Consider the following 57,671-nt stretch of genomic DNA (forward strand, 5'->3'; position numbering starts at 1 on the left):
CTCCCTCTAATAAAAGTATTAGGATCAAACTTTACTTCTGGAAAAAATACATCGACAATCTTGTTATAAATTTTAAAATTAAAGGTTAATCTTTGCCCTTTAGAAACCTTAAAAGGTTTATAATTAGTATAAATACTGCCTAAGGAATTTTGCACTACCCTCCCCAACTCTTTTACCTTAAAATTCCCTTTTAAATACCCCGTAATTATATCTGGAGAGTTTATATCAATAATACGGATGCTATCATTCTCAAAACTGGAAGATATTTTAAAATCTTCAAAATAATAGGTGTCATTTTTATTTTTAAAATTAGTTTTAGAAAACTTTATATCCCCAACTAAATTATCTAAAGTATTTCCCGTAATATCCATATTTACATTTCCTTTAAAAATAGAAATGCTATCGTTAATAAAGTTTAGCTTTTTTAAGTTTGCATAGCCCACAGATGCAATAAAGTTAAAATTGTTACGCCCTTCTTCAAAATCTGCTAGTCCCTTAAAGTTAAACTTCAAGTTTTCGTCATTACTAACCAAAGAACCATCAAAAAGTTGCTCTTTTAAAAGCCCAGACACCTTTATATCTTTATAGGTATACTTATTAAATTCTATAGAGTAAAGATCCCCTATTACTTCTGTATTTAAATGTTCTTTTACAAACCCTTTTCCCTCTATATTAAAATCTAAATTAGCTTTTCCTACAGTTTCATTTTCTATAAAACCACCTAAATCAAAATCTATTAAAGACACAAAACCTTTGTAGGTTGCATTATCAATATTATTAATATCTGTTAACACTACATCTGCATAAGAGCTACCTATATTAGTATTTAAATTTATTTTGGCTTCTATTGCAGATTTTTCTACGGTGGTATTTCCTCTAATAGTAAACTGACCCAATTTTTGAAACGAAGTTGGTAATGTTTTCCCTAGTACATTGGGCATTAAAGCTCTCATTTCATAGTAGCTAGAGGTAATATTTTTAATCTTAGCAACCATTTTAAAAGGGTCTTTTCTTGAAAAAAGATTCTTAAAATTAAAATCGCCCCTAATTCCTGTATTATTTGTAACTAAAAAAAGTTCTTCCGTATTTAAATCGTTTAAAACACCATTAAGCGTAGTAGAAAACGTAGCCACTTTACCAGATCCAAATTCATTATAAAGTTTATTTATTTCATCTAAAGAAACCTTAGAATCTGTAAAGGTTGCCTCTACTTTTACTTTGTTTAAAAAGTCTGCAAAATCTTCTCTTTCATAATTAAAAACTAATTCTCCTATTAAATTAGAAGCTTCCGTTTTTAAGTTTAAAGAATCAAAACGCATTTGTTGTTTTGTGTAGTTAAAATCGGTTTCGAGCTTATACACATCTATGCCCCTACCACTATGAAAAGAAAGGTCGTGAATTGCCGTACCTACATTGGGTCCTTCAATACTAAAATCTGATGAAGCAATATTTATTTTTTTAAAATCTAAAAGCTCTTCTTTTTCAAAATTTTCATTAATTAGCTTAAAGTCGCTATTTAAAATTTCTACTTCCGATGCTGACAAATAAAATGGTGGAGTGTTCGGGTCTTTTTCTTTAGTATCTAGTTTTTTTACAAATATATCTAGATTAGTATCTGTTTGATCTTTGTAGGTTTTTAGTTTAAAATTAAGGCTATCAATTTTTACTGTACCAAACTCAAACTTTCCGTTCACAAGGTTTTGTACACTTAAGATGGATGTATTTAAATTTGTAACATAAAAAAGAGTGTCTTTTTCATAATCTTCTACATACACCCCTTTTAAAGAAGCTTTCCAAGATATTAGAGAAATTCCTAAACGATCAATATTTATATTAGTTCCATATTTTTTATTGATAGTTTTTGTTGCGTATTCTGCAAAGCGAGTTTGTACAGACGGTAAAGCCAAAATAATGGTACCTAAAACACATGTAACTAAAAGTACAATTAGTATTCGTAATAGTATTTTTCTTAGTTTTTTGATAATTCTTTATGTTTTACCTTTGTCTTTTCAATTTTTATTCCAAAACCTGTGCAAACTAAAACTATTTATATTCTTGCTATAGAATCTTCCTGTGATGATACTTCTGCTGCTGTTTTATGCAACGATAAAGTATTAAGTAATGTAGTGGCAACCCAAAAAATTCATAAAGAATACGGGGGTGTTGTTCCAGAACTTGCATCTCGTGCACACCAACAAAATATTGTTCCAGTAGTACACCAAGCTTTAGCTAAAGCAAATATCGATAAAAAACAGTTATCCGCCATAGCTTTTACTCGCGGACCAGGATTAATGGGCTCTTTATTGGTTGGCACCTCTTTTGCTAAGTCATTAGCTCTAGGGTTACATATTCCTTTAATAGAGGTAAATCATATGCAAGCGCACTTACTGGCTCATTTTATTGCAGACAAAGACAACACAAAACCAACGTTCCCTTTTATTGGATTAACTATTAGTGGCGGGCACACTCAAATTGTTTTAGTCAAAAACTACTTTAAAATGGAAGTATTAGGCCAAACACTTGATGATGCTGTTGGTGAAGCCTTTGATAAAAGCGCAAAAATTTTGGGATTACCTTACCCTGGAGGTCCTTTAATTGACAAATATGCTTCGGAAGGAAATCCAAAAAAATATGAGTTTTCTATTCCAAAAGTAGGCGAGTTAGATTTTAGTTTTAGCGGCTTAAAAACTAATATTTTATATTTTATTCAAAAAGAAGTTAAAAAAGACCCCAAGTTTATAGCCAATAATTTAGAGGATATTTGTGCTTCTATCCAATATACCATCGTAAAAATATTACTACTAAAACTTAAAAACGCCATAAAACATACCGGTATAAAACAAATTGCAATTGGTGGTGGTGTTTCTGCAAATTCTGGTATACGCAAAGCCCTTAAAGACAAAGAAAAAACCAATCAATGGCAAACATACATTCCCAAATTTGAGTATTGTACAGATAATGCAGCAATGATTGGTATTGTAGGATATCTTAAATACCAAGAAGAACAATTTTCTAAACAAGATATTACAGCAAAAGCTAGGTATACTTTTTAAAAAAAGAACTTATGTCTTTCCAAAAAGAACTAGAAAATAGAATAGATACTTCTTTAAGCATATTTCCAGAAAACATTGCTTCTAATTTTTCTAAAAAAAGAATGTTTGGAGGTATTGCATATTTATTTCATGGAAAAATGACCGTTGGCATTATTAAAGGAAGCCTAATGGTTAGGATTATTTCCGAGAAAATAGATGCTTTTTTACAATTAGACCATGTTAAACCTATGGATTTTACTAAAAAGCCTATGAAAGAATTTGTTTATGTATTACCCGAAGGGTTTAAAACAGAAGAAGAATTACAAAATTGGATAGAATTAGGTTTGGAACATGCCCAAAGCAAACTTAAAAGTTTATAATTTAGTTTAAAATATAGCAATGCAATTATTCTACAATCCTAATTTAGATAACACTACAATAGACTTTACCTTTAGTGAAGAGGAAAGCAAGCATATTATAAGAGTTCTTAGAAAAAAAGAAGACGATATACTTACTATAACTAATGGAAAAGGGCTTTTACTAACTTCAAAAATTACCATAGCAAATCCAAAAAAATGCACCGCTGTAATACTAAACTCCAAAGAAAAAGAACCTAGCAGATCATGGATACACTTAGCAGTAGCACCAACTAAAAATAATGACCGTTTTGAATGGTTTTTAGAAAAAGCTACCGAAATTGGTATAAATGAGATTACTCCTATTGTATGCGAAAATTCTGAAAGAAAAGTAATTAAACAAGAGCGTATGGAAAAAGTAATACAATCTGCTATGAAGCAGTCTTTACAAACTTTTCTCCCAAAATTTAACCCAATAATTAGTTACAAAGAGTTTATCAAAAAAGAACATAACGGTCAATTGTTTATTGCACACTGTGAAGAAACAGAAAAAATTGATTTATCAAAAAAAGCAGAAAAGCAAAAAAACACTACAATACTTATTGGTCCTGAAGGAGATTTTTCTACTACAGAAATTAAAACTGCTTTTGAAAATAATTTTTCTCCGGTTTCATTAGGAGAAAATAGACTTAGAACAGAAACTGCTGCAGTGGTAGCTTGTACTACGCTTTCTATAATTAACCAAGTATAAAAATTGGAGTAGAAAAAGTAAACGCAATTAGAATAATCTCTTCTCAATATTTTTTAACCTTCATAATTGTTACATTTGAGATATCAAATTGTAAGGTTTTTATGAAAAAAATCACCATAACACTACTGTTTATAACGCTTATTACACCTATTTTTTCTTCTGCCCAAGAAATAGCTACTTTAAAATATAATGGCGGTGGAGATTGGTATAGCAACCCAACAGCTCTTCCAAATTTAATTAGTTATTGCAATACCAATTTAAACACTACAATAAAAGAAAAACCGCAGGTTGTAGAAGTAGGTAGCTCTTCTATATTCCAATATCCTTTTATACACATGACAGGGCACGGAAACGTATTTTTCTCTAAAAGTGATGCTCAAAACTTACAAGATTATCTAATATCAGGAGGCTTTTTACATATTGATGACAATTATGGCATGGAACCTTATTTACGAAAAGAATTAGTAAAAATTTTTCCAGATAAAGAGTTAAAAGAAATTGGAAAAAATCATGAAATATTTAAAGATAAATTTATTTTTAAAGAAGGATTACCCAAAATACACGAACACAACAGTAAAAGACCACAAGCATTTGGTTTTTTTCATGAAGGAAGGCTTGTATTACTATTTACCTATGAATCGGACTTAGGAGATGGTTGGGAAGACCCATCTGTACATAATGACCCTAAAGAAATACGCAAAAAGGCATTAAAAATGGGAGCAAACATTATAAATTATGCATTTAAACACTAGTAAAATGACATCTAAAACAATAGCTAACGGTATTTTAAGAGCAATAGGGATTATAGTTGCAATAGCCCTTCTTATGCTCTTTCTATACAAAATACAATCTGTTATAGCCTATTTAGCATTTGCTGCTGTAATTGCACTTATAGGAAGGCCTATAGTACTATTTTTAAGACGTAAACTTAAATTCCCTAACACATTAGCCGTAATAATTTCTATGCTTTTAATGGTAGGTATTATTGCTGGCATTATAGCATTATTTGTTCCCTTAATATCTGAACAAGGAAAAAACTTATCTTTATTAGATATAGATAAGTTACAAGAGAATGTAAACACTCTTTATAAAGAAATAACAAACTATTTAGGTTTTTCTACTTCAGATGTTAACGAAGCTTTAGAAGATGCTGAAATAGAAAAAAATATTTTAGACGGATTAAATATTAGCTTTATTCCAGATTTTTTGAACTCCTTCCTAAATATCTTAAGCTCTTTAAGTATTGGATTATTTTCCGTTTTATTTATTTCTTTTTTCTTTTTAAAAGATAGCAAACTTTTTCAAAATGGCTTATTAATGTTTGTACCAAAAAACAATGAAAAAAGAACCGTAAATTCTATAGAAAAAATAAACAATTTATTATCCAGATACTTTCTTGGCTTATTATTACAAATATTTATTTTGTTTGTTATCTATACCATTGTACTATTAATTGTTGGAATAGAAAATGCGATAGTAATAGCTTTTCTTTGCTCACTTTTTAACATCATACCATACGTAGGTCCATTAATTGGTGGAGTGCTAATGATAGGACTAACAATGACTAGTAATTTAGGTGCAGATTTTAGCGAGGTAATACTTCCAAAATCTGGTTATGTTTTAATTGGTTTATTAATAGGACAACTAGTAGATAATTTCTTTTCCCAACCTTTTATTTTCTCTAATAGTGTTAAATCGCATCCTCTAGAAATATTCTTGGTAATTATAATTGCCGGCTTACTTTTTGGAGTAGTAGGAATGATCGTTGCTGTACCTGGATATACTGCAATAAAGGTTATTTTAAAAGAATTTTTATCCGAAAACAAGCTAGTAAAATCTTTGACTCATAATTTATAGTAAAACTTTGAATAAAGAAATATTAAGTACTGGTGTTCAGATTTTTATAAATAATAATATTAACACTGACACCATGTCAGTGTTATTAAAAAAGTCTCCTTTTACAGGGGTTACTTCAAAAGAACTCGTAGAACAGATTGAAGCCAAAAAAAAATGTCAAAAAAAGCTTCCTAAATGGTTTAATACCCCTAATATTTATTTCCCAAACAAGTTAAATATTGAACAAACCTCATCTGAAAAGACTGCAGAATATAAGGCTAGTATTTTAACCAAAAAAACCGTCATAGACATAACAGGTGGCTTTGGAATAGATTGCTACTATTTTAGTAAAAAAATGAAAGAAGTTTTTCATTGCGAAATCAATGAAAAACTAGCAACAATTGCTGCTCATAACTTTAAAGAATTAGGTACAAAAAACATTCAAAGCTTTCCTATTGATGGCATAAAATATTTAAAAGAAAGTAACCATTTTTATGATTGGATATATATAGACCCTTCTCGTAGAAATGATGCAAAAGGAAAAGTTTTTTTATTAGCAGACTGCCTTCCTAATGTCCCAGAAAATTTAAAATTACTATTCAATAAATCTAATAATATTGCAATAAAAACCTCACCTCTTTTAGATATATCTATTGGTATTTCGGAACTAAAACAGGTTAAGGAAATACATGTAGTTTCATTAGAAAATGAAGTAAAAGAGCTTATTTGGATATTAGAAAAAGACTATAAGGACAACATAGAAATAAAAACCATAAATATTGGAAAACAAAAAACAGATACCTTTAGTTTTAATTTTTATGAAGAAAAAGAAGCCAAAACAACATACAATTTACCGAAACAATTTCTTTACGAACCTAATGCAGCTATATTAAAATCTGGAGCATTTAAAATTTTAGGAGAAAAACTTAATTTAAGTAAACTACAAGTAAACTCTCATTTATATACAAGCGAGCAAGAAGTTCTTAACTTCCCTGGGCGAATATTTAAAATTGAAAAAAGCATCCCCTATAATAAAAAATTCCTACGAGAATTAAAGATTTCTAAAGCTAATATTACCACTCGTAATTTTCCAGAAAGTGTTGCCAATCTTAGAAAAAAACTTAAAATTAAAGATGGCGGAGATGTCTATCTTTTTTTTACAACGACAATGAATAATGACTTAACTGTATTCATTTGTAGTAAACACAATTAAGGAGCATTTTACTCGATAATCGAGATTTAAATGCTCCGACGCTTGCGTCCAAATCAATGCTAATTTTCCTTCTAATGCCTCGTGGGCTTGCCCCGAGGTAGTTTACTTATCTATACAAAGTAAAATGCCCAACAAATTGTATTTTGCTTTTATCGTTAGCATTAACTACATACCAATAATCCCCTGTAGGTACTGGTGAGCCTTCATAGTTACCATCCCATTGCGTAACGTTGTTTAGTATTGCTACTACACGACCGTATCTATCATAAATTTTAACTTCTATGTTTGGGAAAAATTCTCTATTATTAGGCGACCATAAATCATTTAAGCCATCACCATCTGGCGTAAAGGCATTTGGTATATCTAACATTCCAGTAAATTCAAAAGGCACTGTAACCATTGCAGCACAACCGTTACTATCTACCACTCTAACTTCTACTACAGTACTTTCATTTGTAGTATAAATTGTTTCACTACCATAAGATTCTCCTTGAAAGAAAAATTCATAACCACCATAACCGCCTTCTGCACTAGCAGTTAACTCATTAGGGCCTGTCTTTATAGCTGTAAGTGTTAAAGGGTCATAAGCATCTATCGTAAAATCTACCATATTTGTACAACCATTTTCATGGTATATATATACTGTATGATTACCAGGTGCTAAATTACCAAAAACATAGTCTGTACCCGCCATAGCAGTCACAGGGTCTGTAGGATCTACAGGGTCTAGTGCAAATAATAAATCTGGAAGTAAACTTGTTTCCTGCATAGCTATTGTTGTTGTGCTATTAGGGAATATACCTTCACACCCGTACTCTATAATTGGTTCTGCGGTTAAATCTACCCCAATGGTAATAGATATCACTTCTGTTGTTTCACAACCATTTGCGTCTCTTATATATAAAGCATAAGATGCGCCACCTTCTAAATTTTCAATTATTTGTCCGTCATATGGAGCAAAAACACCTGTTCCTGTTTCATCTACTGGACTAATTTTTTCAAACTTAAACTCATAGTAAGGAGTTGGGTGTATTAACACATTATTAAATTGAGTACCACCAACGATATCAAAAGACAAAGTACCATCATTTGCTCCAATACATAATTCTGGGGTTGTAACTATATCTACTACCTGTAATACCTCTGGTTCAGTTACCGTTACACTAAATGTTTGCGGACAACCCTCTGCATCTTGTGCTAACACAGTATATGTCCCTGCACTCAAGTCCGTAAATGTATAAGTAGTTGGATTATCTGGATCTGTAACTAACTCACTTAAATTAGGTTCTATTGCAAATTTTACTAAACCTGAAGTTGCACTTGTTACCTCCATTGTTATTGTACCGTCAGCCTCCCCATTACATGTTACAGGAGTACTACTATCTGCTATAATCACAGGTTCTGCGGGTGCAATAGAAAAAGGTCCTTGCACTACACCACAATCTAAACGACTAATAACTGAAATCCAATAATCTCCCGCACCTAAATCCTCAAATGTCCCAGTACTTTGTACGGCTCTATTTTCATAAGTAGGCAAGAATTCTGCAGCAAAAGCATCTGTTCCTGGATCTGTATTATATATTCTAAATTCATAAATCCCTGTACCCCCATCTACATGCGCTTCTATCCTACCATCTACTTCATAAGAACAAGTAACATCAAAGGTTGGAGAATTAATATCAAGACTAAGAGGGTCTGCTCCTGTAATGGTAATACCATTGGTAGCTTTAGGTTCACAAGAACTTAAATCCCCTACTTTTCTTACCTCATATCTATACGCTAAACCAATTGTTCCTGGAATATTTTCTTCCGCCGTACCATTTTGATATGTCATAGGCAACCAAGGATCTGCTGATAAATAATTACGATATTCATAAGTAGCACCAACTTCTGCAGAACTACCTAGTTCTATCTTCATTGTAGCAATATTACCACAAGCAGGTACTGCTGTTTGTATAAGTCTAGGGTTAATTGGTAAAGGAGGTATAACCTGTATTGGGTCTGTTACAGTAGAGCAATTTAAAGTAGAAACAACTTCTATAGCATACCAACCTGCCTCAATTACCCCTGTTCCTGCACTACCAACAAATCTTGGGTCACTTTGCAAACCAGTTGAAGAAGCTACGTCTGTTCTATCATTACTATTTAAAGTTAACAAACGATACTGATATCCTGCTCCTGAGACTCCACCAATTGCTCCTTGAGTTGTTGTACCTGGCTCTACGGATTGTATCACCGCATCATTACCTTCTGGACACTCTAACTCTCTAAATATCATTGCTTCAGCCTCAATAATAGGTGTAGCACTTAATCTTTCTATAGAAGTAGTAGAACAGTCTTCTGAATCTGTTACAGTAATTCTATACAATCCTGCAGAAAGACCTGTAAAGGTATTAGAATTTCCTAATGGTGTGTGAGGCACAAAGGTTCCACTACCTACTGGGTTTTCTATTTCTAACATATATTGATAAGGTGTAGTTTCCCACCCCCCAGATGCAGTAACAACAATTTCTCCTAAATTATCACTACATCCAACAGCTTCTTGTGAAACATTTGTAATTGTCAATGGTCCGTTTGGCGAACCAATTACTGCAACATCACTAAACACACTACAACCTGCCACTGTTTTTCCTTGTTCACGGATTACAACTCTTAATGTTCCCGCTGGTAAACCTGCTATAACAAATGGGTTACCATCTACTGCAGTATCTATTGAACCTGTTGAATTCCCGCCTACAACAGACCCAAAAGCGCCTCCTGAAAAACCTGGGTCACTAGCTTCATACACCCAATAATCATAAATCCCTGTAAAATTAGTTACTTCTATATTTAAAGCTCCATCAATAGCACCAAAACAACTTATGGGTTCTGACTCACTTATTGTAACAGAAGGTAATACTGGTTGTGCAACTACATAAGGCTCTAATGGATAAATACAACCGCTAGGGTCATTTATCTGTAACCTATATTCACCTGCCATAAAAGGCAAGTCAAAGGTTACTGTGTTTCCACTTGTTTGAACAACATTAGCCACAGGTGATACTGATGAACCTTGATCTTCTATTATAAAGTTTGTAATCTCTGGTACAGTAATGGTTATACGCTCTGCATTCTCACAATCCATAGGTGTAACTTGCGCAATTGTTCCTGTAACACCAGAAGGAGGGTCAATTACTCTTGTAAAATCGTGCTCACAACCATTAGCATCTATAGCATACACTGTGATTGTTTGAGATGATCCATTATCTACAATTTCAAAATCACCACTACTTTGGTAACTATCTGTAGGATTTAATCTATAACGATATGGGGCACCATTACCAACTTCTACTATTTGAGTAGATATAGTAGCTGTACTGTACCTGTTTGCTCCTGTTTCACAAGCAAAAGTTACTGGATCCCAAGTTATTTCAAAAGCGGGTGGATTCACAATTGTAAATTCCTCTACATCTGTACACCCTTTATCTGTAACAACCTCTACTACGTATGTATTAGCTCCCAAGCCTGTAAATTCACCTGATGGCTGTGTTACTATTGGTGTTGCAGTAGGAGCAAGGGGTAAAGAACCAACATACAAATTGTATTCTTGAATACCATCACTATCCGTTCCTGTCTGTAAGGCTACACTAATACTACCATCTACAACATCATGACAACTCATATCACTTTTCCCAATATCTTGAATAACTGGAGTTACTGGAGGATCACTTACTATTCCATCAACCAGAACAGTACATTGAATACTACCATCATTAGCCAAATCATCCGTAAGAAGAACTTGATATTCCCCTGGTGGTACTCCATTAAAAATACCTGTAGAATTATTAATAATTCTTGTGCCTAAATTGTCTTGTAATTCAAAATCAAAATTACCACTACCTCCGTTAGCAGTAATTGTAATTGTGCCATCTGCATTTGCACAAGTTGGGGTATTAGCTCCAAAACCTCCAGAAGCAGAAAGTATCTCATATACCTCAGCTATAGCATCCACGTCACAACCATTAGCATCTATAACATTAACTGGGTATGTTCCTATACTACCAACCGTAAAAGTTGCTTGCGTAGGTGTTCCTGCAACATAAGCTGGTGTTTGTGTACTACCATTTAAAGTAAACGTAGGCGTATCTATATCTCCAGGTATTTCTACTGTAATTGTAAATCCACCAGGAGGAGTTACTGCGTTACATTGATTATTAACATTAATTGTCGGAGCAGGTAAAGCGGGATCAAGCTGAATAACTGCTGCATTAATCATAAAATTACAACCTCTAGAATCTTGCACCCAGATATCATAATCTGTACCAGGAGAAGAAGAACCAGGAAGTGAAACTGTTGTTGCATCTGTAAAGTTTGAAGCAACAGGAGGTACACCAGAAGGCATATATGCATAAAAATAAGGACTACCCGTACCGTAAGGAGTACCTCCACTACCTCTTACCGTTAATTGTCCTGGTGCATTACAATTTGCATTTATATTTTCTATTATGTCTACTCTTGGTAAATTTAAAGCTGCAACAGCTTCAGCACCTCCACTACAATTCCCAGCATCCACTACGGAAATTCCATAGCGACCAGAGGGAACAGCTAATGGTGTTGCAAAAGTTGCATCAGATGTAGTTTGGTTATACTCCTCAACACCTGTATCTAAATTGGTAATAACAATATCAAAAGGAGCAGTTCCTGTTGTTACAGTATAGTTTAATCCAACATTTCCATTTCTACAAGTTAAATTATCTATACTCAAAGTTACATCTACACCTGGACCATCTGGCAAGGTTATTACTTCATCATACGTACAATTTGTATTATCATCACGAACCTCTACTGTATATGAAACTCCATACAACAAGCCTGTAAAACAATGATTGGTTGGTCCATTATTAGGTCCCTCCCATGACAAAACTGGGTTTTCTACCAATCTAATACTATAATCTATAGGAAGTGTTCCTCCTGAGATTTCTACACAAACCGTAGCCCCTCCTGGCAAACATGTTGCAGGTGGTGGTGGGTATGCAGGTGTAATGTCTAAAGTTGCTGTTCCTATTGTTAATGGTTCTATATCTAAACAACCACGGGAATCTATAACTGCTACTTGGTAATTTCCTGGCACAAGACTAGAATCATTAATTGGCAATGGCAAATCTCCTGGCGCTACATTTAAACGTTCCACTAAAAGATTTCCAAATTCATCTTCAATTCTTATCGTATAATTAGGTGATCCATCTGCTACATCAATTATAACTCCACCAGAAATTTCTCCAGCTGCAGCACATGTAGCATCAACAGGTGTTACGGTTGCAGAAGGAGGCACTGTTCCATCAGGTGCTATGGTTATAGCTATAATTCCTGTAATACAATTTCTATCATCTTTTACTATATAATGGTAATCCCCTGCTGCTAAACCTGAATAAATAGTTTGCGAACTAAAATCATAAATATTAGTAACTGCTGGATCAGGATCATTAGGGTTAGCAATTAACCCATAAGAAGCTGGAGCCAAAACTGTCTGAAAAGGTGGTACTCCAGAGGATACTGTAGGGTAAATCTCTACAAAACCACTATTTAGATCTCCACAGCTTGGTCCTACTATACGTTCTGTAGCAGAAATAGTTGTTGGCTCTGTATATGTTCTTGGTACGGATATATTTGTACAAGAGTTATTATCTGTAACTTCTACCGTATAATCTCCATGCTCTCCATAAGGAACTGTATACGGAAAAGAAGCAGAAGGCAATGTATTTCCTGTATGCCCTGCTACAGGAATACCATCTTTAAAAATTGTATATGATGTTGCTGCTAAATTAGAAATATCTCCGCCATTAATATTTATTTGCATTAAACCATCTCCATCACAAGAAATTTCAGAAATTATATCTAGAGTAACTTGAATTTGTGGAGGTATTGTAACTGTTAATTCATCGGTACAATTATTACCATCTACCACTTGGACTGTATATGTTCCTGGTGATAAATTAGGAAATACTGGACTTACTTGTGTTGCCCCTGAAGTTCCTAAACGATATCTATGCGTTCCTAAAGCTGCTGTACCAGCCGTAGAAGAAACCGTAATTTCACCATCATTAGTTGGTGAAAAACAACGATCTGCATTTACTAATGAAATTACGGGAGCATCTACCTCAGAAAGTGTAAATGTATCCGTTGCTGTACAACCTTCAGAATCAATAATTGTTAGCGTATATGTACCTGTTTCCGTTAAGTTACCAAATGTTCTACCTGTTTTAGGTCCTTGAGATGTTCCTGATGGCCATTCTAATTCATATCTATATCCTCCAAAACCACTACCTGCACCAGCATTTGCCTGAACTCTACCTATATTATTGTTTTGACAACTCATAGCAGTTACATTCCCAGTAACAGAAAGCGGGGTTGTTGGTTCCTCTATCACTAAATTTGCAGTGTTTATACAATTAGTTTCATTGTCTGTTACAGATATTGTGTAAGTTCCTACCCCTAAACCACTAATTGGAATTTCTGAATTAGAGCTTGTTCCACTTAATGCAGTACTTGGCCCTGTAATAGTATAATCATAATCTATCCCAAAACCATCTATTAAAAATGCTCCAAAACCATCTGTAGCACCAGGGCAAACCCTAGTATCTCCTCCTGATTTTACACGTGCTCTAATAGTGCTAAACCCTCCTGTTGTAAAACTAGCAGAATGCACACAGCCATTTGCATCTGTTATCTCGAATTGATATGAGGTATCCAATAACAACCCAGGAAAGATATTACTTGCTTGGCTTGTAGAAGTAGGTGAGGTTATAGCGTACTGTGTAATTGCAACACCACTAGTTACATTTATGGTAACTCTACTTGTACCCGCTGCACAATTTAAATTATCTTGAACAAAATCTATTGCCGAAGGCTCTTCTGGATCTGATATTACTAAAGGTGCTAATCCTTGAGAACAACCGGCATTATCTCTTATATATGGGACATAAGTACCAGGAGCTAAACCTGTAAAACTTGTTCCTGCTTGGTAAGTAACATTATCTAAACTATACTGGTAACCAGTACCTGAACCACCTGAAGTTAACCCTGCATCAAATTCAATTATACCCCCTCCATTAGCACAAGTATAATCTTGTGTTATACTGGAAGAACCGGTTAAACCTGATTCTGACGTTACAGTCTCTGAAGGTAGCGGCAAAATACACTCAAATGCACCTTGAAAATAACGCACCTCGATAGTATTATAAGTTCCATCTGCAACTGGCAATGACATTGCGGTACTCCAAGCATCAGTATTAGCAGCTCTAAATTCTAAATTAAAACCTCTTGCATCTACAACGTTAAAATCAATTCTCCCTCCTCCGTTAGTACATGTTCCATTAAAGTTTGTCGCCGTAACAATTGGCGGATCTAGACTAGCAATATATTCAGATTTAGTTGCAGTACAACCTGCACTATCCGTTATAGTAAAAGTATAAGTACCTTCGGTTGTTACTGTATAGGTATCTGTAGAAGAAAAAGACCCTCCAGAATTACCTCCATCATCTACTGTATATGTATAAGGCCCTGAACCTCCAGTAACAGTAACATCTATGTCTACACTCGTAATTGTAGCACAACCAAAACTCCCACCGTTTGTATCCGTAATAACATTTATAGGATTTAACCCATTACCTATTGTAATTGGATCTCCATTAATATCTCTATCTTGAGTTGGAGCTGCTATTCCATTTGGAATATCTTCCTTACATTCATTGGTTTCTACTTGAACAGAATAAGTTCCTGCGCTAACTGTTGTAAAGGTATGCGTATTACTTGCTATAGTAGAGGTAAACTCAATTTCTGCTCCATTTTCATCTAACAAAGTAAACACATAAGGACCTACATTATTAGGTAATGCTTCCACGGAAATACTACCCGAATCTCCACTACAAAGTGCATCTGTAAAAGTTACATTAATGGCTATGTCTTCTTGGAAAATTTCAATTACGGGATAACGATATATACAAACATCTCCACCTATATTTAACCTAGTTTCTATTTCATATCTACCTGGATTTAAATTAGAAAAAACAGATGAAGATTGAAAAGTAGGACCAAAACTAGGGTCACTTTCTAATTTTATTCTAAATTCATAATTATTAGGCAATCCAGTTAATTCTATACGACCAGGGCTATTACAGATATAATCGTCCTTTAAATAAGATAAATCAATAGTACTTTTTGTAACTTCAATATAATATGGAGTACCATCTACTACTACTCTATACTCCGCACCTTCTGTGGCAGAAATAGTACTAGCATCAATACCTAAAGTCTGTGCCGTAGAAACCACATTATTGGTATAGCAACTTAAATTTGATGTATCTGGGCAGTCCGTATTTGTATCTGGACTACACGGCCCTCCCAACCGTTGCCATGAAACATTTGCGTATGGTCCTCCTGATAAAGAAATAGTCCTGTCATCTGCATCCCCACATAAAAAAAACTGGGCTACTGTAGATCCTGTATCATTACAAGTAACCTCAGCATCTGCTCCCTGAACTAAAGTCATAAACATAGGAGTCATACTAACTTTAGTATCCCTTTTATTTATACTCTTATAAGATGTTGTAGTATTTTTAGTGTTAACAGACTCCGTTTTGGTCACAGCCTCTTTTTTTGAAAAACTTACTTCTTTAAGTAATTCAAAAACTGTTGTATTTGCTACTGCAGTTGAATATATTGCAGAAACAAAAACCAATAGAACAGCATACAAGGTATACTTGGTTTTTTTTGGTAGCATAGGTTAAGTCGTATTTAAAAAAAACAGTTTATGATTTGGGGAACCTAAATGTTTTTTTAGTGTAATTCTTTAAACTTATAATTTCTCTTTAATTTTAAACAAAAAATTTATTGACCATTTTAATATTATTCTAACGTAAGTCCATGAAGAAAAGTATCTACTATTTTTAATTATTCGTTGTAATGCACAATTTATCGATTTTCTCAACTCAAAAAAAGTACTGTTTTTAACCAATAAAAATAGTTTTCAATCATTCTAATAGTTAAAAAACTAGAGCCACTATAGGATTTTTTTTACCAGACGGCAGTATGTAAATTACAGAGAAAAAGAAGTATTTATTTTATCTAAAAAAATAGAATATTCGTAAAATTTACATAAGAAAACACGGCAAATTATTAGACACAAAATTACCTCCAAATTTTATATAAAATGGCTGGTTTCATATGCTTTAATCCCCTTCTGATAGAAAAGAAAAAGACAGTTATACTACTTACCAAGAGCTAAGCTATAGGATACCTTTACACAATTAAGTATTAAACCTAAAAAATAGTAATCTACTACAAAAGAGATAGTACCTCATATTTTTTTTTAATAACACTAAAATCAAAATAGTTACCCAAAAAAGAGAGGTCTTTAATTATAGTGTAATCTTATTTTTGAGACGCTATTGCTAATTTAACAGATCCGTGTTCTTTTAATAATTCTTTGGCCTTTTCATAGCTAATATCTAACCCTTCCATAATATAACGCGTACCTCTATCTACTAATTTATCATTGGTTAGCTGCATGTTAACCATTTTGTTTCCTTTTACACGCCCTATACGTATCATTAAGGCAGTAGAAATCATATTTAAAGTTAATTTTTGGGAGGTTCCACTTTTCATTCTTGTACTACCAGTTACAAACTCTGGACCTACATTAATTTCAATAGGAATCTCTGAAAGTTGTGCTAATGGAGAACCTGGATTATTTGTTATTCCTGCAGTTAATAGCCCTTTTTCTTTTGCCGATTGTATACCTCCTAAAACATAAGGCGTGGTGCCAGATGCTGCAATACCTACAACAACATCAATCTTAGTAATATTATGTGCTTCTAAGTCTTTCCAGGCTTGGGTGGTAGCATCTTCTGCATTTTCTACCGCTTTACGTATGGCTTTATCTCCTCCTGCTATTAAACCAACAACTCTTTCATGTGGCATTCCAAAAGTTGGTGGTATTTCAGATGCATCTAAAATTCCTAATCTTCCACTTGTGCCAGCACCAATATAAAATAACCTTCCTCCTTTATGAAACCTTTCTTCTAATCCGTCTACTAACTTTGTTATTTGAGGTATTACCTCTGCTACTGCATCTGCAATTTTCCTATCCTCTTCATTCATTGCCTTAAGAATAGTAGTAGTGTCCATCAATTCTAAATTGTTGTGATTAGACGGAGATTCTGTAATTTTTTTGTAACTCATAATTATTAATAAGTAACGAATATCGTTATTTCTAAAAGGATACGGAAAGTTTTTTTAGATACATTCTATTAAAATAAATTTTAATCCTAAAAAGAGGTATTTTAGTAAAAAAAAGTCCTTTCTTAATATTCCTTATGTCAAAATATTTTTTAGTTTTTCTCCTTACTACTACTCTTATTTCCTGTAGCTCTTTACAGTCGTATAACAAACATCCAAAAACCGAATTTAGAGGCGTTTGGATTGCTACCGTAGTAAATATAGATTGGCCAAAAAACGGATTAGATAATATAGAAAAACAAAAAAAAGATTATCTAGAAATATTAAACTTTTATCAAGACTTAAATTTTAATGCTGTTATAGTGCAAGTTAGAGCTGCAGGAGATTCTTTCTACGCATCGGACTATGCGCCATGGTCTCGTTATTTAACTGGTGAAGAAGGAAAAGTACCGATACAAAATTTTAAAATGTTAGAATGGATGATTTCCCATACGCATTCTCGCGGGATGGAATTTCATGCATGGTTAAACCCTTATAGAGCAACATTTGATTCAAAAACAGAAGTTCTAAGTCCTACACATGATTTTAACTTACACCCAGAGTGGATGCTCAAATATGGTAAAAAATATTATTACAATCCTGGATTACCAGAAGTAAGAGAAAAATTAACTTCTATTATGAAAGAGGTGGTTTGTAAGTATGATATTGACGCTATTCATTTTGATGATTATTTTTATCCTTATAAAATTAAAAATGCAGTTTTTGATGACCAATCTTGTTTTGAATTTTACAAACAGCCCAACCAAACATTAGAAGATTGGCGTAGAAGTAATATAGATTCTTTAATAAAAAACGCGCATCAAACTATAAAAAAAGAAAAACCATGGGTACAGTTTGGCGTAAGTCCTTTTGGGGTGTGGAAAAATAATTCTACCGACCCAAAAGGTTCGGATACCAAAGCAGGAGTTACCACTTATGAAGATTTATATGCAGATCCATTATTATGGATGCAAAAAGGATGGGTAGATTATGTTATTCCACAAGTATATTGGAGCATGGATTTACCAGTTGCTTCGCATAGTAAAATAGTAAGCTGGTGGGCAAAAAATAAGAGTAATAGCAATATTTACATTGGTAATGGCGCGTATAAAGTTAGAAACAATAGTGATGCGGCCTGGGACGAGAAAAAAGAACTACCAAACCAATTAAAACTATCTAGAAACACTAAAGAAATAGGGGGAAATACATTTTTTAGTGCCAAATCTTTAATGCAAAAGAATACTGATGTTGCAAAATACATTCAAAAAAAATATTATAAAAAACCAGCCCTATCCCCTATTTCTCCTTTAAAAAAAGAATCTATAAAGGAGATTAATATTAAAGATTTAAAAATAACATTAGACACCATTTATTTTTCTATAAATACAAATCATAATATTAGATATGCGTTATGCTATAGTAGTGGTAAAAAACTAAAAGAAAGCTACCCTATAACTAAATTACGCACCAAAACCCACATTAATACAAATCATCAATTTATAATTCCTTTAAAAGAATTAAAAAGCAAAAGGCAAGTAGCGATTAGTTTTATTGACTATTACGGACAAGAAAGTAAACCAATAGTATTAAATTTAAGACCATGATAAAAAAAGATAAAGGTGCTTGGGCATGGGTTCCTGTTTTATATTTTACCCAAGGTCTCCCTTATGTAATGGTAGTTACCGTATCTGTAATTATGTATAAAAAATTAGGGATTAGTAATGCCGATATTGGACTCTATACCAGCTGGTTGTACTTACCTTGGGTTCTTAAACCACTTTGGAGTCCTTTTGTAGATTTAAAAAGCACTAAAAGAAAATGGTTTTTAGCAATGCAATTTTTTATTGCCTTAGCACTTTTAGGCGTAGGACTAACACTACCAACTAGTATCTTTTTTACAACTACACTTGCTTGTTTTTGGATGGCTGCTTTTGCATCTGCTACAAATGATATAGCCTCAGATGGGTATTATATGTTAGGATTATCCGAAAAAAAACAATCTTTCTTTGTTGGTATGCGCAGTACCTTTTACAGACTAGCAATGGTTACAGGAGAAGGTTTAATAGTTATACTTGCTGGTTATTTAGAAACCAAATACGGCGATAGCACTAAAGCATGGAGCATTACCATGATTGCTGCTGCTTCATTAATGTTGACTTTAACAATAGCCAACTTTTTTACAGCTCCTAAATATGAAAATGAAGAAAAAAATAGCATAGACAAACCTCAAAGTTTTGGGGCTATTTTAGGCTCTTTTTTTAAGAAACCTAATATTGGTATTGCACTTGCTTTTATTCTTACATACCGTTTAGGAGAATCGCAATTAGTAAAAATGGCAGCCCCTTTTATGTTAGATGAAGTGGCTGAAGGAGGTTTAGCTTTTTCTACTGAAAAACTAGGAACTCTATTTGGTACAGTCGGCGTAATAATGCTATCTATTGGTGGAATTCTTGGTGGCATATTAATCTCTAGAGACGGACTAAAAAAATGGATGTTACCCATGTTGCTGTCTTTAAATATTCCAAATATTCTATATGCAATTTTAGCTGTTACAAAAACCACTAGTATTATTGCTGTTACTGCAACAGTAGCTTTTGAAAAATTTGGTTATGGCTTTGGTTTTGCTGCCTTTCTAATGTATCTAATTTATATAGCAGAAGGAAAATCTAAAACATCGCATTACGCAATTGCCACAGGTTTTATGGCTCTAGGAATGATGCTTCCAGGCATGATAAGTGGTTATATGCAAGAATGGTTAGGTTACGGCGGATTCTTTATTTGGGTAGTTATTGCTGCTCTCCCAGCTTTAATCCTTTTAAAATATATTGAATACCCTGCAGAATACGGTAAAAAATCAAACTCAGACAATGCGTAATATCATCCCTTATAGTAAAGCATCAAAATCTCTTAGTAAAAGAGAAAAAGTTGGCCAATTTTTTATGCCTGCTGCTTTTATTAATGATACCGAAGAAGAAATCTCTGCATTAGAAAATCTAATAAAAGAACAAGGAATTGGCGGATTATGCTTTTTTCACAGTAGAGCCAGTGCAGCAACAAATTTTGAAGGAAAGAAAAAAATAATTTATAATACGGATAGTCTAAACACTTTAAAAAAGTTAATAAAAAGATACCAAAAAGCAGCAAAACACGCCCTTTTAATTAGTATTGATGCCGAATGGGGATTAGCAATGCGCATTGAGAATACGCCACAATACCCATATGCCATTTGTTTAGGAGCAATAACCAGTAATTTAGATTTAGTTGAAGCTGTTGGGAAAAATATTGCTTTAGATTGTAAAGACGCTGGTATACATTGGAATTTAGCACCTGTCGTAGATATTAATAACAATCCCAACAATCCTGTAATTGGTTATCGTTCTTTTGGGGAGGATAAAAAAAATGTTACCCAAAAAGCACTTGCATTTATAAAAGGAACCCAAGAAGCAGGAATACTAACTAGTATTAAACATTTTCCCGGACATGGCGATACTGCTACAGACTCGCACTTAGATTTACCTTTAATAGACAAAACCAAAGAAGCTTTATGGGAAAACGAGCTATATCCTTTTAGAAAAGCTATTGCCTCTGGAGTAGATTCTGTAATGGTTGGGCATTTATCGGTGCCCGCCTTAGCAAACGGAAGCACGATATCTTCCAGTATATCTAAAGACATTATTAAAGGTGTTTTACGTAAAGAAATGGGGTTTAACGGTGTTGTAATTTCCGATGCCCTAAACATGCATGCCGTTTCTAAAAACTACCCTATAAAAGGAGAATTAGAAGGTCTAGCTTTTGATGCCGGGAATGACATTTTATGTTTTGCAGAAAACACCAAAGAAGGAATAGAAACTATTCTAAAAAATGCAGATGCAAAAGCTATAGAAAAGAGTTTTAAAAGAATATGGTTGTTAAAAGAAAAAGCTATAAATCAACCTAATGATAAAGAAGGAAAAAGGATAAGCTTAAGCTCTTTAAACAGTCTTATTGCAGAAAAAAGCATCACACAACTACAAAATAACACGAAAGATTTTGATAAAAATTCTTTCGCAGGAATTAGTATAAATTTTAGCAAAGACACTACTTTTTTTAATACCATTCAAAAAGAAAAAGAATTCGATTTTTATAGTTTAACTAATTACTCTATTTCAGAAATCAAAGAAAAAATAAAAGGTGTAAAAAACATTCTTATTAGCATAGAAACCCCTAAAGTAAAGCCTCAGAATAAGTTTGATATCCCTGAAGATTACTGGACTTTTATAATTGAATTATTACAATCCAAAAACGTGATTCTGTACCTATTTGGAAATCCGTATATTCTAAATCATTTAAATTATAAAAAAGCACAATCTGTAATAATTTCTTATCAAAATTTTGAAGAATTTAAAATTGTTGCTGCACATCATTTTTTAGGAAAAGTAGAAGCCAAAGGAAAATTACCCGTTTCCATAAAATAAAACAGTATGAAAAAAACGTTTAATGTTATAGGATTAATGTCTGGCACTTCTTTAGATGGGTTAGATTTGGCTTACTGTCAAATTTCAGAAATAGACGGAGTCTATGAATACACCATTGCAGAAACAAAAAGTATAGACTACACACCAGAAATGAAAAGCAATCTTAAAAATGCTATTCATTTACCTGCTCTAGGATTGTTAGAATTAAACAATACATACGGAACTTGGCTAGGAGAACAAACTAAACTTTTTATTGAAGAAGAAAATTTAGAAGTTGATTTTATTGCTAGTCATGGGCATACCACCCACCACCAACCAAAAAAAGGAGTTACCTATCAAGTCGGGAGCGGTCAACATATAGCAAATGCATGTAACAAGATTATAATTAACGATTTTAGAACTAATGATGTTGCGCTAGGTGGTCAAGGAGCTCCGTTAGTTCCTATTGGAGATATGCTATTTTTTAAAGAATATGATTTTTGCTTAAACCTTGGCGGTATTAGTAATATTTCTTTCCAAAAAGGAAAAGATAGAATTGCTTATGATATTGGATTAGCAAATATGCTACTAAATTACATCACTCAAAAAATAGATTTAGCTTACGATAAAGATGGAAATCTTGCACGTTCAGGAAAACTAAACCAAAATTTATTAGACCGTTTAAATGCTTTAGAATTTTACAAACTACACTACCCAAAATCTATTGGATATGAATGGTTTTTACAAGAAGTTATTCCAATAGTAAACAAAACGGAGGATACTATTCCTAATCTGTTACACACCGCAGTGGTGCATATATGCAATCAAATTACACTACAAATAGAGCAAAACATTTCAAAAGAAAACAATAAGCTTTTAGTAACTGGAGGGGGTGCCCTAAACTCCTTTTTAATAGACACTTTAAAAAAGGAATTACAAAACTCAACAACAGTTGTTATACCCTCTAAAACGGTTATAGAATTTAAAGAAGCTTTAATTTTTGCTTTAATGGGTGTTTTAAAACATCAAAACAAAACAAATGTACTTAGTACTGTTACAGGAGCTATAAAAGACTCTAGCTCTGGTGTCATTTTTTATCCGCAATAACACTCTACAGTCAAATTATAGTACTTTACTGTTATTTATAGATAATATTTGCTATATAATCAAATCAATTCTTAAATTGTTACAGATTATACAATAGTACTTTTTTAATAGTATACATTTATGAATAGTAAAAAAGAGAAAGCATCTGCTTATTGGAAAGAAAATATAAAATATTTAACAATTCTACTTACCATCTGGTTTTTGGTTTCTTTCGGAGCTGGAATACTATTTAGAGAACCCCTTAATGAATTTCGCCTAGGAGGTTTTAAACTAGGTTTTTGGTTTGCACAACAGGGCTCTATATATGTTTTTGTTGTTCTAATCTTCATATATGTTAAACTAATGAATAAGCTTGACAAGAAGTACGGCTACGACGAATAAAAATCTCATCTAAAAATAAAATAATATGAGCGTTCAAGTATGGACATGGATTTTAGTTGGGGTAACTTTTTCCCTTTATTTTGGAATAGCAATTTGGGCACGAGCAGGGTCTACTAAAGAGTTTTATGTTGCAGGTGGTGGCGTTTCTCCCCTTGCAAACGGTATGGCTACAGCAGCAGATTGGATGAGCGCCGCGTCCTTTATTTCTATGGCAGGAATTATCTCTTTTGCAGGCTATGATGGCTCTGTATACCTTATGGGCTGGACGGGAGGTTACGTTCTACTTGCCTTACTCCTAGCTCCTTATTTGCGAAAATTCGGCAAATTCACAGTACCAGATTTTATTGGGGATCGCTACTATTCTAACACTGCAAGAACCGTAGCTATAATATGTGCATTAATTGTGTCTTTTACTTACGTTGCAGGACAAATGAGAGGTGTTGGTATTGTTTTTTCGCAATTTCTGCAGGTAGATATTACATTAGGGGTTGTTATTGGTATGACCGTAGTTTTAGTATTTGCTTTTTTAGGAGGAATGAAAGGGATAACCTATACCCAAGTGGCGCAATATTGCGTCTTAATTTTTGCTTTTATGGTTCCTGCTTTTTTTATCTCTATGCAAATGACAGGAAACCCAATTCCGCAATTTGGCATGGGTGGAAAAGTTGAAGGAGGCACTTTTTTATTAGACAAATTAGATACACTACACACGCAATTAGGTTTTAATGAATACACAAGTGGAACGAAATCTACTTGGGATGTTTTTGCAATTACTTTAGCTCTAATGGCCGGTACAGCAGGATTACCACATGTAATTGTACGTTTCTTTACCGTTCCTAAAGTTAAAGACGCTCGTAAGTCTGCTGGATACGCCTTATTACTAATTGCAATTTTGTACACCACAGCACCTGCAATTGCTGTATTTTCTAGAACCAATTTAATTGAAACAGTAAGTAATAAAGAATACAATACTATCCCAGAATGGTTTAAAAATTGGGAAAACACAGGTTTAATTGCTTGGTCCGATAAAAATAAAGATGGAAAAATTCAATATGTAGCAGGAAGTGCTTTATCAAGCAAAAAACCAGTTTTCACAAAGGAAAGAGGCATACATGGAGAACGCTTAATTTCTAATGCTAATACTACTGCAAATGAGCTTTATGTAGACCGCGATATTATGGTTCTTGCTAATCCAGAAATAGCAAACTTACCTAATTGGGTTATAGCTTTAGTTGCAGCTGGCGGTTTAGCAGCTGCACTATCTACAGCTGCTGGGTTATTACTTGTAATATCTACTTCTATTTCTCATGACTTAATTAAAAAGCAGTTAAAACCAAACATTTCTGAAAAAGGAGAATTATTAGCTGCACGTATTGCTATAGTAGTAGCAATACTAATTGCTGGAATTTTTGGAATATACCCGCCAGGATTTGTTGCCGCCGTTGTTGCTCTTGCATTTGGTTTAGCTGCTGCATCCTTTTTTCCTGCCATTGTATTAGGTATTTTTGATAAACGCATGAATAAAGAAGGAGCCATTGCTGGCATGGTCGTAGGAATATCTCTTATGCTATTTTATATGATTAGATACAAAACAGGATTAATCGGTGTTATGGACCCAAGACCAGTGAGCGAGTGGTGGTTTGGAACCTCTCCAGAAGGTTTTGGAACTTTTGCCATGCTTGTTAATGTTATTGTTTCTATTATTGTTTCTAGAGTTACTCCTGCCCCACCTAAAAAGGTTCAAGAAATTGTAGAAAATATTAGAATTCCAAGTGGCGCCGGTGAAGCCGTATCCCATTAATAAAATAAAAAAACACAACGCTTATATAGTTTGAATTTTTAGAAGAAATATTTACTTTAGATTCTTCTCGCATAAATCAATAAAAAACCCATGAGTAATTACCATATAAAACATTTAGAAGAATACTATCAAGTCTACAGAAAATCTGTTCGTAATCCAGAAGCTTTTTGGGAAGAAATTGCTGAAGAGCATTTTGTTTGGAGAAAAAAGTGGGACACCGTTTTAGACTGGGATTTTACCAAACCTGAAGTAAAATGGTTTGAAGGTGCACAATTAAATATCACGGAAAACTGTATGGATAGGCATTTAACTACTCGTGGAGATAAAACAGCTATTCTATTTGAACCTAATAATCCTAAAGAAGAAGCATTACATATAACTTACTCTCAGTTACATGAACGCGTTTCTAAAATGGCAAATGTTCTAAAAGAGCAAGGGGTAAAAAAAGGAGACCGTGTTTGCATTTATTTACCAATGATTCCAGAATTAGCAGTTGCGGTTTTAGCATGTGCCAGAATTGGAGCTATACATTCGGTTGTATTTGCAGGATTTTCTTCTAATGCACTTTCTACAAGAATTAACGATTCGGATTGTAAAATTGTACTAACATCAGATGGTTCTTATAGAGGCTCTAAAACTATAGACTTAAAAGGTATTGTAGATAAAGCTTTAGAAGATTCTCCAGGTGTTACCAGTGTTTTAGTGGTAAATCGTATTAACTCGGACATTACTATGAAAGAAGGAAGAGACCAATGGTTACAACCTTTATTGGATGACGCTTATGGTGATTGTGTTCCAGAAATTATGAATGCAGAAGACCCCTTATTTATTTTATATACTTCTGGCTCTACAGGAAAACCAAAAGGAATGGTACATACTACAGCTGGTTATATGGTATATACAGCGTATACGTTTAAAAACATTTTTCAGTATAAAGAAAATGATATTTATTGGTGTACTGCAGACATTGGATGGATTACTGGTCACTCCTATATCCTATACGGTCCACTAGCAAATGGTGCAACTACGGTTATGTTTGAAGGTGTGCCTTCTTACCCAGATTATGGAAGATTTTGGGAAGTTGTAGAAAAACACAAGGTTAATCAGTTTTATACTGCTCCTACTGCAATTAGGGCTTTAGCAAAGGAAAACTTAGAATATGTAGAAAAATATGACTTATCTTCTTTAAAAGTATTAGGCTCTGTAGGAGAACCTATAAATGAAGAAGCTTGGCATTGGTACAATAACAACGTTGGAAAAAAACAAAGCCCAATAGTAGATACTTGGTGGCAAACAGAAACAGGAGGAATAATGATTTCCCCTATTCCCTATGTAACCCCTACTACTCCAACCTTTGCAACACTTCCTTTTATTGGTATTCAACCAGCATTAATGGATGAAAACGGTGACGAAATTAAAGGAAATCAAGTAGATGGAAGATTATGTATTAAATTCCCTTGGCCATCCATAGCCAGAACCATTTGGGGCAATCATGAGCGTTATAGAGATACTTACTTTTCTGCCTACCAAAATAAATATTTTACTGGCGATGGCGCCCATAGAGATGCTGTTGGCTATTATAGAATTACAGGAAGAGTTGATGATGTTATTATAGTTTCAGGACATAACTTAGGAACAGCACCAATTGAAGATGCTATTAATGAACACCCTGCTATTGCAGAATCTGCAATTGTAGGTTTCCCTCATGATGTAAAAGGAAATGCGCTTTATGGCTATGTAATATTAAAAGAAACAGGAGAAAGTAGAGATAGAGAAAATCTAAAAAAAGAAATAAACCAACAAATTACGGAACATATTGGACCTATTGCAAAATTAGATAAAATTCAATTTGTTCTTGGTTTACCTAAAACGCGTAGTGGTAAAATTATGCGTCGTATTCTTAGAAAAATTGCTAGTAAAGACACCAGCAATTTAGGAGATACAAGTACTTTATTAAATCCAGAGGTAATAAAAGATATTATAGAAAATTCTTTGTAAGTAAACTACCTCGGGGGCAAGCCCACGAGGCATTAGAAGGAAAATTAGTATTGATTTCGACGCAAGCGTCGGAGCATTTAAATCTCGATTATCGAGTAATACCTAAAACTACGAATAGCCAAACATGTTTTTAAATGAAACAATGTTTGGCGTTTTTATGCTAAGGCAATTTTTTGTTTTCTTCTAATAAGAATAAAAATAAACAAAGAGAAAAAACCACAAACAGCTAAGCCAGCAAATAAAGGCCAAACGGTATTATCTACAAAACCACCAACATATGTTGCTATTGGTATAGATATTACGGTAGATATAAAACCCGTAATTGCAGCCCCTATTCCTGCTACATGACCAATAGGCTCCATTGCAATAGAACGTAAATTACCAAACAAAAACCCTAAACTAAAAAATTGAGTAGCTAAAAAAACTAATAAAACAATAACATTAGGATTTGGAGAGTTCCAAAACAAAACTACATATAACAAAGACACTCCAAAGAATAAATAAAGTGCCATAAACGCTAATTTTTGCATTCCAAATTTTAGAACTAAACTTCCATTTAAAAATGTTGCAATACCAATAGAAATAGCTAATCCTGCAAAAATATATGGAAATTCATCTGCCAAATCATATTGCGTTTCAAAAACTTGTTGTGCAGCACTTAAATACACTAAAAAAGAACCTGTAATTAAACCAGATATTATAGTAAAAGCAATAGTTTTTCTATAACGTATAAGCTCTTTTAAACCATCAAAAAAAACATGCTTAGTAAAAGGTATTTTATATTCTGGTTTTAACGTTTCTGGTTGTCTTTTCCAAAACCAAATACACACTATTAATGAGAAAAACAGTTGTATATAAAAAATAGATTGCCATCCAAAATTATCTAAAAAAGCTTTTCCCATAGCTGGCGCAATCACTGGTATTAAAATAAAAAAAGCGGTAACAAAAGACATTACCTTTGCCATATAGTCCCCTTTATAAGTATCTCTAATAATAGATATACTTATAGACCTAGCTGCAGACAATCCTATACCTTGCAAAATTCTACCAAAAATCATCCACGACATGGATGGTGCAAAAACACAGATAATACTTGCTATAAAAAACACTCCAAAACCAATGTAGATCATAGGTTTTCTACCATAACTATCCGATAAAGGGCCAAAAAATAATTGTCCAACTCCCAAACCTAAAAAAATCATGGTAATAAGTTTTTGATTTTCGGTATCGCCAAAACTATTAACCGCTATACCTATATCAGAAAGTGCTGGCAAAATTGCATCAATAGCCAAAGCCGTAATAGACATTAACGATGCCATTAAAGCAACAAACTCAAAATTTGGTTTTACATTCTCATTCCCCATGAGACAAAGGTACTTATATGCTATATAGTAAATAGATTATTTATCATTAAAAAAACATATATCATAATAGATTTTATGAATACAAAAAGTAAACTACCTCGGGGCAAGCACACGAGGTATTAGAAGGAAAATTAGCATTGATTTCGACGCAAGCGTCGGAGCATTTAAATCTCGATTATCGAGTAAAAAAATTGTGTTTTTATTAGTTGTTCATAATTTAAATAATCCCTTACTTCTTTTTTAGTTTCATTAAATAGCAAATACTTATTTTTGTATAAATTATTATACATGTTAATTATAGGTATTGCTGGAGGAACAGGTTGCGGAAAAACTACCGTTGTTAATCAGATAATGAATGAATTCCCCAAAGAAGAAGTTGGTCTTATTTCTCAAGACTCTTACTACAATGATTTATCTCATTTAACTATTGAAGAAAGAAAAAAAACAAATTTTGACCATCCATCTGCGATAGATTTTGATTTATTAGTAGAACATTTAGAATTATTAAAATCTGGCAAATCTATAGAACAGCCTGTTTATTCTTTTATGGAATGCAATAGAACAAAGGAAACTGTTGCAACACAACCAAGAAAAGTAGTATTAGTAGAAGGAATTCTAATTTTAACTAACCCTAAAATTAGAGATATGTTTGATATTAAAATATATGTGCATGCAGATTCTGACGAAAGATTAATTCGTAGATTAAAAAGAGATACCGCAGAAAGAGGTTGGAGCTTAGATGAAACTCTGGATTGTTACCAAAATACTTTAAAACCAATGCATGATCAGTTTATAGAACCTACTAAAGAATATGCAGATATTATTATTCCAAATAATAAATACAATACGGTGGCTATAGATATAGTACGCACTATAATAAATGATAAATTATCCTAAAATGGGATTAGCAGATTTAAGAAAAAAACCTTGGTTTAAAATAATTACTAACGCCTATGTGTTAGTATTAACCGTTTTTGTTATTTGGATGCTATTTATTGACACCAATTCTTTTTTAATTCATTTAGAATTAAAAAAAGAAATTAATAAACTAGAAAAACAAAAAGAGTTCCTAAAGAAAGAGATTGCAAAAGACAAAGTAATTATTGATAAGCTTTCTAACGCCAAAGAATTAGAAAAATTTGCAAGAGAAGAGTATTATTTAAAAAAGAAAAACGAGGAAATTTACTTAATAGAATATGAGGATAGCCTAAAAACTACGAATAAAGTGCCATAAATATTTTTTTGCTAAAAAAAAGCATAAAACACATCCCTATAAACTCCTATTTTATAAGACTTTAACGCTATTTAACACAATCTATTACACTTATTCACTTTGTGTTAACAAAATCGTTTCTAGAACACCACAAATAATTGTATTTTTACGTCCTAACTTACTTTACAATGGGCAAGATAATTGCTATAGCAAATCAAAAAGGTGGTGTAGGTAAAACTACAACCACAGTAAACCTTGCGGCATCGCTAGGAGTACTAGAAAAGAAAGTGTTATTAATTGATGCTGACCCCCAAGCTAATGCTACATCTGGACTAGGTATAGATGTGGAAAGTATTGAGCTAGGAACATATCAATTATTAGAACTTACAAAAACTGCGGAAGAAACCATTATTGAAACTACGTCCCCAAATGTAGATTTAATTCCGTCTCATATAGATTTAGTAGCTATTGAAATTGAGCTAGTAGATAAAGAAGAGCGAGAATACATGATGAAAAAAGCTATCACAAGACTTAAAAAAAAGTATGATTATATTTTAATTGATTGTGCTCCATCTTTAGGTTTGTTAACACTTAATGCTTTAACATCTGCAGACTCTGTCATAATACCAATTCAATGTGAATATTTTGCATTAGAAGGACTGGGTAAATTATTAAACACCATTAAGAGTGTTCAAAAAATACACAATCCAGATTTAGATATAGAAGGCATGCTGTTAACTATGTACGATTCTAGGTTACGATTATCTAACCAGGTTGTAGAAGAGGTTCGAAAACATTTTGGTGACATGGTTTTTGAAACTATCATTCAAAGAAATGTGCGCCTTAGTGAAGCCCCTAGTTACGGGGAAAGCATTATAAAATACGATGCCAGTAGTAAAGGAGCTGCCAACTATTTAAACATGGCTAACGAAGTAGTAAATAAAAATAAGGAAATTGCGTAATGGCAAAAGCAACAAAAAAACAGGCTTTAGGGAGAGGTTTATCTGCATTATTAAAAGATCCAGAAAACGACATACAATCTGCAACAGATAAAAATGCAGATAAAGTTGTTGGGAATATTGTGGAGCTAGAGCTAGAAAGTATAGAGGTTAACCCTTTTCAACCTAGATCCTATTTTAATGATGAAGCTTTAAATGAATTGGCTACTTCTATTAAAGAATTAGGAGTTATACAACCTATAACTGTTCGTAAGTTAGATTTTAATAAATATCAATTAGTATCTGGAGAAAGAAGATTTAGAGCATCTAAACTTATAAATCTTCAAACTATACCTGCATATATTCGTATTGCTAACGATCAAGAATCGTTAGAAATGGCTTTGGTAGAGAATATACAAAGACAAGATTTAGACCCTATAGAAATTGCTTTGTCTTACCAAAGACTTATTGACGAAATAGAACTTACTCAGGAAAAATTAAGTGATCGCGTTGGAAAAAAACGTTCTACAATTGCAAATTACTTAAGACTTTTAAAGTTAGATCCAATTATACAAACTGGCATGAGAGATGGTTTTTTAAGTATGGGTCATGGTAGAACTCTAGTGAACATAGAAGAAACTAAAGATCAGATAGCGCTATATGAAAAAATTGTTTCCGAAAACTTATCTGTAAGAGAAACAGAAAAAGCGGTAAAAGAGTATCATGAAGCAAAAAAACCCAAAACAGTAACAACACAGACTACTGAAACGTTAAAAACACCTGAATATATAGCAAAAGGAGTTACAAATTTATCTAACTACTTAGATGTTAAAGTAGACATTAAACCAACCTCAGGAAATAAAGGGAAAATTACGATTCCGTATACCTCCAAAGAAGATTTTAAACGAATAAAAAAAATTATCCTAGGTGAATAAATACCTAATTACAGCAATTATTCTAATCTTATCTTCTTGTTACACGTTTGCTCAAGAGAAAAACAAAGAAGTAGATAGCACAAGTACGCAGACTAATATAGATAGTGTAAAAACTAATCTTAAAGATAAAGGTGTTGTTATTGATTCAAAAAAGATTAAGAAAAGAAGAAACATAAACCCCTTAGCACCTAGCAAGGCAGCATTTTACTCTGCTGTACTTCCTGGACTTGGACAAATATACAACAAGCGCTACTGGAAAGTTCCTATTGTATATGCTGCTATAGGTACTGGAATTTATTCCTACAAATATAACAATGATCTTTATGATCGCTTTAGAGTTGCATTTAAAAGAAGACAAGCTGGTTTTTTAGATGATGAATTTTACAATCCTAATGGTGAAAACGGTAATACAAATGCAAATTTTTCTGATACTGTATTACAAAATAAACAAGAAGATTTTCAAGAAGCAAGAGACTTATCTTTAGTAATTACAATAGCTCTTTACATATTAAACATTGTAGATGCAAACGTAGATGCACATTTACAACAATTTAATGTAAGCGATGACCTTAGTGTAGATTTTAAACCTTTTTTAAATCTAGATCCTATTAATAACAATCCAAATTATGGAATGGGACTAACAATTAATTTTTAACTTATGAGAATAGCATTATTTGGATACGGTAGAATGGGAAAAATGATTGAGCAAGCTGCTTTAAATAGAAATCATACCATTGTAGCCAAAATAGATATAGACACTAAAGAAATAGATTTTTCTTCTTTTGATGTTGCCATTGATTTTAGTATGCCTACTGCCGCATATGATAATATTACTAAGTGCCTAGAAAACAATGTACCTATTATTAGTGGAACAACAGGTTGGTTAGAAAATTACGATAAAGCAGTTTCCTTATGTAAAGAAAAAGAAGGAGCCTTTATTTATGCTTCTAACTTTAGTTTAGGTGTAAATGTCTTTTTTGAGTTAAATGAATATTTAGCTAAAATGATGAAAAACCTTAAACAATATAATGTGTCTATGGAAGAAATTCACCATACACAAAAACTAGATGCTCCAAGCGGTACTGCTATTACTCTGGCGGAAGGCGTTATAAATAATTCTGATTATACAAAATGGAAGTTAGATGAGTCTGGGGACAACCAAATTCCTATTACAGCCAAAAGAATAGAAGCTGTACCTGGAACACATACTGTTGCATATAATAGTGCTATTGATAGTATAGATATTAAACACACCGCCCATAACAGGGAAGGTTTTGCCTTAGGAGCAGTTATTGCTGCTGAATGGATTCTTGGCAAAAAAGGAAATTTCACTATGAGAGATGTGTTAAACCTAGGTTAATATTTGTAACGTAATCATCTTTTAGGCACTAATACAAAATAATTAAAGACTTAAAGAGTGCATTGCACTTTTAAAATAGAAAACAAATAGCATTTATATGGATACTACACAGTGGATTATTTTTATACTTATAGTACAGGTTATTCATTTTTTAGGAACTTGGAAACTATATGTTAAAGCTGGAAGAAAAGCATGGGAAGCTGCTATACCTGTTTATAATGCAATTGTATTAATGCAAATTATAAACAGACCAAAATGGTGGACCATACTATTATTCATACCTATTATTAACTTATTAATGTTTCCTGTTATTTGGATAGAAACCATACGAAGTTTTGGAAGAAATAGTCTTATTGAATCTTGGCTAGTTGTTCTAACTCTTGGTTTTTACATATACTATGTAAATTATATGCTAGATGTAAAGTATATAGAAGATCGTAGTTTACAACCAACAACAGCTTTAGGAGAATGGGTTAGCTCTATTGTTTTTGCAATTGTAGCAGCAACATTAGTACACACTTATTTTATACAACCCTATGTAATTCCAACTGGTTCTCTAGAAAGAACGTTGCGTGTTGGAGATTTCCTTTTTGTAAGTAAGTTTCATTATGGAGCAAGAACACCAATGACTACAGTTGCAGCACCAATGGTTCATGATACGCTTCCTGTTGTTGGAACACGTTCTTATTTAAACAAACCACAACTTCCATACTTTAGACTACCAGGTTTCACAAAAGTTAAAAAAAATAATATTGTTGTATTTAGCTGGCCTGCAGATACAGTTCGTGTTTTCTTTAAGAGAGAAAAAGGGGTAAAAAAACCCATTGATAAAAAATCTAACTATGTAAAGCGTTGCGTAGGAACTCCTGGAGATTCACTAGAGATTATAGATGGTTATGTTTTTATTAATGGAAAACAATTAAAACTGTCGGATAGAGCTAAACCTCAGTATGACTATATGGTTTACAGCAAAAAAGGAGTTTCATCACGCCTACTAAAAGATATAGGGGTTGTAGATTTAACTAGAAAATATCTTTCTAACCCAATAAACCAAGAGCAAGCACAAATTTTACAAGAGTATCTTTTAGGATATAACCAAACAGAAGATGGCAAGCTAGAATTATATACAAAGCATTTAGGGATCCCAACTAAAGTTATTCAAAAAGCAAGGCTCTCTTTAAAAGAAATTACAGAAAGACAGCGTTTAGTTGCCTTAACAGATGAAATGGTTTCTAAATTAAAGGCAGACACTTCTATAGATTCTGTGGTAAGACAAGTTGAACCAAAAAATAGTAGAGGTGCAAATATTTTTCCTCAAAACCCAAACTATGCTTGGAATAACGATAATTTTGGACCTATCTACCTTCCAAAAAAGGGAGTTACTGTCCCATTAGATTTAAACATACTACCTGTTTACAAAAAAATAATTAAAGATTACGAAGGAAACAAAATAAGTGTTTCTGGAAATCAAATTAGTTTAAATGGTGAAGTTGCTACAACCTATACTTTTAAGCAAGATTATTATTGGATGATGGGAGATAATAGAGACCACTCTGAAGATAGTAGAACATGGGGGTATGTTCCAGAAAACCATATTGTTGGAACTCCAATTTTTATTTGGATGAGTTTTGATAACTTTACAGACGGATTTAAAAACTGGAAAATTAGATGGGATCGTGTATTTACAACGGTAAATGGCGATGGAGAACCAAGATCCTATTTTAAATTCTTCTTAATAGCATTAGTTGGGTGGTTTGTATTTGACTTCTTCCGTAAAAAAAGAAAAAACAAAGCCTAACTTTTGAAGTACTTACTACATCCTGCCTATATTCCTAACATAGTAACTTTTGCTGTTATTGCACAAAAAGAAGTCTATTGGGAATACATGGACAATTATCAAAAACAAACCTATAGAAACAGAGCTTATGTTTGTGCAGATCGTGGTAAGCACATATTAAATATTCCAATTGTACATTTAGGAAAAAATAAGAGAAAGCAAAAATATAAGGACATTAAAATAGACAACTCATACCCTTGGCAAAGGCAACATTGGCGAACCTTAGAAACCGCTTACAGATCCTCCCCTTTTTTTGAATTTTACGAGGATGAAATACAACCACTATACACTACAAAATTTGAAAGTCTATTAGAGTTTAATCTAAAAACTATGGAAGTTGTTTGTGATTGTCTCCAGATAGAAATACCTAAAGAAAAAACTACAGAATATAATACTAAATTAGAAGAAGTAGATGTAGTAGATGTTAGATTTTTAATAAATGCTAAAAAAGAGCCTAACTATACCGCTAAAGAATACATTCAAGTATTTAGTGACCGTAATAATTTTATCCCTAACACAAGTATTCTGGACCTTTTATTTAATGAAGGAACCAATGCCCTTAAGTATCTAAAAGATATAAAATTGGACTTCTTAGATGCTTAGATTTGTAATACATTATGGCATACATTTTATAGTACCTATTATTATTGCTTTGGTATTCTATAAAAAAGATAAAACTTTTGCTATTATTGTTCTTTTAGCAGGTATAGTAATTGATGTAGACCATTTTTTCGCAACTCCTGTATTTGATTCTATGCGTTGCAGTATTAACTTTCATCCTTTACATACCTATTGGGCAATAGCCATATATATAGCATTATTTCTTTACAAAAAAACTAGGATATTTGGACTAGCACTTCTTATTCACATTATTGCAGATATTGCAGACTGCTATATGATTACTCTAAACTAAAAGAAGCCATTACAGGAAAGTGGTCTGAGTATTTTACATCAAAATTTTTATGAGATTTCACTTTTAATTCTTCTTCTGCAAGAATAAAATCTATTCGAATAGGTAATCCATGAAAATTAAAAGTTCTACCATAACCACTACCCTTTTCCTCAAAAGTATCTTTAAGGTTCCCTCTAATTAAATTATATATTCTAGAATATTGCCCATTGTTAAAATCTCCACAGATAATTTTTTTAAAGTTAACTACTCTTGCATGTTCAGAAACTAATAAAGCTTGCTCCTCTTGTTTTTTAAATACATCCCCCAATTGTTTATATAACTTTTCTGGAGGTTTGGTAGATAAAACTCCTTTACCAGGTGTAATTCCTAAGGATTCTAAATGCAAATTATAAATTCGTAATGTATCTTTTTCGTATAAAATATCAGCATAAATGCCATTATTATGGCTTTTAGGGAAATTTAAATTCCCTTTAGAAACAATAGGAAATTTTGAATAAATAGCTTGAACAACTCTTTCTCGATACTCGCCAAACTCAAAATCGACATAACTATAGGGATAAGCATCTAATTCTCCGCTTCGTATTCTTTTATAATCGAACTCTTGAAAGCAGATAATATCGGGGTTTTGTTTTGATATAAAATGTATTATATTAATACCGTTTTCTTTTTCTTTCGCTTTATCATTTTTACCTCCTAACCCTTGAAAACCATAAGAATTAAATGTCATTATTTTTAAATCTTCTTTAGAGTCCCTCGCAGATTCTCCCCTAAATTGCACAAAAGAACCTAAAATTAAATAACCAACTACTAAAGCAAAAATTAAAAATAAACTTCTTTTAAAACTAGCGAATACCCAATAAATAGCAAAAAGAATATTTAGTACAACTAAGGCCGGAACCCCTAAACTAATAAATGAAAACAAAGGGATTAACTTTACTGGAAAATAAGGTATTACACAAGCCAACAATAACAATAAAGCCAATACTACTGTAATAAAATAAATAAGTTTTTGAAATATAGATAGCTTCTTCACTCTTTAGTTTTCTTTGCCCGCTTTAAATAAAAAATCTTTTTCTTCTTGAGATAAACTTTCATAACCAGACTTACTAATCTTATCTAAGATACCATCTACCTTACGCTGTTTACTTTCTTTTGCATAATCTGGTTTCGTTTGTTTTTTTATAGACTCTTTTCTATATACAGTTTTTAAAGGAGATTTTTTTTCTTTTTTCCTAAAGATATTTGCAATTCCATCCACTAACTTTTCAAAACCTGAACCTATATCTGTACCATTAAGAAGTTGCCTTGCATAAAAGTACCCCAAAGCAGCTCCTCCTAAATGCGCTAAATGCCCTCCTACATTCCCACTACTAGGTATCTGAATTAAATCAGTTAAAACCACAAAAGCACCTATATACCAAAGCTTAACATTAATAATAAAGAGTCTAACTTCTTGATTAGGTATATATGCACATATAAAAATTAATATAGCTGTAACACCTGCCGAGGCTCCAATAAGCGAAGTATTTGTGTGTATTAAAGTTGGAAAAACATTATAGCTCAATAAAAACGTTAATCCGCCGGCTATAACCCCTAAAAAGTATACATTAAGAAAACGTTTATTTCCAAAAAGGTTCAGAAAAATTCTTCCTGAAAAGTACAACAACATCATGTTCCAAAATACGTGCCCTAAACTACCATGAAAAAAAGAGTAGCTAACTATAGACCATGGCTGCGTTATAAATATAGAAAAATCTTTAGGCAGCTCAAACCAGGACATAATAGCAAACCCCAAAAGAGCTTTCAAAAATCCGTCTACAATAAAAACGATAACATTTACTACGATAAGTTTTTCTGCTATAGAAAGGTTAGCGTATTGGTATTTTAAATTTCCTTGTGCCATACCCTTAATTCCAACGGTTACCGTTAAATTGATTTTTTTTCCAATACCACATCATAATAAAACCAAACAACGCACCACCAACATGTGCAAAGTGTGCTATACCACCTCCTAGCAAAGAAAAACCAGTTACACCGGAGAATAAATCTAAGCCTATTAAAACAGGTATAAAATACTTTGCTTTCACAGGCACTGGTATAAACATTAAAAACAACTCACTATTAGGATAAGACATGCCAAAAGCTACCAAAACGCCATAAATAGCTCCTGATGCTCCTACAGCAGGAGTATTGTATGCACTAAGAAAATTATCTATAGTGCTTTTTCCTGCTACATTATACCAATCTGTGTTATACTGGCCATTTGCAATAATTTTTAAAATTTCTGTCTCCGATATACCAGAACCAACTAATGCGTCTAGACCTTGTGTAAAGTAAAAATAATTTACACCGGTATGAATAAGTGCAGCCCCTAAACCTGCAGAAAAGTAGAAAAAGAAAAACTTATTTCTACCCCACATTCTTTCTAAAGGTGTTCCAAAGGCCCATAATGCATACATATTAAAACCAACATGCATTAACCCACCATGCATAAACATATGAGAAACTAACTGCCATAGTTCAAAATTTTCATTCTTTGGAAACCACAAAGAAAACCACTGATACATTTGGTCTCCATATAATTCTGTTGCTACAAAAAACAATATGTTAATTATTAGCAAGTGCTTAATAGCATCTGTTAATTTAGCCATCTAAATAAATTTTTTATCAATATCGTTTTCTGTTATAGTAACATACGTTGGTTTATTAAACGGACTTAATCCTGGTTCCTTACAAGCGAACAAATCATTTACTAAAGCTTGTTGTGAAGCCGCATCTAATACCGCTCCTGTTTTTACACTTAAAGTCTTAGAAAGTGTTTTCGCAAGAATATCGGTTTGAGAAAAACTATCTCCAGAAATTTCCATTTGATAATCTAAAATTAATTGTTCTAAAACCATTTCCACTTCACTTTCTACAACCTGTAAAGGAACTCCAGTTATTTCTACAACTTCTTTTTCTATAATATTAAATGCAAAACCAATAGTTCTTAACTGCTCTTGTATTTCTTTTAATATAGTAACATCTGTAGTAGAAAAATGTAAAGAAAGAGGAAATAACAATTGCTGACTTACCGCCTCTTGAATAGTAATATTCTTTAAGAATTTTTCATAGAGCACTCTTTGGTGCGCTCTACTCTGATCTATTACAACCATGCCAGATTTAATAGTGGTTACTATATATTTTCTTCTAAGTTGAAATGTTGTAGAAACCGATTCTTCTTCAACTTTTTCTTCTTTAAATATAGACCCAGTAATAACCTCAGACTCAAACTCCATACTAGTAAAAGGAGCACTTTCTTCTTTTTTTGTTCCTAAACCTTCATACAAATTTTCCCACCCTTTAGTACTTGGTTTAGTATAATTTGTATATGAAGTTCCTGCTGCATTAGAAGTGCTTTTTGGCTTTTCTACCTCGTTAGCAAAAGGATTAAAAGTAGCATCTACTGTAACTTGCGGTATTTCTACTTGTTTATTTTTATAAGAATAAGGTGTATCTAAATTAGGATCTTGCTCAAAATCTATAGCTGGGACAACACTAAATTGCCCTAAGCTATGTTTTATTGTAGAACGCAACAAAGCGTATAATGTATGCTCATCATCAAACTTAACTTCGGTTTTTGTTGGATGAATATTGATATCTATTGTACCTGGATCCACTTCTAAACATAAAAAATAACCAGGATACGTATTTGGTTTTATTAGCCCTTCAAAAGCAGCAACCACAGCATGGTGCAGGTAGGGACTTTTTATAAACCTATCATTCACAAAAAAGAACTGTTCTCCCCTACTCTTTTTAGCAAATTCTGGTTTATTTACAAATCCAGAAATTTTCACCACTTGCGTTTCTTCATTAACAGGTACTAATTTAGAATTAGCCTTTCCTCCAAATATTTGTACGATTCTTTTTCTAAAATTTACAATAGGCAAATTAAACAACTCACTACCGTTATTATAAAAATGAAAAGCAATAGTTGGATGCGCTAATGCCACTCTATGAAACTCGTCTGTAATATGCCTAAGTTCTACTTGATTAGATTTTAAAAAATTTCTACGTGCCGGTATATTAAAAAAAAGATTCTTTACTAGCATTGAAGTTCCTTTAGGAGTAACCGCAACTTCTTGAGAAATTACTTTACTACCTTCTATTTTTAATTGAGTACCTACTTCATCTACCTCTGTTTTGGTTAAAAGCTCCACATGCGCAATTGCAGCTATAGATGCCAGAGCTTCTCCTCTAAACCCTTTTGTATTTAAATTAAATAAATCTTCGGCTTTTTGGATTTTAGATGTAGCATGCCTTTCAAAACTTAAACGAGCATCTGTAGTACTCATTCCTTTTCCGTTATCTACAACTTGGATAAGCTTTTTTCCAGCGTCTTTTACAATAAGTTTTATTGTTGTAGCACCAGCATCAATTGCATTTTCTAGAAGTTCTTTTACAACCGAAGCAGGACGTTGCACTACCTCACCCGCAGCAATTTGATTCGCTACGTGGTCTGGCAAAAGTTTTATAATATCTGCCATGCTAACTTATAAATATAGATAAATCAAAATCAATTATAAATAAAAATATTAAGATTAAAACTGCAAGAATAATTACCATTCTCTTTCTAAGATTACGGTCGCCCTCTCTTTTTACATCGTCTAAAACGTTATTAAACTTTCTTTTTAACCCTCTATTTCTTCCTACGGTAGACCTAAATTTATCAAACTTATGTTCAATTTCATAAGGATTCCCTTCCCCTTTATCGTCATAAAAACGAGGAGAATATCCAAATTTCTTGTTCTTACCTAATTTTGTGATTTTGCTAAGCATACCCATTGTATCAAAGTTACTTAAAATCAAAAAATATGCCGTAATAGGAACCTTAAAATTTGTTAACAGTTTTAAAGTTTTCTATAATAGAAGTTAAAAAAGTATAAAAAATAGAAATACTAGCCTAAAGCAGCCATTTTTATTGCAGCAATTGCGGCCTCTGTTCCTTTATTTCCGTGTTTGCCTCCACTACGATCTATAGCTTGTTGCAAAGTATTATCGGTTAACACACAAAAAATAACTGGAGTATCTGTTAATACATTTAAATCCTTAATGCCTTGAGCGGTTCCGCTACATACAAAATCAAAATGTTTTGTTTCTCCCTGAATTACACTTCCAATTGCAATAACAGCATCTACTTTTTGTGAAGCTATCATTTTTTTAGAACCATAAATAAGCTCAAAACTACCAGGAACATCCCATTTAACAATATTCTCTTCTAATGCACCACAATCTTTAAGAGCTTCTACTGCTCCTAAATAAAGGCCATTCGTTATTTCTGTATTCCATTCAGAAACAACAATCCCAAATCGAAAGTCTTTCGCATTTGGGATTGTTTCTTTATCATAAACAGATAAATTTTTATTTGCTGTAGCCATTTTTATTCACTTTTAGCCATTCCAAGAAAGGCATCAATACTACGAGCTTCATCAGAACCAGAAAATTCGTCTTTAATTCTTTGAAAGAATTTTAAAGCCTTTGCATTTTCCTTTAACTCTAATGCAGTTACTCCTGCTTTATATAAAAATTTTGGAGCTGTGTATTCATTACCACTATGTGCTATTGCACTTTCATAATATCCTAATGCATCACTTGCTTGTCCTAACTGCATAAAAGCATCTCCTAAACCACCTTTTGCTAAAGCGCCTAATATTGCATCATCAGAAGAAAAGTTTTCTAAATAGGTAATTGCCTCTTGGTATTTTTGCATATTCATATAAGACATACCAGCAGAATAATTAGCAATATTTGCTGCTTTGGTGCCATTGTATTCTTCTATTATATTTAAAAAACCATATTTACCATCTGCACCATTTAAGGCTAAAGTAAATAAAGAATCTTTTGCTGTTGTACTCACCAAAGCTTGGTCAAAATATTGTTGCGGATAATACATTTCATTAGCAGCATCTGCCTCTTTAGGGTTCTGTACAAATTGCATGTATCCTAAATACCCTAGAACCGCAACTGCTATAACACCAATAATACCTAATATGTAATTTTGATTATTAGAAACCCATTCCTCACTTTTAGAAGCACTCTCATCTAGGGTGTTAAATACTTCGGCAGTTGTGCTTTCTTGCTCCTCTACCTGTTGCTCTTCTACTTGATTTTTAGGTTTAAATCCTCGTTTTTTATATGTTGCCATCTTAAATTTTATTGATCGCGCAAAAATAAAGTTTTTATTGAAATTCAAGTGGGTATTTATTCGTTATTTTTCGATATTTTGCAGGTTTCTATGAGAATTTAGAATAAAACACCCGAAAATTAGGCATGCATCTACATAAATTATCTTTAATAAATTATAAAAATTTTAGTTCAGAAAATTTTGAGTTTGACACTAAAACCAACTGTTTTGTAGGGCATAACGGTGTTGGAAAAACAAATGTTCTAGATGCTATTTACCATTTATCTTTTGGCAAAAGTTATTTTAACCCAATAACCTCACAGAATATAAAACATAATGAAGACTTTTTTGTTATTGATGGTTTTTTTAAAAAAAATAAAAAAGAAGAACATATAGTTAGCAGCCTAAAAAAAGGAGCAAAAAAAATAATAAAACGTAATGGGAAGGCATATGAACGCTTCTCGGATCATATTGGCTTGCTGCCCTTAGTAATTATTTCTCCTTATGATAGAGATTTAATTGCAGAAGGTAGTATTACTAGAAGAAAATTTATAGATGGAGTCATTTCCCAATCGGACAAAGAATATTTACTTACCTTAATAAAATATAATAAGGTATTATCTCAAAGAAATTCTTTATTAAAATACTTTGCTATTAACCATACTTTTGATGCCACAAACCTAGATGTATATAATGAGCAATTACATGAATATGGCACATTAATATTTAACAAAAGGCAAGAATTTTTAAATACTTTTATTCCAATTTTTAAGGAACAATACAAAGCTATAACCAATAATACTGAAGAAGTAACTATATCTTTTGAAAGTAAATTAAAAGACCAAACACTTTTACAATTATTAGAAGCTACAGTAGATAAAGACCGTGCATTACAATATACTAGTAGCGGAATTCACAAAGACGATTTAAGTTTTAAAATTAATAATTACCCTGTTAAAAAATTTGGCAGTCAAGGACAGCAAAAATCTTTCTTAATTGCTTTAAAATTTGCACAATTCCACTTTATTAAAGAACAATCTAAAACCACCCCTATTTTAGTTTTAGATGATATTTTTGATAAATTAGACGAAAACAGAGTTTCTCACATTATAAGCTTGGTAGATAATGAAAGTTTTGGACAAATTTTTATTAGCGACACCCATGCCGAAAGAACAGAAAACTTAGTTAAAAACATACATCAATCTTATAAAATATTTAAATTATAAGTATGCTTAAAAATTTTGTTATTCTTATTACTTTATGCTTTATTAGCTGCACTTCTAAAATTAATAAACAGGACATAAAAAACCTAAATGGGTATTGGGAAATACAAAAAGTAACCTTTAAAGACGGCACCTCTAAAGAATATAAAATGAGTACTACCTTAGACTACATTCAAGTTTTAGATACTACTGGGTATAGAAAAAAAGTACAACCAAAATTTAACGGTACTTATGAAACCTCTAACGATGCAGAAACATTTAGGATTACAGAAGAAAACGCAACATTCTTTTTAAATTATTCTTCGGATGAAATTAGCAAAAGAAAAGAAAAATTGATTACTTTAAACAAGAACACATTTTCTGTTATAAACGAAGAAGAAGTTATGTACACCTATAAAAAATTCACTTCTATAAATAGTACTAAATAATGGCAAAACGCAAGTTTGGTAATTTACCTTTAAATGAAGCTTTACAAGAATTTATTAAAGAAAATAAATTACAAGGCGGTATGGACAAAGTTAATGTTAAGGAAGCTTGGATAAACTTAATGGGTAATGGTGTAAATAATTATACCACGGATGTAGAATTAAGAAATGAAACTTTATTTGTTTCCCTTTCTTCCTCTGTATTAAGGAATGAATTAAGCCAAGGAAAATCTAAAATTATTACAATGCTTAATGAAGAGCTAGGCAAAGAAATAATTAAAAAATTGGTTTTAAGATAAAAAAAGCTGCCTATTAATAAGCAGCTTTTAAAATAATATACTTTTATATTTAGTAAATTTCTCTTCCTGAAAAATGGAAACTTCCTTCTATAGCAGCATTTTCATCACTATCCGAACCATGAACAGCATTTTCTCCAATACTAGTTGCAAACATTTTGCGAATAGTACCTTCTGCAGCCTCAGCAGGGTTAGTAGCTCCAATTAAAGCTCTAAAATCTTCTACAGCATTTTCTTTTTCTAATATTGCAGAAACAATTGGACCTCTAGTCATGAAAGTAACTAACTCTCCAAAAAATGGACGTTCTTTATGAACAGCATAAAACGCCTCTGCATCTCTTTTACTTAACTGCGTATATTTCATTGCTACAATTTTAAAACCTGCAGCAGTGATTTTATCCAAAATACCACCAATATGCCCATTTTCTACAGCATCAGGCTTAATCATTGTAAAAGTTCTATTTGTTGTCATCTCTTATTTTTTGCGCAAAAATAAAGCTTTTAGATAAACGAACAAGAAAAATAAAAAAAAGTGTTTAGTTCTTGATTTTAAGCATACAAAAAGAAAAAATATTTGAAACAATGAACTTTATAATTTAATAAGAACAAAAACATTTAAATGTAATCTCTATAACCTAAACTATAATAAAAACTAGTATTCCTCACACAAAACATAGTAACCATAAAAATTGATTTAAAATACAGTAACAGACTCCTAAAAATTTCTCCTTTTATTTTATAAAATTGTATATTCGTCGTCATGAATTTAAAGGACATAAATGCGCTTAAAGCGCTACTTTCTACACCTCAAAAAATTGTAATTATACCGCATAAAAACCCAGATGGGGATGCTATTGGTTCTACCTTAGGTCTTTATCATTATTTACAGGACATAGGACATAAAGCAACTATTGTTTCTCCTAATGATTACCCAAAGTTTTTAAAATGGATTCCTGGAAATGATAGTATTCTAAATTTTGAAAAAGAAAACTACCAATCTAAAGATCGTATTAATGAAGCCTCAATTATTTTTACACTAGATTTTAATCACTTAGGAAGAATAGGGCAAATGCAACCTTTCTTAGAACAAGCAAATGCTACTTTTGTAATGATAGACCACCATCAAGAGCCCGCAGACTATGCAAGCGTTATGTATTCTGATGTTAACATGAGTTCTACCTGCGAAATGGTGTATAACGTAATAGAATTCCTTGGAGATGTTAGTAAGATTGATGCCAAAATAGCTAATTGTCTTTATACTGGAATAATGACCGATACTGGTTCTTTTAGATTTGCATCTACCACCAGTAGAACACACGAAGTTGTTGCAGATTTAATTAGAAAAGGTGCTAAAAACACAGATATTCACCAAAAGATTTATAATGCTAACACGCCAAGTAGATTACATTTACTTGGTTGTGCTCTTAAAAATATGGTAATTTTAAAAGAATTTAATACCGTATATATAACCTTAAGTCAAGAAGAGCTAGACACTTACAATTATCAAAAAGGGGACACCGAAGGATTTGTAAATTACGGACTAACACTAGAGGGAATAAAATTTGCTGTCATATTTATAGAAAATAAAGAAGAAGGTATTTTAAAAATATCACTACGTTCTATAGGAGATTTTTCTGTTAATGAATTTTCTAGAAAACATTTTAATGGCGGTGGCCATACGAATGCTGCAGGTGGTAAAAGTGATGATTCTATGGAGGAAACAACAAACTATTTTAAAAACCTGTTAAAAGATTACAAAGAGGAACTAACCGCATGAAAAACATCTCATTAATTTTATTCTTATTAACTATTATAGGCTGCAAAGGTCCGGAACCAAGAAGAGCTGTTAAAAAAAGTTCTGGCAACATAATTAAAGAATCGGTTGCTAGAAACAAAAGACTTTTAAAAGAAGAAGAAAAACTCTTTAAAGAGATTATTAAAAAAGATACGATTCATGAGTACTTTCATAGTGATGTAGGCTCATGGTATTATTACACAAATAAGAATAACGAAAGTAACTATACCGCTAAACCAAAAGATTTAGTTACCATGACCTATACCATTTTAAACGTAAACAATGACACTATTTATTCCTACAAGGAAATAGACACCATAAATTACAAAGTAGATTTACAAGAACTATTTCCAGGACTTAGACATAGTGTTAAACTATTAAAAGAAAATGAAACAGCAACCTTTTTATATCCTTCTTCATTAGGATATGGCTATCATGGTGATAACAGAAAAATTGGAATTAACCTTCCTCTAAAAGCAACTATATCCATTTTAAAAATTAAAAAAGAAAACCAATAGATTTAAAATTAAAATTATGATTAAAAAAGTATATGCATTTATAGTTATAACTCTTGCAATAGCAAGTTGTAAATCTGGAAAACATGCAGATTTAGGAGATGGATTATTTGCAAATATAGAAACTACAAAAGGAGATATCATTGTAAAATTAGAGCAAGAAAAAACTCCAGTTACTGTTGCAAATTTTGTTTCCTTAGCAGAAGGAACAAGTCCATTTGTTAGCGAAGAGTTTAAAGGAAAAAAATATTATGATGGTATTATTTTTCATAGAGTTATAAAAGACTTCATGATACAAGGTGGCGACCCTACTGGAACTGGCTCTGGTAGCCCCGGATACAAATTTAAAGATGAATTTAATGATTCTTTAACGCACAGTAAAAAAGGTATCTTATCTATGGCTAACTCTGGACCAACAACCAACGGAAGTCAATTTTTTATAACCCATAAAGAAACTCCTTTTTTAAACGGAAGACATACTGTTTTTGGTGAAGTAGTAGAAGGTTTGGACGTAGTAGACTCTATTGCTGTTGTTAAAACACAATCTGACAGACCTTTAGATAGTATTGTCATGAATAAAGTAAGTATTATAAGAAATGGGAAACTTGCAAAAAAGTTTGATGCCGTTGAAGTTATGAGTTCTTATTTTAAAGGTGAAGAAGAAAAAATTGCAGCCTTTGAAAAAATGAAAAGCGAATTTGCTTCTGAACTTAATGAAATGAAAGCTAAAGCAACAGAACTTCCAAGCGGATTAAAAGTATATACTATAAAAGAAGGTTCTGGTGAAAAACCAAAAGTTGGTCAAAAAGTAAAAGTTTTTTACGCTGGGTACCTATCTAATGGTAATTTATTTGACAGTAATTATGAAGAAGTTGCTAAAAAATTTAATAAATACGATGCTAGAAGAAAACAAGGTCGTGGATATGAAGCAATCCCTATGGATTATAGTCCAGATGCTACCTTAATACCAGGATTTAAAGAAGGGTTATTAAGTATGAAAGTTGGTGACAAAATTCGTGTATTTATTCCACCACATTTAGGGTACGGAGAAGCTGGTGCAGGAGCTGTGATACCTCCTAATGCAGATTTAGTTTTTGATTTAGAAATTACTGGTATTGCAGAATAAAACAAAACCACATATTAAAAAGAAAGGCTTGCATTTTGCAAGCCTTTCTTTTTGCAATTATTTTTCTGGACTATCTTTCAGAATCTCTAAAACAAACTTCCAGTATTTTTGAACAGATGAAATACTAACTCTCTCATCTGGAGAATGCGCTCCTTTAATGGTCGGGCCAAAACTTATCATATCTATTTTTGGATAATTTTGTCCTAAAATTCCACATTCTAAACCTGCATGGCAAGCTGCTACATTTGGTTTTTCTTTAAAAATTGTTTCATATTTATTTTCTAAAACTTTTAATATAGCAGAATCTGGATTGGGATTCCAACCAGGGTAATCACCAGACAAAGAAACATCCATACCTGCTATTTCAAAAGTAGCCGTTAACGCATTTGCCAAATCATCTTTAGAAGAATTAACAGAAGAACGAGTTAAACATGCTATTACAACTTCCCCTTTTTTAACGGTTACTCTAGCAATATTATTAGAAGTTTCTACTAATCCCGGCATAGAATTACTCATACTATAAACGCCATTATGTGCAGCATAAACGGCATTAAATAGTTTTTCTTGAGGACGTAACCCCATAACTTTTTTAGGCTTTCTAACAACAGCAAACGTAACATTAAGATTAGGCTCTGTTAATTTAAATTCTTGCTTTAGTATGACAGCTAAATTTACTATTTCTTTTTCAAATGCACTTGCATGAGCTTTATCTACAATTAACACTGTAGAACTTTCTCGTGGAATTGCATTACGCAAACCACCGCCATTTATTTCTGAAATTCTTATACTATAATTTCTATTACAGGTATATAAAATTCTATTCATTATTTTATTAGCGTTACCTAATCCTTTATGAATATCCATACCACTGTGCCCACCTTGCAAACCGTTTACAACAATCTTATAAGGAATTATTCCCCTTGGAAGAGACTTCTCAGAATAAGTACGCTTTGCAGTTATATCTACTCCCCCTGCACATCCTATACCTATTTCATCATCTTCTTCAGTATCTAAATTCAGTAGAATCTCTCCTTTCAAAATTCCTTCTTTAAGCCCCATTGCACCTGTCATCCCTGTTTCTTCATCAATAGTAAACAATGCTTCTAAAGCCGGGTGCTCAATATCTTTACTTTCTAATAATGCCATTATGGTTGCCACCCCTAGCCCATTATCTGCTCCTAAAGTGGTGCCTTTTGCTTTTACCCAATCTTCCTCCACAAACATTTCTATTCCCTGCTCCTCAAAATCAAAAATAGTATCGTTATTTTTTTGATGCACCATATCTAAATGGGACTGTAACGTTATCATTTTCTTATTTTCAAAACCCTTAGAAGCAGGTTTTCTAATTATAACATTACCTACCTCATCTTTTAGAGTTTCTAAATTTAAAGATTCCCCAAAAGCAAGCATAAAATTTATAACACGTTCTTCTTTTTTAGAAGGTCTTGGAACTGCATTTAAATCTGCAAATTTATTCCAGACAGCTACAGGTTCTAATTCTCTTATTTCTTCACTCATTTTTTTATTTTAATCCATCAAAAATACGGATTGATAAAGAACCTTACGAGTAAATTAGCTAATTTTGAAAAGGACGCTACTTATTCATAACTTTCTAATATCAATATATAATTTGAAATTAACTCTAAATAGAAGTATTGCCATATTATTAATACCACAAATTATTATTGTAAAATGGCTTGGAAGCTACCCTGAAGTTGTAGAAAAATATTACAGTAATTTACTATACCCAATAATAGCTTCTTTCTTTAGAACGCTTTTTGGATGGGTTCCTTTTTCTATAGGAGATATTATATACTTTTCATTAATAGTTATAGGTTTAGGATACATTTATACGAATAGAAAGTACTTACGAAAAAATCTAAAAGTATTTTTCATAAACTGTATAATGATACTCTCTATAGCTTATTTTACTTTTCATTTACTATGGGGATTAAATTATTATAGAGAACCTATTTCTAAAAAATTTAATTTAAAAGAAGAATACACACAGGAAGAACTTTTAGTTTTAACTAAAAATCTTATTGCCAAAACTAACGCCACACAATTAAAAATTACTAAAGACTCTGCTACTGCTGTAATTTTCCCTTACACAAAAGAAGAAATATTTTCTAAAACTCTAGATGGTTATACTCATTTAAATAAAAAATATCCTTTTTTATCGTATCAAAAACCAAGCATAAAAGAATCGCTCTTAAGCACAGGACTAACCTATATGGGGTATGGCGGCTACCTTAACCCATTTACTAATGAAGCACAAGTAAATGCTCTATTACCTAAATTTAGATTCCCTGTAGTTGCCGGTCATGAAATTGGACATCAAATAGGGTACTCTGCAGAAAATGAAACTAATTTTATTGGATATTTAGTTACTGTTCGCAACTCTGATATATATTTTAAATATTCTGCATATGCTTATGCTTTAGGGTATTGCCTTAATGATATAAATAAAAATAACCCAGAACTTGTAAAGCAGTTATTAGAGGAACTAAACCCAGGGGTTAAAAATAACTATAAGGAAATGAGCACTTTTTGGAATACATATGAAAATCCTTTAGAACCTATTTTTAAATCTATTTATAACAGTTTTTTAAAAGCTAACAACCAAACTAAAGGGATACAAAGTTATAATTCTGTTGTATCCCTTATTATTAGCTATCATAAAAAAAACAATTTATAAGTTTTTTTCACTTTATTCTACAGAGCCCCAGTTTTCTCCAGATTTAATTCTATACAACTGCATTTCAGATATACCAAACTGCTTTGCTAACATTTTTAATCTAGTACGCCTATTGGGGTCATTTATTTTTTTCTTTAGCAACCTTACTTTGGCCTCTGACAATTTAGAATATCGTCGTCTTTTAGAGGCTTCTTTGTATTCCGGATTACTAAATTGGTGCTTCTCTTTCTCTTCTTTAGTAGCCCATTTTAAATTTTCAAGTCTATTATCCTTCTTGTCGTAGTTTAAATGAATAACATATTGCCCATCATTTTTTTCAAGAAAATGCTCTGCAATTAACTTGTGTACATATCTACTAGTTAATTTTTTATTCACTTCCTGTTTTAACGGCAAGTTTTGATAGCCATTAATGTAGGTAACTTTTACCAGTTTTTCGGTAGCACCTTTACAATTAATGATTCTTCCAAAATTTGAAATTTTGTACTTCTCGTTTTTAGAAATTTTATCGTCAAATTTAATTTCTTTCCACTCTTCTCTTCTGTAGCTTTTTATCATCTTTAGGGGGTTCAATGATAGTTAATGGTTTCATTCTATATTTTAACAAGATATAAAATTCTTTGCAATACCAGTATTATTTGAGGTATTCCTTACAAACAACAAAAATAAATCAGCTTATTTACGTAAAAAAACGTACGTAATCTTACAAAACATAGGATTATAATTTATTTTACTTTTATGAACGGTACTAACTCTCCTATTTTATAAGCATCTTCTCTAGGGGATAAACAAACAAAACCATTAGCATTAGATAATGTTGTTAAATCTCCAGAACCATTACCATTTATGAGTTTTGCACAAAACATACCCTTCTCTAAAAAAGTAGTTACTTGAACAAATTTGGTTAATGGAGGTTTTGCTTCTATTTCTTCCTGCAGTAGCACTTGCAGATTATCTTGTGGTAAACCCAAACTCTTTTTGAACCATGGTAAAAAATACACATGGTAATTAGCAAATGTGGAAACAGGATTTCCAGGAAAAGAAAATATAATGGTATTTGTTTCTTTATGCACACCAAACCAAAAAGGTTTTCCTGGTTTTTGTGCCACTCTATGAAAAACTTTTTCTACTCCAAGTTCTTCCATAACCTCAGGGATAAAATCATATTTTCCTTTAGAAACGCCACCGCTTAACAACAGAGCATCATTTTTCTTAAGCGCTACGGAAATACTCTTTTTTATTTCTTCTTTTTTATCGGCTAAATGTAACTGTTCCGGAATAACATACTCTTTATACAAAGCAGCATCTATAGAAAGAACATTAGATTTTCTAATTTGATGAGGCAATGGCTTTTCTTCTACAGGAACAAGTTCATTTCCTGTAGAAACAACACTTATTTTAGGAAGTTTTTTAACCTTTACTACGGATTTACCGACCGTAGCCAAAATACCAACCTCAGCAGCATCAATTCTAATTCCAGGAGATAATAAAACAGCTCCTTTTTTTTCATCAGTTCCTTGTGCATGAATATTTATTCCTTGCTTTGGAATTTGATTTATGGTAACCACTTTATCCCTAATACTAACATGTTCATACATTACGATGGTATCTGCTTTTTTAGGCAACACAGCTCCTGTCATAATCTCTAGACAGTTATAATCTTCTTTTAATTCTTGTTGTGGAATTCCTGCACTACAAATACCCTCTATTTTTAATTCCGTTTTTCCTTCTAAAATAGATTTATAATTAAGTGCAATACCATCTTTAGTAGAACGATTAAAAGGCGGAAAGTCACGGTCTGCAAAAATTGTTTCGGCTAACACTCTACCAACACTGTTTTTTAAAGTCACAGTCTCTTCTCCAAAATCTTTAGCATGTTCTAAAACTTTACTAAAGGCATCTTCAAAATTTATCATTAGCAATAGTATAATTAGGCATAATTAGCAAAGGAATTTAAACTGTTCATTCCTCCATTTACATTTACACAAATAGCTTCTGGAAACTCTTTTATTACTATCTGCAATGCTTTTTTACTACGTATACCAGATTGGCAAATAAAATAAATAGGGGAATTTGTATCTAGTTCTTCCAATTGGTCATCTATTTCATCTAACGGAATGTTTATAGCCCCAATAAGATGCTCATCTTCATATTCATTCTCAGTCCTAACATCAATAAGTTGTATATTTTTATCCGCTAACAAATCTTGTAAACCAATAGCTTCAATAGACTCTAGAATTGTTTCACAACTAAAATCATAGTTAGTTTGCAATTCTTTAATTAATAGGTTTTCTTCTACAACAGGAAATTTTATTTTTTGACTTCTTTGGGCTAAAGCATCAAAAATTAATAAAGTACCGGATAATAAATCTCCAATACCTGTAATTAACTTAACCGTTTCTAAAGCTTGTAAGTTACCAATTATTCCTGGTAGTATTCCTAAAACGCCATTCTCATTACAATTCGGAATAGCATCTTCTTTTGGCATGGTTGGGAACAAACACCTATACGTTGGACCTCCATTTGCATTAAAAACACTTACTTGCCCCTCAAAATCATGCAAAGCACCATAAACAAATGGTTTATTTAGAATAACGCAAGCATCGTTTACAAGATATCTTGTTGGGAAATTATCTGAAGCATCTACAACGCAGTCGTAATTTTTAATAATTTCTAGAGCATTTTCAACATTAAGAAAAGTCGCAAAAGTTTTAATTTGTGTATTGGAATTCTGAGCTTTTAATTTCCTAGCTGCAACGGATACTTTTAGTTCATCTACATCATCCTCGTCAAATAAAACTTGTCTATGTAAATTGGTGATAGAAACCGTATCATTATCTACAATTCCAATTTCACCAACTCCCATGGCATTTAAATACGTTAAAACAGGTACACCCAAACCACCAGCGCCAATTACCAAAACTTTAGCATTTGCTAATTTGTTTTGCGCTAACTTTCCAAAACTTTTTAATTGAATTTGCCTGCTATACCTATTCTGGCTCATGAGACAGCAATTTTCTCTAATGCATCTTTATAATCTTCTACAGAGTTTGCATTAAGTAACACATGTTCATTAGAAGGAAAAACTAACTCCACTTCACTATTAATTAAATATTTACGTGGACAACTACCATTCCCAGCTTCTAAGTAAGTTACCGATTCTTTTAGTGCTTCTGGTTCCCAAATAGCACATAATGGTTCTGGTAACGGACTTTCTTTTAAAGCAAAAGCTGTAGACAAAGGGTTCTTGTTTAAATTTCTAGACGCAATTAATTCTTTTAAAGAAGAAACATCCATTAAAGGTAAATCGCAAGCTAAAACTAACCAAGCAGCCTCTGGATGCGTTTTATGAGCAGACAAGAGTCCATTATAAGGTCCTTTATATTCGTCTTTATCAATAATAACATTAAAGTCCGTACTAATTTCTGCTGCTTGTTCTTTACGAATACTCATAAAAGTTTTTTCGCAAACAGAACTTAACATTTCATATAAATGTTCTCTTTGTGGCTTCCCATGATAAGATAACAATCCTTTATCTTGTCCCATTCGGGTACTTTTACCACCAGATAGAACTAAACCGTATATTTTATCGTTCAAAATCATTTTTCCCTCCTGTTTTTTTCTCTAATTTAATTTCAGAAATAACAATATCCTGAGATAAAGCCTTACACATATCATAAATAGTTAGTGCTGCCACAGAAACACCTGTTAAAGCTTCCATTTCTACTCCTGTTTTTTCTGTACATTTTACAGTACAGTGAACCAACAACTCATTAGCTCCTGGTTCTATATCTATATGTACCTTAGTTAAATTTATTTGATGGCAAAGAGGAATTAACTCCGACGTTTTTTTTACTGCCTGTATTCCTGCTATAATTGCAGTTTGCAAAATGCTCCCTTTTTTGCCAGAAAATTGATTTTCTGACAAAGTTTTAAAAACTATTTCTGGAAAAATCACTTTTCCAGATGCAATAGCTAAACGGGGCGATGCTTCTTTATTAGAAACATCAACCATTACTGCATTACCAGCTTCATCTATATGTGTAAGTTTCGTACTCATTACCCTCCTATTGATGTCATTGAATTAGAAAAAACATTTTTGTATTTTTCTTGGGCTTCAAAACCTGTTTTAGCTCTGCTCCCAACAGCTTTTAGAATTTCGGTTTTAATCCCATTTTCAGAGTCTTCACCTCTCATAATATCTCTTAAATTAGCACTAGCTTTTGCATACAAACAAGTAATTACATCTCCTGTAGCAGAAATTCGTAATCTATTACAACTACCACAAAAAGTTCTGCTAAAAGACGGTATAACACCAAAAGAGCCTATGTAGCCAGGTATTTTGTAATTAATAGAAGTGGATGTTTTCTCGGATTCTAATTTAAAATAATCCGGAAAACCTTCTTTAATATGTTCTAAAATGTACTTATAATCCCACTTTAACTTAGAGAATGATTTTGTACCCCCATTAAATGGCATTTCTTCTAAAAAACGTACACAAACATCAAAATCCTTAGTTAACTCTAAAATTGGAAGTATATCTTGCGTATTTTGACCTTCTAATGCTATAAAATTTATACGCACATTAAAACCTTCTGTTATTAATTTAAGAATATTAGCGTGTACTGTTTCGTATTCTTTTCTTCTTGTAATACGTTCAAAAGTATCTCTATTAATAGCATCTAAACTTACATTAATATTTTTAATTCCTAATATTTTAAGCTCATTTATGTACGGTCCAATTACAGTTGCATTTGTGGTGATAGATATATCTTTTAACCCCTCTAAATTAGATAAGTGACGTAATAAAACCATTACATCTTTACGAACAAATGGCTCTCCTCCTGTAATTCTAATTTTATCTATTCCTTGACTTACAAGAATAGAACTTAACTTAGATAATTCTTCTATTGTAAATAAGGCATTGTTTGGTGCAAAATTTATACCTTCAGAAGGCATACAATAATTGCATCTTAAATTACAACGGTCTGTTACCGCTAAGCGCAAATAATTAATTGTTCTATTATGATTATCTACTAACATAAACTATGGATGGGCAGATACCCAAACTTCTTTATTTTTAAACATTTCTTTTTTCCAGATAGGAACACGTTCCTTTAAGGTATCAATTAAATAACGGCAAGCCTCAAAACATTCTGGTCTATGCGCAGAAGAAGCCCCAACAATAACTACAGGCTCTTCAACTTTTTTTGCGCCAACAGCATGTGCAATAACCACACTATTAAGGTTCCATTTTTTTACAGCCTCATCTGCAATTTTTTCCATTTCTTTTAAAGCCATTACTTTATACGTTTCAAACTCTAAGGCTATAACTTCTTCATTGGCTGTAAATTCCCTAACCGTACCTATAAAAACACAAATACCTCCACTATGTGCATGCGATAACTGCGCAAATATATTGGAAGTATCTATGGTATTTACTATTTCTATCTTTGTTTTCTTCATTAGCCTCCGCTTACAGGTGGTATAATAGCTATTTCATCATTCTGTCCTAAAGGTACATTATCTTTAGCATATTCATTGTTAACTGCTACTGCAAAGGATGTTAATTTAGAAAATTCGGAATATCTAGTCATTAAATATTCTTTTAAATCATTTACCGTAGGTTTATTTACTAAATCCGAAATTAACAATTCGGAAGTACCCACAATTTCTCTAGTTATTCCAAAAAATAAAACATTCATTTTAACACCACTTAATTACCCAATTATTTCTTTTGCCACCATATTTTTAGTAAATGGTTGCTTATATATTCTTTTCCCAGTTGCCTTAGTAATTGCTATTGAAACAGCAGCTCCTGCAGGAGGTAAAGTTGGCTCCCCTAAACCAGTAGGTGATAAATCATTTTCTACAAAGTATGTTGCTACTTTTGGCGCCTCGCTATTACGGATAAGACGATAAGCACCAAAATTACTACTATCTGGCATACCATCTTTAAATTTAAAATCGCCATACATAGCATGTCCAACACCATCTACTACACCACCTTCTATTTGATTAATTGCCCCAAGCGGATTAACCACGATACCACAATCTACAGCTACAGTAACATTTTTTACTACAGGCTTATTATTTTCTATAACCACATCGGCAACCTCAGCTACATGTGTATTATGGCAATAGTAAGCACAAAAACCTTGATAAACCCCTTCTTTTGGAGTTCTATAACCAGATTTTTCCACTACTAAATTTATCACACCTTCTAAACGTTCTGGTGAATATTGGATTTTTTCATCTTTAGTTCCTTTTACTTTTTGTAATAAATCTAATCGCATTTGTACAGGGTCTTTCTCTGCTATTTCTGCCAACTCATCAAAAAAGCTTTGTTCCGCATAGGATAAAAAGTTAGTATAAGGAGCACGCCATGCACCAGTAGTTATGTTACTTTTTAAACTTGCTACATCTACTTGATAATTTTCAATAGCGCCTGCTGGAAAAAAATTAGGTATTAAACCATACATATTCCCATTAACTGCAGCCTCTTTTAACTGGTATCCTGTTATTTCTCCATTCTTTACGCTAGCCTTAATTCTATATTTTATTGCAGGTCTATACACCCCTGTTGTCATATCATCTTCTCTAGAAGAAACCATTTTAACAGGTTTACGAATTACATCTGCTATCTCTGCAACTTCCATTGCAAAATCTCCATATAGTCTTCTTCCAAAACCACCACCTATACGTGTCATTTCTACACTAATATCTTCCAAACTTCTATCTAACATCGTAGCAACTGCAGTTGCCAAATCTTCTGGTGTTTGTATTGGCCCCACTAATCTTACTTTAGCATCATCTACACTAGCAAAGAAATTCATAGGTTCCATACAGTTATGTGGCAAAAATGGAGATTCGTAAGTTCTTTCTAAAACTTTATCTGCTTGTGCAAAAGTTTTTTTTACATCTCCGTCGGAGCGCATGGTTTTAAATTTATTCCCATCTAGCAATTTTACTAGCGCTTTATCATGAGCATCTGTACTTTCTAATGGCGAACCTTCTTTCCAAACTGCTTTTATTGCTTTTTTACCTTTCATAGCAGCCCAAGTAGAGTTTGCTATAACTACCACTTTATCACTATTACTAAGCTTAACAGACCAACCAGGCTTTTCACTGTTTAAAAGATTTCTTGCTTTTTCTCCAATAGTAATAACATCTAATACACCATTAATACTTTTTGCAGCAGTAGCATCAAAGGATTCTAATTCTTGCCCAAAAGCTGGAGGTCTTAAAACAGATGCATATACCATTCCCTCTTCTTTATAATCCATACCAAAAAGAGGTTTTCCACTAACAATTTTATCTATATCAACGTTTATAGCTTTAGTACCAATTATGGTATAATCTTTTGGCTCTTTAAGCGCTACATTTTCTGGAATTTCTAATAAAGCAGCTTCTTTAACAACATCTCCGTATCCTAGAGTTTCTCCACTTGCATTTGTAATTACTCCTTCCTTTGCAGAACATTCTGAAGCACTAACGCCCCACTTTGCCGCAGCAGCATTAATTAGCATTTGCCTAGCTGTAGCTCCTGTCTGGCGTAAGGCATCCCACCCAAAACGAATAGATTGACTACCACCAGCAACCTGTCTTGTATAATTTTCTGTATCTAAAACACCTTGCTCTACAACTACATCTTTCCAAGCTACATTTAATTCTTCTGCAATAATCATAGGCATAGAAGTTTTTACTCCCT

Annotated in this window: 51 protein-coding genes (2 of these 51 cut by a window edge); 29 read left to right on the forward strand and 22 right to left on the reverse strand. The window is 32.5% G+C overall.

Going from position 1 to position 57,671, the window contains the following annotated elements; genetic code table 11:
* A protein-coding gene (locus tag Q0820_RS14065; RefSeq protein ID WP_298488437.1) for a translocation/assembly module TamB domain-containing protein crosses the window boundary here: on the reverse strand, positions 1-1,907 show its 5' end (the start). Its footprint begins 2,485 nt before the window's first position; the window shows 1,907 of its 4,392 coding nt (coding positions 1-1,907); its start codon is at positions 1,905-1,907; the stop codon falls past the left edge of the window.
* A gap of 123 nt (positions 1,908-2,030) precedes the next feature.
* Here Q0820_RS14065 and tsaD point away from each other — a divergent pair, with 123 nt between their 5' ends.
* The 6 genes from tsaD (at position 2,031) to Q0820_RS14095 (ending at position 7,188) form a co-directional block, all read left to right on the forward strand.
* Positions 2,031-3,053 carry a tRNA (adenosine(37)-N6)-threonylcarbamoyltransferase complex transferase subunit TsaD gene (gene tsaD, locus Q0820_RS14070; RefSeq protein ID WP_298488439.1) on the forward strand — a complete coding sequence of 341 codons (1,023 nt, stop codon included), beginning with the start codon at positions 2,031-2,033 and terminating at the stop codon, positions 3,051-3,053.
* An 11-nt stretch (positions 3,054-3,064) separates the two neighbouring features.
* A complete protein-coding gene (locus Q0820_RS14075; RefSeq protein ID WP_298488441.1) occupies positions 3,065-3,412 on the forward strand; it encodes a TfoX/Sxy family protein in 348 nt (115 codons plus the stop codon).
* Between the two features lie 19 nt (positions 3,413-3,431).
* Positions 3,432-4,139 (forward strand): 16S rRNA (uracil(1498)-N(3))-methyltransferase, encoded by a 708-nt coding sequence (locus Q0820_RS14080; RefSeq protein WP_298488443.1) that lies wholly within the window; start codon positions 3,432-3,434, stop codon positions 4,137-4,139.
* Positions 4,140-4,240: 101 nt separating this feature from the next.
* The gene (locus tag Q0820_RS14085; RefSeq protein WP_298488445.1) at positions 4,241-4,891 is read left to right on the forward strand and encodes a DUF4159 domain-containing protein; all 651 of its coding nucleotides are present in this window, start codon (positions 4,241-4,243) and stop codon (positions 4,889-4,891) included.
* 4 nt (positions 4,892-4,895) lie between these two features.
* Positions 4,896-5,996, forward strand: a complete 1,101-nt coding sequence (locus Q0820_RS14090) for an AI-2E family transporter (RefSeq protein ID WP_298488447.1) — start codon at positions 4,896-4,898, stop codon at positions 5,994-5,996.
* Positions 5,997-6,003: 7 nt separating this feature from the next.
* Positions 6,004-7,188: a class I SAM-dependent methyltransferase gene (locus Q0820_RS14095; RefSeq protein WP_298488449.1), complete on the forward strand. Its 1,185-nt coding sequence runs from the start codon at positions 6,004-6,006 to the stop codon at positions 7,186-7,188.
* A gap of 106 nt (positions 7,189-7,294) precedes the next feature.
* On the opposite strand, the gene Q0820_RS14100 is transcribed toward Q0820_RS14095, so the two are convergent.
* Both Q0820_RS14100 and murQ read right to left on the reverse strand, forming a co-directional pair.
* Positions 7,295-15,946: a T9SS type B sorting domain-containing protein gene (locus Q0820_RS14100; RefSeq protein WP_298488451.1), complete on the reverse strand. Its 8,652-nt coding sequence runs from the start codon at positions 15,944-15,946 to the stop codon at positions 7,295-7,297.
* Between the two features lie 650 nt (positions 15,947-16,596).
* The gene (murQ, locus tag Q0820_RS14105) at positions 16,597-17,406 is read right to left on the reverse strand and encodes an N-acetylmuramic acid 6-phosphate etherase (RefSeq protein ID WP_298488454.1); all 810 of its coding nucleotides are present in this window, start codon (positions 17,404-17,406) and stop codon (positions 16,597-16,599) included.
* 134 nt (positions 17,407-17,540) lie between these two features.
* Here murQ and Q0820_RS14110 point away from each other — a divergent pair, with 134 nt between their 5' ends.
* From Q0820_RS14110 to acs, 7 genes are all read left to right on the forward strand, one after another.
* Entirely contained in the window at positions 17,541-19,046 is a 1,506-nt protein-coding gene (locus Q0820_RS14110; RefSeq protein ID WP_298488456.1) for a family 10 glycosylhydrolase, read from the forward strand.
* Entirely contained in the window at positions 19,043-20,317 is a 1,275-nt protein-coding gene (locus Q0820_RS14115) for an MFS transporter (protein WP_298488457.1), read from the forward strand. The genes Q0820_RS14110 and Q0820_RS14115 overlap by 4 nt, the downstream gene beginning before the upstream one ends.
* The gene (locus tag Q0820_RS14120) at positions 20,310-21,896 is read left to right on the forward strand and encodes a glycoside hydrolase family 3 N-terminal domain-containing protein (RefSeq protein ID WP_298488458.1); all 1,587 of its coding nucleotides are present in this window, start codon (positions 20,310-20,312) and stop codon (positions 21,894-21,896) included. The genes Q0820_RS14115 and Q0820_RS14120 overlap by 8 nt, the downstream gene beginning before the upstream one ends.
* A 6-nt stretch (positions 21,897-21,902) precedes the next feature.
* Positions 21,903-22,982 carry an anhydro-N-acetylmuramic acid kinase gene (locus Q0820_RS14125; RefSeq protein WP_298488460.1) on the forward strand — a complete coding sequence of 360 codons (1,080 nt, stop codon included), beginning with the start codon at positions 21,903-21,905 and terminating at the stop codon, positions 22,980-22,982.
* 120 nt (positions 22,983-23,102) lie between these two features.
* The gene (locus tag Q0820_RS14130; RefSeq protein WP_298488461.1) at positions 23,103-23,363 is read left to right on the forward strand and encodes a DUF4212 domain-containing protein; all 261 of its coding nucleotides are present in this window, start codon (positions 23,103-23,105) and stop codon (positions 23,361-23,363) included.
* 25 nt (positions 23,364-23,388) lie between these two features.
* Positions 23,389-25,164, forward strand: a complete 1,776-nt coding sequence (locus Q0820_RS14135; protein WP_298488463.1) for a sodium:solute symporter family protein — start codon at positions 23,389-23,391, stop codon at positions 25,162-25,164.
* Positions 25,165-25,254: 90 nt separating this feature from the next.
* Entirely contained in the window at positions 25,255-27,162 is a 1,908-nt protein-coding gene (acs, locus tag Q0820_RS14140) for an acetate--CoA ligase (protein ID WP_298488464.1), read from the forward strand.
* A gap of 155 nt (positions 27,163-27,317) precedes the next feature.
* On the opposite strand, the gene Q0820_RS14145 is transcribed toward acs, so the two are convergent.
* Positions 27,318-28,526, reverse strand: a complete 1,209-nt coding sequence (locus Q0820_RS14145; protein WP_298488466.1) for a multidrug effflux MFS transporter — start codon at positions 28,524-28,526, stop codon at positions 27,318-27,320.
* A gap of 288 nt (positions 28,527-28,814) precedes the next feature.
* Between Q0820_RS14145 and udk the strand changes: the two genes are divergently transcribed.
* The 9 genes from udk to Q0820_RS14190 all read left to right on the forward strand — a co-directional run bounded on the left by udk (position 28,815) and on the right by Q0820_RS14190 (position 35,722).
* On the forward strand, positions 28,815-29,423 hold the full coding sequence (gene udk / locus Q0820_RS14150; RefSeq protein ID WP_298488468.1) for a uridine kinase: 609 nt from the start codon (positions 28,815-28,817) through the stop codon (positions 29,421-29,423).
* Position 29,424: 1 nt separating this feature from the next.
* Positions 29,425-29,760, forward strand: coding sequence for a septum formation initiator family protein (locus Q0820_RS14155; protein WP_298488638.1), 336 nt, complete (start codon positions 29,425-29,427; stop codon positions 29,758-29,760).
* Positions 29,761-29,927: 167 nt separating this feature from the next.
* Positions 29,928-30,701 carry an AAA family ATPase gene (locus tag Q0820_RS14160; protein ID WP_298488470.1) on the forward strand — a complete coding sequence of 258 codons (774 nt, stop codon included), beginning with the start codon at positions 29,928-29,930 and terminating at the stop codon, positions 30,699-30,701.
* Entirely contained in the window at positions 30,701-31,612 is a 912-nt protein-coding gene (locus Q0820_RS14165) for a ParB/RepB/Spo0J family partition protein (protein WP_298488472.1), read from the forward strand. Before Q0820_RS14160 ends, Q0820_RS14165 begins: the two co-directional genes overlap by 1 nt.
* The gene (locus Q0820_RS14170; RefSeq protein WP_298488474.1) at positions 31,605-32,267 is read left to right on the forward strand and encodes a DUF5683 domain-containing protein; all 663 of its coding nucleotides are present in this window, start codon (positions 31,605-31,607) and stop codon (positions 32,265-32,267) included. Before Q0820_RS14165 ends, Q0820_RS14170 begins: the two co-directional genes overlap by 8 nt.
* Positions 32,268-32,270: 3 nt before the next feature.
* Positions 32,271-32,972 carry a 4-hydroxy-tetrahydrodipicolinate reductase gene (gene dapB / locus Q0820_RS14175; protein ID WP_298488476.1) on the forward strand — a complete coding sequence of 234 codons (702 nt, stop codon included), beginning with the start codon at positions 32,271-32,273 and terminating at the stop codon, positions 32,970-32,972.
* 97 nt (positions 32,973-33,069) lie between these two features.
* Positions 33,070-34,770 carry a signal peptidase I gene (gene lepB / locus Q0820_RS14180; protein WP_298488479.1) on the forward strand — a complete coding sequence of 567 codons (1,701 nt, stop codon included), beginning with the start codon at positions 33,070-33,072 and terminating at the stop codon, positions 34,768-34,770.
* A 3-nt stretch (positions 34,771-34,773) separates the two neighbouring features.
* A complete protein-coding gene (locus Q0820_RS14185) occupies positions 34,774-35,412 on the forward strand; it encodes a WbqC family protein (RefSeq protein ID WP_298488481.1) in 639 nt (212 codons plus the stop codon).
* Positions 35,405-35,722, forward strand: a complete 318-nt coding sequence (locus Q0820_RS14190) for a DUF6122 family protein (protein ID WP_298488483.1) — start codon at positions 35,405-35,407, stop codon at positions 35,720-35,722. The genes Q0820_RS14185 and Q0820_RS14190 overlap by 8 nt, the downstream gene beginning before the upstream one ends.
* Here the strand turns inward: Q0820_RS14190 and Q0820_RS14195 are convergent.
* The 7 genes from Q0820_RS14195 to Q0820_RS14225 all read right to left on the reverse strand — a co-directional run bounded on the left by Q0820_RS14195 (position 35,709) and on the right by Q0820_RS14225 (position 41,906).
* On the reverse strand, positions 35,709-36,755 hold the full coding sequence (locus Q0820_RS14195) for an endonuclease/exonuclease/phosphatase family protein (RefSeq protein WP_298488484.1): 1,047 nt from the start codon (positions 36,753-36,755) through the stop codon (positions 35,709-35,711). The genes Q0820_RS14190 and Q0820_RS14195 overlap by 14 nt on opposite strands.
* Before the next feature lie 3 nt (positions 36,756-36,758).
* Positions 36,759-37,625: a rhomboid family intramembrane serine protease gene (locus tag Q0820_RS14200; RefSeq protein WP_298488486.1), complete on the reverse strand. Its 867-nt coding sequence runs from the start codon at positions 37,623-37,625 to the stop codon at positions 36,759-36,761.
* A 4-nt stretch (positions 37,626-37,629) separates the two neighbouring features.
* Positions 37,630-38,373, reverse strand: coding sequence for a rhomboid family intramembrane serine protease (locus Q0820_RS14205; RefSeq protein ID WP_298488490.1), 744 nt, complete (start codon positions 38,371-38,373; stop codon positions 37,630-37,632).
* The gene (gene mutL, locus Q0820_RS14210; RefSeq protein ID WP_298488492.1) at positions 38,374-40,248 is read right to left on the reverse strand and encodes a DNA mismatch repair endonuclease MutL; all 1,875 of its coding nucleotides are present in this window, start codon (positions 40,246-40,248) and stop codon (positions 38,374-38,376) included.
* Between the two features lies 1 nt (position 40,249).
* Complete coding sequence (locus Q0820_RS14215; RefSeq protein ID WP_298488640.1) at positions 40,250-40,546, reverse strand: riboflavin synthase subunit beta; 297 nt, start codon at positions 40,544-40,546, stop codon at positions 40,250-40,252.
* Between the two features lie 113 nt (positions 40,547-40,659).
* On the reverse strand, positions 40,660-41,139 hold the full coding sequence (gene ribH, locus Q0820_RS14220; protein WP_298488494.1) for a 6,7-dimethyl-8-ribityllumazine synthase: 480 nt from the start codon (positions 41,137-41,139) through the stop codon (positions 40,660-40,662).
* Positions 41,140-41,141: 2 nt separating this feature from the next.
* A complete protein-coding gene (locus Q0820_RS14225; protein WP_298488496.1) occupies positions 41,142-41,906 on the reverse strand; it encodes a tetratricopeptide repeat protein in 765 nt (254 codons plus the stop codon).
* Positions 41,907-42,031: 125 nt separating this feature from the next.
* Here Q0820_RS14225 and recF point away from each other — a divergent pair, with 125 nt between their 5' ends.
* Genes recF through Q0820_RS14240 form a run of 3 tightly spaced genes read left to right on the forward strand, consistent with a single transcriptional unit; the run spans position 42,032 to position 43,832 of the window.
* On the forward strand, positions 42,032-43,111 hold the full coding sequence (gene recF, locus Q0820_RS14230) for a DNA replication/repair protein RecF (protein WP_298488498.1): 1,080 nt from the start codon (positions 42,032-42,034) through the stop codon (positions 43,109-43,111).
* Positions 43,112-43,113: 2 nt separating this feature from the next.
* On the forward strand, positions 43,114-43,536 hold the full coding sequence (locus Q0820_RS14235) for a hypothetical protein (protein WP_298488499.1): 423 nt from the start codon (positions 43,114-43,116) through the stop codon (positions 43,534-43,536).
* Complete coding sequence (locus Q0820_RS14240; RefSeq protein WP_298488501.1) at positions 43,536-43,832, forward strand: DUF721 domain-containing protein; 297 nt, start codon at positions 43,536-43,538, stop codon at positions 43,830-43,832. Before Q0820_RS14235 ends, Q0820_RS14240 begins: the two co-directional genes overlap by 1 nt.
* Before the next feature lie 49 nt (positions 43,833-43,881).
* On the opposite strand, the gene Q0820_RS14245 is transcribed toward Q0820_RS14240, so the two are convergent.
* Complete coding sequence (locus Q0820_RS14245; protein ID WP_298488503.1) at positions 43,882-44,301, reverse strand: nucleoside-diphosphate kinase; 420 nt, start codon at positions 44,299-44,301, stop codon at positions 43,882-43,884.
* 288 nt (positions 44,302-44,589) lie between these two features.
* Between Q0820_RS14245 and Q0820_RS14250 the strand changes: the two genes are divergently transcribed.
* The 3 genes from Q0820_RS14250 to Q0820_RS14260 are packed head-to-tail and all read left to right on the forward strand — an operon-like array spanning position 44,590 to position 47,265.
* Positions 44,590-45,606 (forward strand): bifunctional oligoribonuclease/PAP phosphatase NrnA, encoded by a 1,017-nt coding sequence (locus Q0820_RS14250; protein WP_298488505.1) that lies wholly within the window; start codon positions 44,590-44,592, stop codon positions 45,604-45,606.
* Positions 45,603-46,142, forward strand: a complete 540-nt coding sequence (gene gldI / locus Q0820_RS14255; protein WP_298488507.1) for a gliding motility-associated peptidyl-prolyl isomerase GldI — start codon at positions 45,603-45,605, stop codon at positions 46,140-46,142. Before Q0820_RS14250 ends, gldI begins: the two co-directional genes overlap by 4 nt.
* A 16-nt stretch (positions 46,143-46,158) precedes the next feature.
* Positions 46,159-47,265, forward strand: a complete 1,107-nt coding sequence (locus tag Q0820_RS14260; RefSeq protein ID WP_298488509.1) for a peptidylprolyl isomerase — start codon at positions 46,159-46,161, stop codon at positions 47,263-47,265.
* A gap of 57 nt (positions 47,266-47,322) precedes the next feature.
* Here the strand turns inward: Q0820_RS14260 and Q0820_RS14265 are convergent, their stop codons facing one another.
* The gene (locus Q0820_RS14265; protein WP_298488511.1) at positions 47,323-48,783 is read right to left on the reverse strand and encodes an aminoacyl-histidine dipeptidase; all 1,461 of its coding nucleotides are present in this window, start codon (positions 48,781-48,783) and stop codon (positions 47,323-47,325) included.
* A 112-nt stretch (positions 48,784-48,895) separates the two neighbouring features.
* Here Q0820_RS14265 and Q0820_RS14270 point away from each other — a divergent pair, with 112 nt between their 5' ends.
* Complete coding sequence (locus tag Q0820_RS14270) at positions 48,896-49,963, forward strand: DUF3810 domain-containing protein (protein ID WP_298488513.1); 1,068 nt, start codon at positions 48,896-48,898, stop codon at positions 49,961-49,963.
* A gap of 12 nt (positions 49,964-49,975) precedes the next feature.
* On the opposite strand, the gene Q0820_RS14275 is transcribed toward Q0820_RS14270, so the two are convergent.
* The 9 genes from Q0820_RS14275 to Q0820_RS14315 form a co-directional block, all read right to left on the reverse strand.
* Positions 49,976-50,518 (reverse strand): NUMOD4 domain-containing protein, encoded by a 543-nt coding sequence (locus Q0820_RS14275; RefSeq protein ID WP_298488515.1) that lies wholly within the window; start codon positions 50,516-50,518, stop codon positions 49,976-49,978.
* A gap of 167 nt (positions 50,519-50,685) precedes the next feature.
* Complete coding sequence (locus tag Q0820_RS14280; RefSeq protein WP_298488517.1) at positions 50,686-51,876, reverse strand: molybdopterin molybdotransferase MoeA; 1,191 nt, start codon at positions 51,874-51,876, stop codon at positions 50,686-50,688.
* Positions 51,877-51,890: 14 nt separating this feature from the next.
* Entirely contained in the window at positions 51,891-52,964 is a 1,074-nt protein-coding gene (locus Q0820_RS14285; RefSeq protein ID WP_298488519.1) for a HesA/MoeB/ThiF family protein, read from the reverse strand.
* The gene (locus Q0820_RS14290) at positions 52,961-53,563 is read right to left on the reverse strand and encodes an NTP transferase domain-containing protein (protein WP_298488521.1); all 603 of its coding nucleotides are present in this window, start codon (positions 53,561-53,563) and stop codon (positions 52,961-52,963) included. The genes Q0820_RS14285 and Q0820_RS14290 overlap by 4 nt, the downstream gene beginning before the upstream one ends.
* Positions 53,547-54,020, reverse strand: a complete 474-nt coding sequence (gene moaC / locus Q0820_RS14295) for a cyclic pyranopterin monophosphate synthase MoaC (RefSeq protein WP_298488523.1) — start codon at positions 54,018-54,020, stop codon at positions 53,547-53,549. The genes Q0820_RS14290 and moaC overlap by 17 nt, the downstream gene beginning before the upstream one ends.
* The gene (moaA, locus tag Q0820_RS14300; protein ID WP_298488525.1) at positions 54,020-55,003 is read right to left on the reverse strand and encodes a GTP 3',8-cyclase MoaA; all 984 of its coding nucleotides are present in this window, start codon (positions 55,001-55,003) and stop codon (positions 54,020-54,022) included. The genes moaC and moaA overlap by 1 nt, the downstream gene beginning before the upstream one ends.
* Positions 55,004-55,006: 3 nt before the next feature.
* Positions 55,007-55,426 carry a molybdenum cofactor biosynthesis protein MoaE gene (locus Q0820_RS14305; RefSeq protein WP_298488527.1) on the reverse strand — a complete coding sequence of 140 codons (420 nt, stop codon included), beginning with the start codon at positions 55,424-55,426 and terminating at the stop codon, positions 55,007-55,009.
* Positions 55,426-55,665 (reverse strand): molybdopterin converting factor subunit 1, encoded by a 240-nt coding sequence (gene moaD / locus Q0820_RS14310; protein ID WP_298488529.1) that lies wholly within the window; start codon positions 55,663-55,665, stop codon positions 55,426-55,428. Before moaD ends, Q0820_RS14305 begins: the two co-directional genes overlap by 1 nt.
* 15 nt (positions 55,666-55,680) lie before the next feature.
* Positions 55,681-57,671 carry the 3' portion of a molybdopterin cofactor-binding domain-containing protein gene (locus Q0820_RS14315; protein ID WP_298488531.1) on the reverse strand. It continues 226 nt past the right edge of the window, so the window shows 1,991 of its 2,217 coding nt (coding positions 227-2,217); its start codon lies beyond the right edge, outside the window; it ends in the stop codon at positions 55,681-55,683.

This window comes from uncultured Maribacter sp., assembly GCF_947495965.1.
Lineage (GTDB): Bacteria > Bacteroidota > Bacteroidia > Flavobacteriales > Flavobacteriaceae > Maribacter_B.

Bases quoted from the DNA above. Each gene is read 5' to 3' on its own strand.
- acs (WP_298488464.1), top strand. From the start codon at position 25,255: ATGAGTAATTACCATATAAAACATTTAGAAGAATACTATCAAGTCTAC.
- Q0820_RS14250 (WP_298488505.1), top strand. From the start codon at position 44,590: ATGAATTTAAAGGACATAAATGCGCTTAAAGCGCTACTTTCTACACCT.
- Q0820_RS14080 (WP_298488443.1), top strand. From the start codon at position 3,432: ATGCAATTATTCTACAATCCTAATTTAGATAACACTACAATAGACTTT.
- Q0820_RS14110 (WP_298488456.1), top strand. From the start codon at position 17,541: ATGTCAAAATATTTTTTAGTTTTTCTCCTTACTACTACTCTTATTTCC.
- Q0820_RS14240 (WP_298488501.1), top strand. From the start codon at position 43,536: ATGGCAAAACGCAAGTTTGGTAATTTACCTTTAAATGAAGCTTTACAA.
- moaA (WP_298488525.1), bottom strand. From the start codon at position 55,003: ATGTTAGTAGATAATCATAATAGAACAATTAATTATTTGCGCTTAGCG.
- Q0820_RS14085 (WP_298488445.1), top strand. From the start codon at position 4,241: ATGAAAAAAATCACCATAACACTACTGTTTATAACGCTTATTACACCT.
- Q0820_RS14145 (WP_298488466.1), bottom strand. From the start codon at position 28,526: ATGGGGAATGAGAATGTAAAACCAAATTTTGAGTTTGTTGCTTTAATG.
- Q0820_RS14165 (WP_298488472.1), top strand. From the start codon at position 30,701: ATGGCAAAAGCAACAAAAAAACAGGCTTTAGGGAGAGGTTTATCTGCA.
- mutL (WP_298488492.1), bottom strand. From the start codon at position 40,248: ATGGCAGATATTATAAAACTTTTGCCAGACCACGTAGCGAATCAAATT.
- dapB (WP_298488476.1), top strand. From the start codon at position 32,271: ATGAGAATAGCATTATTTGGATACGGTAGAATGGGAAAAATGATTGAG.
- Q0820_RS14305 (WP_298488527.1), bottom strand. From the start codon at position 55,426: ATGAAGAAAACAAAGATAGAAATAGTAAATACCATAGATACTTCCAAT.
- Q0820_RS14205 (WP_298488490.1), bottom strand. From the start codon at position 38,373: ATGGCTAAATTAACAGATGCTATTAAGCACTTGCTAATAATTAACATA.
- Q0820_RS14245 (WP_298488503.1), bottom strand. From the start codon at position 44,301: ATGACAACAAATAGAACTTTTACAATGATTAAGCCTGATGCTGTAGAA.
- Q0820_RS14130 (WP_298488461.1), top strand. From the start codon at position 23,103: ATGAATAGTAAAAAAGAGAAAGCATCTGCTTATTGGAAAGAAAATATA.
- Q0820_RS14290 (WP_298488521.1), bottom strand. From the start codon at position 53,563: ATGATTTTGAACGATAAAATATACGGTTTAGTTCTATCTGGTGGTAAA.
- Q0820_RS14275 (WP_298488515.1), bottom strand. From the start codon at position 50,518: ATGATAAAAAGCTACAGAAGAGAAGAGTGGAAAGAAATTAAATTTGAC.
- Q0820_RS14190 (WP_298488483.1), top strand. From the start codon at position 35,405: ATGCTTAGATTTGTAATACATTATGGCATACATTTTATAGTACCTATT.
- moaD (WP_298488529.1), bottom strand. From the start codon at position 55,665: ATGAATGTTTTATTTTTTGGAATAACTAGAGAAATTGTGGGTACTTCC.
- gldI (WP_298488507.1), top strand. From the start codon at position 45,603: ATGAAAAACATCTCATTAATTTTATTCTTATTAACTATTATAGGCTGC.
- Q0820_RS14100 (WP_298488451.1), bottom strand. From the start codon at position 15,946: ATGCTACCAAAAAAAACCAAGTATACCTTGTATGCTGTTCTATTGGTT.
- Q0820_RS14235 (WP_298488499.1), top strand. From the start codon at position 43,114: ATGCTTAAAAATTTTGTTATTCTTATTACTTTATGCTTTATTAGCTGC.
- recF (WP_298488498.1), top strand. From the start codon at position 42,032: ATGCATCTACATAAATTATCTTTAATAAATTATAAAAATTTTAGTTCA.
- Q0820_RS14125 (WP_298488460.1), top strand. From the start codon at position 21,903: ATGAAAAAAACGTTTAATGTTATAGGATTAATGTCTGGCACTTCTTTA.
- Q0820_RS14115 (WP_298488457.1), top strand. From the start codon at position 19,043: ATGATAAAAAAAGATAAAGGTGCTTGGGCATGGGTTCCTGTTTTATAT.
- Q0820_RS14260 (WP_298488509.1), top strand. From the start codon at position 46,159: ATGATTAAAAAAGTATATGCATTTATAGTTATAACTCTTGCAATAGCA.
- Q0820_RS14135 (WP_298488463.1), top strand. From the start codon at position 23,389: ATGAGCGTTCAAGTATGGACATGGATTTTAGTTGGGGTAACTTTTTCC.
- Q0820_RS14075 (WP_298488441.1), top strand. From the start codon at position 3,065: ATGTCTTTCCAAAAAGAACTAGAAAATAGAATAGATACTTCTTTAAGC.
- Q0820_RS14200 (WP_298488486.1), bottom strand. From the start codon at position 37,625: ATGGCACAAGGAAATTTAAAATACCAATACGCTAACCTTTCTATAGCA.
- lepB (WP_298488479.1), top strand. From the start codon at position 33,070: ATGGATACTACACAGTGGATTATTTTTATACTTATAGTACAGGTTATT.
- udk (WP_298488468.1), top strand. From the start codon at position 28,815: ATGTTAATTATAGGTATTGCTGGAGGAACAGGTTGCGGAAAAACTACC.
- Q0820_RS14215 (WP_298488640.1), bottom strand. From the start codon at position 40,546: ATGGGTATGCTTAGCAAAATCACAAAATTAGGTAAGAACAAGAAATTT.
- Q0820_RS14285 (WP_298488519.1), bottom strand. From the start codon at position 52,964: ATGAGCCAGAATAGGTATAGCAGGCAAATTCAATTAAAAAGTTTTGGA.
- Q0820_RS14160 (WP_298488470.1), top strand. From the start codon at position 29,928: ATGGGCAAGATAATTGCTATAGCAAATCAAAAAGGTGGTGTAGGTAAA.
- Q0820_RS14120 (WP_298488458.1), top strand. From the start codon at position 20,310: ATGCGTAATATCATCCCTTATAGTAAAGCATCAAAATCTCTTAGTAAA.
- Q0820_RS14090 (WP_298488447.1), top strand. From the start codon at position 4,896: ATGACATCTAAAACAATAGCTAACGGTATTTTAAGAGCAATAGGGATT.
- Q0820_RS14280 (WP_298488517.1), bottom strand. From the start codon at position 51,876: ATGATAAATTTTGAAGATGCCTTTAGTAAAGTTTTAGAACATGCTAAA.
- moaC (WP_298488523.1), bottom strand. From the start codon at position 54,020: ATGAGTACGAAACTTACACATATAGATGAAGCTGGTAATGCAGTAATG.
- Q0820_RS14225 (WP_298488496.1), bottom strand. From the start codon at position 41,906: ATGGCAACATATAAAAAACGAGGATTTAAACCTAAAAATCAAGTAGAA.
- ribH (WP_298488494.1), bottom strand. From the start codon at position 41,139: ATGGCTACAGCAAATAAAAATTTATCTGTTTATGATAAAGAAACAATC.
- Q0820_RS14265 (WP_298488511.1), bottom strand. From the start codon at position 48,783: ATGAGTGAAGAAATAAGAGAATTAGAACCTGTAGCTGTCTGGAATAAA.
- Q0820_RS14155 (WP_298488638.1), top strand. From the start codon at position 29,425: ATGGGATTAGCAGATTTAAGAAAAAAACCTTGGTTTAAAATAATTACT.
- murQ (WP_298488454.1), bottom strand. From the start codon at position 17,406: ATGAGTTACAAAAAAATTACAGAATCTCCGTCTAATCACAACAATTTA.